The organism is Nocardioides albidus, assembly GCF_006335005.1.
Taxonomy (GTDB): domain Bacteria; phylum Actinomycetota; class Actinomycetes; order Propionibacteriales; family Nocardioidaceae; genus Nocardioides; species Nocardioides albidus.
Genome location: NZ_VDMP01000015.1, coordinates 90017 through 138076, shown reverse-complemented (window position 1 = coordinate 138076; position 48060 = coordinate 90017). Strand labels below are relative to the sequence as shown.

The 48060-nt window shown below is 73.0% G+C and carries 49 protein-coding genes; 26 read left to right on the top strand and 23 right to left on the bottom strand.

The features are described 5' to 3' along the window. Positions 1-52: 52 nt before the first annotated feature. The 3 genes from FHP29_RS03475 to cls form a co-directional block, all read right to left on the bottom strand. Positions 53-262, bottom strand: a complete 210-nt coding sequence (locus tag FHP29_RS03475) for a DUF6458 family protein (RefSeq protein ID WP_139621467.1) — start codon at positions 260-262, stop codon at positions 53-55. A 49-nt stretch (positions 263-311) separates the two neighbouring features. After that, positions 312-521 (bottom strand): hypothetical protein, encoded by a 210-nt coding sequence (locus FHP29_RS03470; protein ID WP_139621466.1) that lies wholly within the window; start codon positions 519-521, stop codon positions 312-314. A 184-nt stretch (positions 522-705) separates the two neighbouring features. Continuing rightward, a complete protein-coding gene (gene cls, locus FHP29_RS03465; protein WP_139621465.1) occupies positions 706-2178 on the bottom strand; it encodes a cardiolipin synthase in 1473 nt (490 codons plus the stop codon). Positions 2179-2217: 39 nt separating this feature from the next. Between cls and FHP29_RS03460 the strand changes: the two genes are divergently transcribed. The 3 genes from FHP29_RS03460 to FHP29_RS21490 all read left to right on the top strand — a co-directional run bounded on the left by FHP29_RS03460 (position 2218) and on the right by FHP29_RS21490 (position 3636). Beyond that, the gene (locus FHP29_RS03460) at positions 2218-2652 is read left to right on the top strand and encodes a hypothetical protein (protein ID WP_139621464.1); all 435 of its coding nucleotides are present in this window, start codon (positions 2218-2220) and stop codon (positions 2650-2652) included. Beyond that, a complete protein-coding gene (locus FHP29_RS03455; protein WP_139621463.1) occupies positions 2649-3152 on the top strand; it encodes an RDD family protein in 504 nt (167 codons plus the stop codon). The genes FHP29_RS03460 and FHP29_RS03455 overlap by 4 nt, the downstream gene beginning before the upstream one ends. Before the next feature lie 85 nt (positions 3153-3237). Next, positions 3238-3636, top strand: coding sequence for a homing endonuclease associated repeat-containing protein (locus tag FHP29_RS21490; RefSeq protein WP_158296454.1), 399 nt, complete (start codon positions 3238-3240; stop codon positions 3634-3636). Positions 3637-3674: 38 nt separating this feature from the next. On the opposite strand, the gene FHP29_RS03445 is transcribed toward FHP29_RS21490, so the two are convergent. From FHP29_RS03445 to FHP29_RS03425, 5 genes are read right to left on the bottom strand one after another with little or no spacing between them, the layout of a single operon-like run. After that, a complete protein-coding gene (locus FHP29_RS03445; protein ID WP_139621462.1) occupies positions 3675-4535 on the bottom strand; it encodes an SDR family oxidoreductase in 861 nt (286 codons plus the stop codon). Continuing rightward, positions 4532-5455 carry an ABC transporter substrate-binding protein gene (locus tag FHP29_RS03440; protein WP_205013845.1) on the bottom strand — a complete coding sequence of 308 codons (924 nt, stop codon included), beginning with the start codon at positions 5453-5455 and terminating at the stop codon, positions 4532-4534. The genes FHP29_RS03445 and FHP29_RS03440 overlap by 4 nt, the downstream gene beginning before the upstream one ends. Positions 5456-5460: 5 nt before the next feature. Next, positions 5461-6129, bottom strand: a complete 669-nt coding sequence (locus tag FHP29_RS03435) for an ABC transporter permease (RefSeq protein WP_139621460.1) — start codon at positions 6127-6129, stop codon at positions 5461-5463. After that, on the bottom strand, positions 6126-6779 hold the full coding sequence (locus FHP29_RS03430; RefSeq protein WP_139621459.1) for an ABC transporter permease: 654 nt from the start codon (positions 6777-6779) through the stop codon (positions 6126-6128). The genes FHP29_RS03435 and FHP29_RS03430 overlap by 4 nt, the downstream gene beginning before the upstream one ends. Positions 6780-6786: 7 nt before the next feature. Then, positions 6787-7602: an ATP-binding cassette domain-containing protein gene (locus FHP29_RS03425; RefSeq protein WP_139621458.1), complete on the bottom strand. Its 816-nt coding sequence runs from the start codon at positions 7600-7602 to the stop codon at positions 6787-6789. A gap of 132 nt (positions 7603-7734) precedes the next feature. On the opposite strand from FHP29_RS03425, the gene FHP29_RS03420 reads away from it, so the two are divergent. After that, complete coding sequence (locus FHP29_RS03420) at positions 7735-8214, top strand: SRPBCC family protein (RefSeq protein ID WP_139621457.1); 480 nt, start codon at positions 7735-7737, stop codon at positions 8212-8214. Here FHP29_RS03420 and FHP29_RS03415 read toward each other — a convergent pair whose 3' ends face one another. The 5 genes from FHP29_RS03415 to FHP29_RS03395 form a co-directional block, all read right to left on the bottom strand. Further along, positions 8215-8625: a nuclear transport factor 2 family protein gene (locus tag FHP29_RS03415; protein ID WP_139621481.1), complete on the bottom strand. Its 411-nt coding sequence runs from the start codon at positions 8623-8625 to the stop codon at positions 8215-8217. It abuts the gene before it with no gap. 8 nt (positions 8626-8633) lie between these two features. Next, positions 8634-10646 (bottom strand): FAD-dependent oxidoreductase, encoded by a 2013-nt coding sequence (locus tag FHP29_RS03410; protein ID WP_338036830.1) that lies wholly within the window; start codon positions 10644-10646, stop codon positions 8634-8636. After that, the gene (locus FHP29_RS03405) at positions 10643-11188 is read right to left on the bottom strand and encodes a PadR family transcriptional regulator (RefSeq protein ID WP_139621456.1); all 546 of its coding nucleotides are present in this window, start codon (positions 11186-11188) and stop codon (positions 10643-10645) included. Before FHP29_RS03405 ends, FHP29_RS03410 begins: the two co-directional genes overlap by 4 nt. A 69-nt stretch (positions 11189-11257) precedes the next feature. After that, on the bottom strand, positions 11258-12130 hold the full coding sequence (locus FHP29_RS03400; RefSeq protein ID WP_139621455.1) for an SDR family oxidoreductase: 873 nt from the start codon (positions 12128-12130) through the stop codon (positions 11258-11260). Positions 12131-12151: 21 nt separating this feature from the next. Continuing rightward, positions 12152-12853 carry a winged helix-turn-helix transcriptional regulator gene (locus tag FHP29_RS03395; RefSeq protein WP_139621454.1) on the bottom strand — a complete coding sequence of 234 codons (702 nt, stop codon included), beginning with the start codon at positions 12851-12853 and terminating at the stop codon, positions 12152-12154. Between the two features lie 107 nt (positions 12854-12960). Here FHP29_RS03395 and FHP29_RS03390 point away from each other — a divergent pair, with 107 nt between their 5' ends. The 10 genes from FHP29_RS03390 to FHP29_RS03345 all read left to right on the top strand — a co-directional run bounded on the left by FHP29_RS03390 (position 12961) and on the right by FHP29_RS03345 (position 22769). Further along, positions 12961-14121: an acyl-CoA dehydrogenase family protein gene (locus tag FHP29_RS03390; protein ID WP_139621453.1), complete on the top strand. Its 1161-nt coding sequence runs from the start codon at positions 12961-12963 to the stop codon at positions 14119-14121. A gap of 46 nt (positions 14122-14167) precedes the next feature. Beyond that, entirely contained in the window at positions 14168-14503 is a 336-nt protein-coding gene (locus tag FHP29_RS03385) for an ArsR/SmtB family transcription factor (protein ID WP_139621452.1), read from the top strand. Further along, positions 14500-15477 carry a TIGR03086 family metal-binding protein gene (locus FHP29_RS03380; RefSeq protein ID WP_139621451.1) on the top strand — a complete coding sequence of 326 codons (978 nt, stop codon included), beginning with the start codon at positions 14500-14502 and terminating at the stop codon, positions 15475-15477. The genes FHP29_RS03385 and FHP29_RS03380 overlap by 4 nt, the downstream gene beginning before the upstream one ends. 164 nt (positions 15478-15641) lie before the next feature. Next, positions 15642-17801, top strand: coding sequence for a DEAD/DEAH box helicase (locus tag FHP29_RS03375; RefSeq protein ID WP_139621450.1), 2160 nt, complete (start codon positions 15642-15644; stop codon positions 17799-17801). A 38-nt stretch (positions 17802-17839) separates the two neighbouring features. Next, positions 17840-18580 (top strand): SDR family oxidoreductase, encoded by a 741-nt coding sequence (locus FHP29_RS03370; protein WP_139621449.1) that lies wholly within the window; start codon positions 17840-17842, stop codon positions 18578-18580. After that, positions 18573-19511, top strand: coding sequence for an RNA polymerase sigma factor SigJ (sigJ, locus tag FHP29_RS03365; RefSeq protein ID WP_240044278.1), 939 nt, complete (start codon positions 18573-18575; stop codon positions 19509-19511). Before FHP29_RS03370 ends, sigJ begins: the two co-directional genes overlap by 8 nt. A gap of 152 nt (positions 19512-19663) precedes the next feature. Next, positions 19664-20923, top strand: coding sequence for a DUF445 domain-containing protein (locus FHP29_RS03360; protein ID WP_240044277.1), 1260 nt, complete (start codon positions 19664-19666; stop codon positions 20921-20923). Between the two features lie 105 nt (positions 20924-21028). Next, entirely contained in the window at positions 21029-21364 is a 336-nt protein-coding gene (locus tag FHP29_RS03355) for a hypothetical protein (RefSeq protein WP_139621448.1), read from the top strand. After that, on the top strand, positions 21364-22323 hold the full coding sequence (locus tag FHP29_RS03350; protein WP_139621447.1) for an HNH endonuclease signature motif containing protein: 960 nt from the start codon (positions 21364-21366) through the stop codon (positions 22321-22323). The genes FHP29_RS03355 and FHP29_RS03350 overlap by 1 nt, the downstream gene beginning before the upstream one ends. A 212-nt stretch (positions 22324-22535) precedes the next feature. Then, the gene (locus FHP29_RS03345; protein WP_139621477.1) at positions 22536-22769 is read left to right on the top strand and encodes an RNA-binding S4 domain-containing protein; all 234 of its coding nucleotides are present in this window, start codon (positions 22536-22538) and stop codon (positions 22767-22769) included. Between the two features lie 50 nt (positions 22770-22819). Here FHP29_RS03345 and FHP29_RS03340 read toward each other — a convergent pair whose 3' ends face one another. After that, complete coding sequence (locus tag FHP29_RS03340; RefSeq protein WP_139621446.1) at positions 22820-23191, bottom strand: FKBP-type peptidyl-prolyl cis-trans isomerase; 372 nt, start codon at positions 23189-23191, stop codon at positions 22820-22822. Between the two features lie 304 nt (positions 23192-23495). On the opposite strand from FHP29_RS03340, the gene FHP29_RS03335 reads away from it, so the two are divergent. From FHP29_RS03335 to FHP29_RS03305, 7 genes are read left to right on the top strand one after another with little or no spacing between them, the layout of a single operon-like run. Then, positions 23496-24191 carry a protein phosphatase 2C domain-containing protein gene (locus FHP29_RS03335; protein WP_240044276.1) on the top strand — a complete coding sequence of 232 codons (696 nt, stop codon included), beginning with the start codon at positions 23496-23498 and terminating at the stop codon, positions 24189-24191. Continuing rightward, the gene (locus FHP29_RS23070) at positions 24188-25357 is read left to right on the top strand and encodes an FHA domain-containing protein (protein ID WP_139621444.1); all 1170 of its coding nucleotides are present in this window, start codon (positions 24188-24190) and stop codon (positions 25355-25357) included. The genes FHP29_RS03335 and FHP29_RS23070 overlap by 4 nt, the downstream gene beginning before the upstream one ends. Positions 25358-25359: 2 nt before the next feature. Then, entirely contained in the window at positions 25360-26841 is a 1482-nt protein-coding gene (locus FHP29_RS03325) for a serine/threonine-protein kinase (RefSeq protein ID WP_139621443.1), read from the top strand. Positions 26842-26843: 2 nt separating this feature from the next. Continuing rightward, positions 26844-32993 (top strand): Ig-like domain-containing protein, encoded by a 6150-nt coding sequence (locus FHP29_RS03320; RefSeq protein WP_139621442.1) that lies wholly within the window; start codon positions 26844-26846, stop codon positions 32991-32993. Between the two features lie 24 nt (positions 32994-33017). Then, positions 33018-33989 (top strand): AAA family ATPase, encoded by a 972-nt coding sequence (locus tag FHP29_RS03315; protein ID WP_139621441.1) that lies wholly within the window; start codon positions 33018-33020, stop codon positions 33987-33989. Next, positions 33986-35272: a DUF58 domain-containing protein gene (locus tag FHP29_RS03310; RefSeq protein ID WP_139621440.1), complete on the top strand. Its 1287-nt coding sequence runs from the start codon at positions 33986-33988 to the stop codon at positions 35270-35272. Before FHP29_RS03315 ends, FHP29_RS03310 begins: the two co-directional genes overlap by 4 nt. Next, a complete protein-coding gene (locus FHP29_RS03305; protein WP_139621439.1) occupies positions 35269-37761 on the top strand; it encodes a transglutaminase-like domain-containing protein in 2493 nt (830 codons plus the stop codon). The genes FHP29_RS03310 and FHP29_RS03305 overlap by 4 nt, the downstream gene beginning before the upstream one ends. A gap of 82 nt (positions 37762-37843) precedes the next feature. On the opposite strand, the gene FHP29_RS03300 is transcribed toward FHP29_RS03305, so the two are convergent. Continuing rightward, entirely contained in the window at positions 37844-38275 is a 432-nt protein-coding gene (locus FHP29_RS03300) for a CBS domain-containing protein (RefSeq protein WP_139621438.1), read from the bottom strand. 10 nt (positions 38276-38285) lie between these two features. After that, positions 38286-39194, bottom strand: coding sequence for a histidinol-phosphatase (hisN, locus tag FHP29_RS03295; protein ID WP_139621437.1), 909 nt, complete (start codon positions 39192-39194; stop codon positions 38286-38288). 69 nt (positions 39195-39263) lie between these two features. Between hisN and FHP29_RS03290 the strand changes: the two genes are divergently transcribed. Further along, positions 39264-39713 (top strand): DUF2231 domain-containing protein, encoded by a 450-nt coding sequence (locus tag FHP29_RS03290; protein ID WP_139621436.1) that lies wholly within the window; start codon positions 39264-39266, stop codon positions 39711-39713. A 196-nt stretch (positions 39714-39909) separates the two neighbouring features. Here the strand turns inward: FHP29_RS03290 and rsgA are convergent, their stop codons facing one another. The 3 genes from rsgA to FHP29_RS03275 are packed head-to-tail and all read right to left on the bottom strand — an operon-like array spanning position 39910 to position 42751. Then, entirely contained in the window at positions 39910-40911 is a 1002-nt protein-coding gene (gene rsgA, locus FHP29_RS03285; protein WP_139621435.1) for a ribosome small subunit-dependent GTPase A, read from the bottom strand. Between the two features lie 12 nt (positions 40912-40923). Continuing rightward, the gene (gene aroA / locus FHP29_RS03280; RefSeq protein ID WP_139621434.1) at positions 40924-42222 is read right to left on the bottom strand and encodes a 3-phosphoshikimate 1-carboxyvinyltransferase; all 1299 of its coding nucleotides are present in this window, start codon (positions 42220-42222) and stop codon (positions 40924-40926) included. A gap of 13 nt (positions 42223-42235) precedes the next feature. Continuing rightward, positions 42236-42751 (bottom strand): DoxX family protein, encoded by a 516-nt coding sequence (locus FHP29_RS03275; RefSeq protein WP_139621433.1) that lies wholly within the window; start codon positions 42749-42751, stop codon positions 42236-42238. 76 nt (positions 42752-42827) lie between these two features. Here FHP29_RS03275 and FHP29_RS03270 point away from each other — a divergent pair, with 76 nt between their 5' ends. The 4 genes from FHP29_RS03270 to rsrA are packed head-to-tail and all read left to right on the top strand — an operon-like array spanning position 42828 to position 45350. Continuing rightward, positions 42828-43634 (top strand): SOS response-associated peptidase, encoded by an 807-nt coding sequence (locus tag FHP29_RS03270; protein ID WP_139621432.1) that lies wholly within the window; start codon positions 42828-42830, stop codon positions 43632-43634. Continuing rightward, positions 43631-44308: an alpha/beta hydrolase family protein gene (locus FHP29_RS03265; RefSeq protein ID WP_205013844.1), complete on the top strand. Its 678-nt coding sequence runs from the start codon at positions 43631-43633 to the stop codon at positions 44306-44308. The genes FHP29_RS03270 and FHP29_RS03265 overlap by 4 nt, the downstream gene beginning before the upstream one ends. 14 nt (positions 44309-44322) lie before the next feature. Then, positions 44323-45036, top strand: coding sequence for a sigma-70 family RNA polymerase sigma factor (locus FHP29_RS03260; protein ID WP_139621431.1), 714 nt, complete (start codon positions 44323-44325; stop codon positions 45034-45036). Further along, on the top strand, positions 45036-45350 hold the full coding sequence (gene rsrA, locus FHP29_RS03255; RefSeq protein WP_139621430.1) for a mycothiol system anti-sigma-R factor: 315 nt from the start codon (positions 45036-45038) through the stop codon (positions 45348-45350). Before FHP29_RS03260 ends, rsrA begins: the two co-directional genes overlap by 1 nt. A gap of 90 nt (positions 45351-45440) precedes the next feature. Here rsrA and FHP29_RS23220 read toward each other — a convergent pair whose 3' ends face one another. The 4 genes from FHP29_RS23220 to FHP29_RS22450 all read right to left on the bottom strand — a co-directional run. Then, positions 45441-45515: a 50S ribosomal protein bL37 gene (locus FHP29_RS23220; RefSeq protein WP_370249596.1), complete on the bottom strand. Its 75-nt coding sequence runs from the start codon at positions 45513-45515 to the stop codon at positions 45441-45443. A 47-nt stretch (positions 45516-45562) separates the two neighbouring features. Beyond that, positions 45563-45946 carry a thioesterase family protein gene (locus tag FHP29_RS03250; protein ID WP_139621429.1) on the bottom strand — a complete coding sequence of 128 codons (384 nt, stop codon included), beginning with the start codon at positions 45944-45946 and terminating at the stop codon, positions 45563-45565. Between the two features lies 1 nt (position 45947). Continuing rightward, positions 45948-47639: an acetolactate synthase gene (locus tag FHP29_RS03245; RefSeq protein WP_139621428.1), complete on the bottom strand. Its 1692-nt coding sequence runs from the start codon at positions 47637-47639 to the stop codon at positions 45948-45950. A gap of 31 nt (positions 47640-47670) precedes the next feature. Then, positions 47671-48060, bottom strand: a 390-nt coding sequence (locus tag FHP29_RS22450; RefSeq protein ID WP_240044274.1) for a DUF2785 domain-containing protein, incomplete at its 5' end; no start/stop codon positions are given.

Sequence of the window (48060 nt, the reverse complement as noted above, 5' to 3'; positions counted from 1 at the left end):
CAACGGAGACATCAGGTTCTACCGACGCACGTAGGCCGAGCGGGGATCGGGGTCAGACGCGGTCGTCGTACGTGTGGTGCACCGTGCGGTCGCGCCGCCACGGCGGTGCGAGGAGCAGGGACAGGACGATCGCCAGGACGCCGGCGGCGATCAGGATCGTGCCCAGTGCGTTGTCGTTGATGAACTGCAGGTCCACGGTGATGACGTCCAGCGCCAGGATCAGACCGAGAACCAGCAGGACGATGCCAAGTCCGATGTACATGGTCCTGCGGTGCCCCGAAGTGGCGTTCTGATACGCCGAGCCCCCGGTCTCAGCGCTGTGTGAAGCAGACCAGGCAGCTGTGCGGGTCGTGCTGGATGTTGCTCTCGTGCAGGCGCGACGCGCGGTGCAGGACGTCGTCGAGGGCCCGCTCGGACCGGGCGATCTCGACGATCGCCTCCTCGAGCTCCGGTGACAGGCGCGGACCGGGCTCCGACGTACGCGTGCTCGGCTCGGCGACGTTGGCGGCGACTGCGCTCATGGGTCCTCCCAGGACATGACCGAGACGGTGTGCATCAGGACTGCGTTCCTCGAGGATGAGGGGTGGGAGAGCGGCGCGGCAATGGCTGCGGGCAAGGTCAGGACGGTCGGCGGGCGAATCCGTCCGATGGGACTACAGGACCGGGACCGAGGGTCCCTGGTGCGTCGGAAAACGCCCGCCCGCGTCACTGGAGCGCGGCGGTCAGCCGGGCCACGTTGTCGACGTACTTCGCGCCGGGGGAGCGCTCCTGCCACTCCGTCAGCGTGAGCTCCTTGGACAGCGCGCGGTAGGTGTCCTCGATCCGGCGCATCCGCGCCACCACCGCCGGATCCGGCATCATCAGCGAGACCTCGTAGTTGAGGGCGAACGAGCGCATGTCCATGTTGCTCGACCCGACGACCGCGACCTGATCGTCGATCGTGAAGTGCTTCGAGTGGAGGATGTACGGCGCCGGGTAGAGGTGGATCCGCACGCCGGCCTCGAGCAGCGCCTTGTAGTACGACGCCTGCGCGTGACCGACGAGGAACTGGTCGGAGACCTCGCTGACGAACAGCTCGACGTCGATCCCGCGCTCAGCGGCCGTCGTCACGGCGTAGAGCAGCGACTCGTCGGGGACGAAGTAGGGCGAGGTCAGCGAGATCCGCTCGGTGGCGGCGTAGAGCAGCGTGGTGAACATGCGCAGGTTGTTCTCCGCCACGATGCCGGGCCCGCTCGGGACCACCTGGCACGGGACGTCGAAGATCTCGTCGGGGCGGCGGTCCGGCTCGCCGTGGACGGCGACGAGGTCGACCACCTCGCCGGTCTCGACGTACCAGTCGGACGCGAACACCGCGTTGAGCGCGCCGACGACCGGGCCCTCGAGCCGAACCATCAGCTCGACCCATTCGCGGCCCAGCCTGTGGTTGGCGGGCTTGTTGTAGCCGGGCTCGGTGAGGTTGAGCGAGCCGGTGAAGCCGACGCTTCCGTCGACGACCAGGATCTTGCGGTGGTTGCGCAGGTCGGGGCGGCGGAAGCGGCCGCGCAGCGGGTCGATCGGCAGCATCGGGTGCCAGGCGATCTTCGTGCCGCGCAGCCGCTTCACCATGCGGCGGTAGCCCGGGATCCGGCGCGAGCCGATGTGGTCGAAGAGGAGGCGTACGTCGACGCCGCGGTCGGTCGCGCGGACGAGCGCCTGGAACACCGGGTCGGTCACGTCGTCCCAGGCGGTGATGTAGAACTGCACGTGCACGTGGCTGCGCGCCCGGTCGATCTCGCGGGCCATCTCGGTCATCAGGGCCCGGTAGTCGGACCACAGCTCGACCTCGTTGCCCCCGGTGAGCGGCAGGGAGCCGAGGCGCTCGTTGAGGCGCGCGACGCCGGCCATGGAGCGCGGCAGGCGGCCGCTGTCGAAGGAGAGGCGCAGCTCGTCGCTGCGCTCGCGGATGGCCGCGATCGCCGTGCGCTGGCGGGTGATCCGGCGGTTGCCGAGCCGCGTGCGCCCCAGGAGGAGGAACACGGAGAACCCGATGATCGGCTCGATCAGGATGAGCAGCAGCCACGCCATCCCGGTCGACGGCTTGCGGTTGCCGGGGATGATCCCGAGCGCGACGAGCCGCAGCAGCATGTCGAATCCGAACACGATCCAGCCGAGCGTCGACGACGGAACCAGCCAACTCATGGCCGCAGCCTACGGAGACTCGTGTGGAATCCTGACGCAATGACGCCCCCAGAGCACGGGATCCTCGGCCGTGTCGCCGGCGCCGTCACCGGCAAGGTGGTGGACGCGGTGCCCGTCGAGGAGATCCTCGAGCACGTCGACCTCGACGCTGTCCTCGACCAGGTGGACGTCAACCACCTGCTGGACCGCATCGACGTCAACCGCTTCCTCGACCGGGTCGACCTCGACCGGCTGCTCGCCCGCGCCGACGTCAACGCGCTGCTCGCCGGCGTCGACCTCGAGGACCTGGTCCAGCGCGCAGGCATCCCCGACGTCGTCGCCAGCACCACCGGCGACCTGCTCGGACGCACTCTCGACGTCGCCCGGCGCCAGGTCGTCGGACTCGACGCCGTCGTCACCGGCCTCGTCGACCGCCTCCTGCGCCGCCGCGGTCCCGCACCGCTCGGCCCGGTCCTGCTGGTGGGCGAGCGATGAGCCGGGTCAGCGTCACCGGCAGGTACGCCGGGCCGGTGAGCCGCGCCGCCGCGATCGCCATCGACGTCGCGGTGGTGCTGGCCACCTACTCCCTGGGGGTCGGCCTGGCCGGCTTCCTCATGGAGGCGCTCTTCGACGTCTCGATCGCCGAGGGCACGGGCACGGTCGCGTCGGTGGTGCTGATCGGCTGGGGCGCGTCGTACGTCGCCGCCGCGACCGCCGTCGCCGGGCGGACCGTCGGCAAGGCGATCGTCGGGCTCAAGGTCGTCTCCCGCGACGGGCAGCCGCTGCGGCCCTCCGCCGCCGTCCTGCGGGTGCTGGTGTTCCCGCTGAGCACGTCGCTCCTCGGGCTCGGCCTGCTCCTGGTCGTGCAGCGCCGCGACCACCGCGCCCTGCACGACCTCATCGCGCGCACCGCGGTCGTCTACGACTGGGGCGACCGCCCCGCCCAGCTCCCCGGCCCCCTGGCGGCGTACCTGCGGGCCCGCGACGCCGTCTGACCTGAGGCCGGCTCCTCGCTGCGCTCGTCGCGCCTTGCTGGCAGACAGCCCCACGACCTCCCCGCCGAGTGGCTACGGTGGCCATATGCGGGTCCCCGAGTTCTCCGACGAGCAGATCGCCGCCGACCTCGCCGCCGCGGCCGCCGAGCTCGGCGAGCCGCTGACGGCGTCGGCGTACGACGCCTGGCAGCGTCAGCGCGACGCGGCGTCCCCGGCGCTGCTGATCCGCCGGTTCGGGTCGTGGAACGCCGCCTGCGCCCACGCGGGCGTGGCGACCAACAAGACCCGCTCGACGAGCCGGCGGTGGAGCGACGAGGACGTGGTCGCCATCGTGGCCCGCTATCTCGCGTCGCCCGGCAGCACCGGCTCGTTCGCCGACTACACCGCCTGGGCCAAGAAGCAGGAGGGCGTGCCGAGCGGCGCGACCCTGCGCCAGCGCTTCCCGTGGGCCGAGGTCAAGAAGCGGGCTGCCGCGCTCTCGTGAGCGCCACCGCGGCCGCGGGAGTCAGGACGCCGCAGCGGTCAGGTGGGGGATCCGCCCGCGCGCTCGAGGCACGCCGCCAGGCCGGTCGGGGCGCGACCGGTGAGCTGCTCGACGTGGTCGGTGACGGCGGCCAGCTCGCCGCGGGCGATCGCCGTGTAGGTCGACACCCACGCGTCGTACTGCCACGCGGGCGCCTCCCAGCGCCGGCGCGACGCGTAGGCCTCCTCGACGGTCTCGTCGTGGAACCTCACCGTGCGCCCGGTGCGCTCGGTGAGGATCGCGGCGATCTCGGTGAACGTGAGCGCCTCGGGGCCGGTGAGGTCGTAGGTCGCGGCGGCGTGCCGCTCGGGTGCGAGGAGCACGGCGACCGCGCTGGCGGCGACGTCGTCGCGGCTCACGGCGGCCACCCGGCCCTCGCCCGCGGGGCCGCGGATCACGCCGTCCTCGCCCACGAGCGCGGGCATGAGGTCGAGGTAGAAGCTGTCGCGCAGGAAGGTGAAGGCCATCCCGGATGCGCGCAGGTGCTCCTCGGTCGCCCAGTGGTCGCGGGCCAGGGTGAAGGTGGCGTCCGGCGCGGCGCCGAGGAACGAGGTGTAGACGACGTGCTCGACACCGGCGGCCGCCGCCGCGTCGACGAACGCGCAGTGCTGGTCGAGCCGGTCGGCCGACTCGGCGGCCGAGACCATGAGGAGGGTGCGCACGCCGGCCAGGGCGGACGCGACGGCCTCCCGATCGGCGTACGACGCCGTGGCGACCTCGGCGCCCGGGAGGGCGGGGGCGCGGGAGGGGTCGCGCACCAGCAGGCGCTGGGCGACGCCCCGCGCGGCGAGGGCGCGGGCGACGCGTCCGCCCAGGGCCCCTGTCGCGCCGGTGACCGCGAAGGCCACGGCATCCGTCACAGCAGCCCTTCCTTCTCGAGCCAGTCCTTGGCGATGGTCGCGGCCGGCAGCTGCTCGTCGACGCTGCGGGCGTCGAGGTCGACGAGGTCCTCGGGCGACATGGCGGCGCTGACCTTGTTGACGATGCCGGCGGCCTTGTCGCTCACGTCGTCGCTGGCCACGGGCACCACGTGCGAGGCCAGGAAGAGGCCCTTGGTGTCCTCGAGGGTGACGAGGTCGTTCTTCTTGATGGACGGGTCGCCGGTGTAGATGATCGCCAGCTGGATGTCGCCGTCCTTGAGCGCCTTGACGGTGAGGGGCCCGCCGCCGTCCTCGATGGGGGTGAACGCGACGTCGACGCCGTAGGTGTCCTTGAGGCCCTTCGGTCCGTTGGGACGGCTCTCCGCCTCGGAGTTGGCACCGAAGGTCATCTTCTCGGTGACCTTCGTGAGGTCGTCGATCGTCTCCAGGCCGTACTTCTCGGCGAACTCCCGCGTCACGACGTAGGAGTCCTGGTCGGTGGCGGGGGACTGGTCGAGGACGGTGAGTCCCTTGGCGTCGGCGGCGTCGACGAGCTCGCCGTACACGTCGTCGGCCAGACGCGCCTGGGTGTCGGGCTTCCAGATCTGCAGCAGCGGGCCGGTGTACTCCGGGAACAGGTCGATCGAGCCGTTCTCGATCTCGGGGAGGTAGGCCTCGCGCTGACCGATCTTGAAGTCGCGCTCCACCTCGATGTCGGCGGCCTCGAGGGCCTGGGCGTAGGCCTCGGCGATGATCTCGTTGGAGTAGTAGTCCTGCGAGCCGATGACGATCGTCTCGCCGCTGTCGTCGCCGCCGGCGCTGAGCGGGTCGGACTCCCCGCCGCACGCGGTGAGGGTGAGGGACGCGACGGCGACCAGCGCGAGCCCGAGCTGCGTCGACCGGAGGGGGGTGCGGGTCATGCGAGTCATGCGGGGACCTTTCGGGTGGTGGGACGGCTGGCCCGCTGGAGGGCCGCCATGGTGAGGTCGAGCAGGAGCGCCAGCGCGGCCACGAGGAGCGCACCGGCGAGCATCTGGACGTAGTCGCGGGACTTGAGCCCGGCGAAGAGGTAGCGGCCCAGCCCGGTGTCGGAGATGTACGCCGCCAGGGTGGCCGTCGCGACGACCTGCAGGGTCGCGGCGCGGATGCCGCCGACGATCACGTCGGCGCCGAGCGGCACCTCGACGCGGGTGAGGAGCTGCCACTCGCTCATCCCGAGGGCCCGGGCCGCGTCGACGGCTCCGCGGTCGGCGGCCTCGATGCCGGCGTAGGCGCCGGCCAGGAGCGAGGGGAAGGCGAGCGCGACGAGGGCGAGCAGCGGCGCCTCGATGCCGATGCCGAGGGCCAGGCCGAGCAGCGTGAGGAGACCGAGCGTGGGGACCGCACGCACCGCCCCGGCGAGCGCGACGACGACCAGCCGGCCCCGGCCCGTGTGGCCGATGAGGAGGCCGAGGGGGAGGGCGAGGAGCGCCGCCAGGGCGACGGCGGCGAAGGTGACGAGCAGGTGCTGCAGGATCCGGTGGTCGATCCCGCCCGCGCCGCCCCAGTGGGCGCCGTCGGTGATCCAGGCCAGGGCGTCGCCGAACAGGGTCACGTCGTCACCCCGGTGGCGACGTTGCCGCGCCAGGGCGTCACCAGCCGGCCGGTGGCGACCAGCAGGCCGTCGAGGGCGACGGCGAGCAGCATCGTGGCCACGACCCCGGTGACGATCTCGGCGCGGATGTCGCGCTGGAAGCCGTCGGTGAGGAGGTTGCCCAGGCTCGGGATGCCGACGAGTGCGCCGATGGTCACCAGGCTGACGGTGCTGACGGTGATGACCCGGACCCCCGAGAGGAGCACGGGTACGGCGAGGGGGAGGTCCACGCGCCAGAAGAGACCGGCCCGCGAGTAGCCCATCGCCTCGGCCGCCTCGCGCACCCGCTCGTCGACGGAGCGGAACGCGTCGGCCGCCGTACCCGCGAGCAGGGCGGTGCCGTAGACGGCCAGCGCGACGACGAGCGTGAGCCCGGAGCGCAGCGGGATGCCCAGCAGGACGGGGATCACGATCAGCAGGGGCAGGGCGGGCACCGAGTAGAGCAGGCTCGCGGTCCCGAGGACGACCGTGCCGGCGCGCGGCCAGCGCCAGGCGATCCGCCCGAGCAGCACGGCGACGAGGACGCTGATGAGGATGGCGGGCACCGAGAGACGGACGTGCTGCAGGAGCATGTCGAGCACGTAGTCGCGATTGGCCTGGACCCAGGTCATCGGCGGCTCACCCCTCCAGGACCCCGACGGGGCGCCCGTCGCCGTCGACGACGAGGCTGCGGCCGTCGACGGCGACGGTCCGCAGCGAGCGCTCCGCACGGTCGGAGCCGATGAAGTCGCGCACGAAGTCGTCGGCGGGGTCGGCCATGATCTGCTGCGGAGTGCCGGTCTGGGCGACGATCCCGCCCGTCTTGAGCACGACGACCTCGTCGCCGAGGCGGAAGGCCTCGTCGATGTCGTGGGTCACCAGCACGATCGTCTTGCCGAGCTCGGCCTGCAGCTGGAGGAGCTGGTCCTGCAGGCCGCGGCGCACGATCGGGTCGACCGCGCCGAACGGCTCGTCCATGAGCAGGACGTTGGGGTCGGCGGCCAGCGCCCGGGCCACGGCGACGCGCTGCTGCTGGCCTCCGGAGAGCTGGGCGGGATAGCGGCTGCCGAGCGCGGGGTCGAGACCGACGAGCTCCAGCAGGCCGCGCGCCGCCTCACGGGCGGCGCGCTTCGGCGTACCGGTCAGGACGGGGACCGTCGCGACGTTGTCGACCACGCGACGGTGCGGCAGGAGGCCGCCGGCCTGCGGGACGTAGCCGATCGAGCGGCGCAGCTCGACCTTGTCGAGGCCCAGCACGTCGCGGTCGTCGATGAGGACCGAGCCGGTGGTGGGCTCGACCATCCGGTTGACCATCCGCATCAGCGTGGTCTTCCCGGAGCCGGAGGTGCCAACGAGGGCGAGCGTGCGGTGGGAGGGCACGGTGCACGAGAAGCCCGTCACGGCCACGGTGCCGTCCGGGTAGGTCTTCCCGACGTCCCGGAACTCGATGCCCATGCACGGAACCCTACGGGGCGACAGGGACAACGGCGTGGACCTGCGCGCGTGAGCGGGCCGACGCCGCGCTCCCCGGTTCCGGTGATGGGGGCTGGGTACTGCGGGTTCAACCGACGAGAGGAGCACGAACGCATGAGCACCACCGAGAAGTCCGTGACCGTCGACGTCCCGGTGCGGACGGCCTACGACCAGTGGACGCAGTTCGAGACCTTCCCGTCCTTCATGGAGGGCGTCGAGGAGGTGCGCCAACTCGACGACACCCACCTGCACTGGCGTGCCGACATCGCGGGCGTCCACCGTGAGTGGGACGCCGAGATCGTCGACCAGACGCCCGACGAGCGGATCACATGGCGTGCGCTCGACGGCACCAAGAACGACGGCACCGTCTCCTTCGCCCCCGCCGAGCAGGGTCAGTCGACCCGGATCACGCTGCGGATGGAGTTCGAGCCCGAGGGGATCGTCGAGAAGGCCGCCGACGCCCTCAACATCGTCGACCGCCGCACCCAGGGCGACCTCGAGCGGTTCAAGACGTTCATCGAGACCCGCGGCGACGAGACCGGCGCGTGGCGGGGTGACGTGAGGCCGACGGACGCGGACAACCCGACGATCTGATCAGGACCCGCTCGCCTGCTCGACGATGCGGTCGAACCGGCTCGCCATCCGGTCGGCCAGGGCGTGCGCCGCCTTGAGCGGGCGCACCATCACCATGAACTCGGCGATCTGACCGGCGTCGTCGAGAACGATGAAGTCGCAGCCGGTGAGCTGGAGGCCGTCGACGATCGCCTCGAAAACCAGGGCATGTCCGTTGGCGTCCTCCAGTTCGCGCACGTAGCGCAGATCCTCGAACACCTCGAAGACGTTGGCCAGGATCGCGGCCGTGATCGCCTTGCCCTCGTAGGGCTTGTGTGCGACCGGGCTGCGGAAGACCACGTCGTCGGCCAGGCAGGCCTGGGCCGCGGCGATGTCGCCGGCCTCCACGGCCGCGCGGAACGCGCTCCCCGCCCCCTTCGCCGACCCACCCACGGCCGCGCTCACAGCGCCGCCGCCAGCTCGGTGCCCTGCTTGATCGCGCGCTTGGCGTCGAGCTCGGCGGCGAGGTCCGCGCCGCCGATGAGGTGGACGCCGCCCGCGAAGCCCGAGGCGAGCAGGTCGTCGTACAGGCCGCGCACGGACTCCTGGCCGGCGCACACGACCACGTGGTCGACGTCGAGCACCTGCGGGGTGCCGTCGACGGTGATGTGCAGGCCGGCGTCGTCGACGCGGTCGTAGGAGACGCCGCTGAGCTGGTGCACGCCGAGGTCCTTGACGGCGGCGCGGTGCACCCAGCCGGACGTCTTGCCGAGGTCCTTGCCCTGCGACGACTCCTTGCGCTGCAGCAGCCACACCTCGCGGGCGGGCGAGCGCGGCGCCTTGTCGGTGATCCCACCGCGGACGACGGCCGGGTCGGCCACGCCCCAGTGCGCCTTCCACTCCTCGACGGTCTCGGGTGTGTGCGCCAGCAGCTCGGTGACGTCGAAGCCGATGCCGCCGGCACCCATCACCGCGACGCGGGCACCCACGGCCACGCGGCCGGTGATCGCGTCGGGATAGGAGACCACCTTCGGGTGCTCGATGCCGGGGATCGCCGGCATCCGCGGCTCGACGCCGGTGGCGACCACGACCTCGTCGTACCCGCTGAGCAGATCGGGCGTCGCCCGCGTCGCGAGCTTCACGTTGACGCCGAGCACCTCCATCCGGCGGCGGAAGTAGCGCAGGGTCTCGGCGAACTCCTCCTTGCCCGGGATCTGCATGGCGAGGCGGAACTGGCCGCCGAGCTCGTCGGAGGCCTCGAAGAGGGTGACGTCGTGGCCGCGCTCGGCAGCGCTGACCGCGGTCGCCAGGCCCGCCGGACCGCCGCCGACCACCGCGACCCGCCGCGCGGACCGGGTCGGCCCGAGCACGAGCGTGGTCTCGTGGCAGGCGCGCGGGTTGACCAGGCAGGAGGCGCGCTTGTTCTGGAAGGTGTGGTCGAGGCAGGCCTGGTTGCAGCCGATGCAGGTGTTGATCTCGTCGGCCCGGCCGTCGCGGGCCTTCGCGACGAGGTCGGGGTCGGCGAGGAACGGGCGGGCCATCGAGACCAGGTCGATGCCCTGCTCGAGGATCGACTCGGCCACGTCGGGGGTGTTGATCCGGTTGCTCGCGCAGACCGGGATGGCGACCTCGCCCTTGAGCCGCAGCGTGCTGTCGGCCCAGGCGCCGCGCGGCACGCTGGTCACGATCGTGGGCACCCGCGCCTCGTGCCAGCCGATGCCGGTGTTGATGACGCTGGCGCCGGCCTCCTCGATGCGGTGCGCGAGCTCGACGGTCTCGTCCCAGGTCTGGCCGTCGGGCACGAGGTCGAGCAGCGACATCCGGTACATCACGAAGAAGTCGGGCAGCTCCTGGCGGATCCGCCGCACGATCTCGACCGGGAAGCGCATCCGGTTCTCGGCGCTGCCGCCCCACTTGTCGGTACGGCGGTTGGTGCGCGCGGCGAGGAACTGGTTGATCAGGTAGCCCTCGGATCCCATGATCTCGACGCCGTCGTAGCCCGCCTTGCGCGCGAGCTTCGCGGACGCGACGAAGTCGTCGATCGTCCGCTCGACCGCGCGGCCGGACAGCGCCGAGGCCTTGAACGGGGTGATCGGCGACTGGGTCGCGCTGGCCGACACGCTGAAGGGCGTGTAGCCGTAGCGGCCCGCGTGCAGCAGCTGCAGGGCGATCCGGCCGCCGTTCTCGTGCACCGCCTCGGTCACGCGCTGGTGGCGGTGCGCGTTCATGCGCGTGCTCATCTGGGAGCCGAAGGGCAGCAGCCAGCCGCGGATGTTGGGGGAGTAGCCGCCGGTGACGATGAGGCCGACCCCGCCGCGGGCGCGCTCGGCGAAGTAGGCCGCCAGCTCGTCGACGTGCCAGGGCCGGTCCTCGAGCCCGGTGTGCATCGAGCCCATCACGGCGCGCGACTGGAGCTCCAGCCCGCCGATCGTCGCGGGGGAGGTGAGGAGGGGGTACGGCGTCATCAGGGTCATCGGGACTCCTTGCGGGTGTGGGCGTCGAGGTACTCGGTCAGCCAGCGGATCCAGAACTCCTCCACGAGGAGGCCTCCGCGCAGCACGAGGTAGATGTCGAGGTCGGGACCGGACAGCGCGTCCGGGTCGGGGAAGTCGCGGGCGGCGAGGAACTCGTAGAGCGAGTGTCGCTTGGTGTGCTCGTCGAGCTGGCGGCGCAGGTCGTCGAGCAGGGCCGCCCGGTCGCCGTACGACGCCCCGCGCATCTTGACGCCGACGCTGCTGCGCATCGCGTCCGGCGTCGTCGGCTCGCCGATCCACCGGGTCAGCTCGGCGCGGCCGGCGTCGGTGACCGCGTAGACCTTCTTGGCGGGGCGGTCGGCCTGGGGCACGGTCTCGGCGCGGATCCAGCCGTCGCCCTCCATCCGGCCGAGGACGCGGTAGATCTGCTGGTGGGTCGCGGACCAGAAGAAGCCGATCGACGCGTCGAAGCGGCGGACCAGGTCCGAGCCGGACGCGGCGCGCTCGGAGAGCGACACCAAGATCGCGTGCTCGAGGGCCATGGACAGCAGGATGCCCGACTTCCGCGGGGCTATGCAACTAGTTGCGCAACTCGTTTCATGTGGCCCCGGTCACGCCCGGGCACCGACCCGGCGCTGCGCTCGGAACTCCTTCATCCGCCGCAGGTAGCCGCGCAGCCGGAGCGCGGGCACCGCCCGCGGCCAGTCGCCGGCGCGGAACCACGCGTCCGAGCCGCCGTCGACGAAGACGACGCTGCCGCACAGGAAGTCCGCGGCGTCGGAGAGCATGAGGACCACCCACGCGGCCAGCTGGTCGGGGTCGCCGAAGCCGCCGATCGGGACGGGGAAGGCGCGGATCCGCTTCGCCTCGGCCGGTGTCGCGAGCTGCTGCTCCAGCAGCGGCGTGCGGATCGCGCCGGGCGCGATCGCGTTGAGCCGGATGCCGGCGCCCGCCCACTCGGGGGTGACCGCCGCGCGCCGCACCCACTCGGTGACCGCGATCTTGCTGGCGCCGTACGCGAAGGTCGGCGCCATCCTCCCGAACCGCCGCAGCGAGCCGAGCGCCTTCGGCACGTCGCGCTCCAGGAGGGCGCGGACCGCACGGCGCGGCACCATCGGCATGGTCGTCGTGGCGTTGCTGGAGAAGACGACCACCTTCGCGCGCTCCGCGGCGGCCAGGGCCGGGCGCCACGCGTCGAGCAGCTCGACGATGCCGAGGTGGTTGACCTCCGCGATCAGCCGGGCGCGGTCCGGGCCGGGCGCCGGGCCCAGGCCCGCGGCCAGGACCGCGCCGTCGAGGACGCCGCCGGCGCGCTCGAGGACGGCGGCGGCCGCCGTATGCCGGCCGTCCGGGGTGGACAGGTCCGCGACGACGTCGGCCTCCTCGATGTCGACGCCGATGACGGTGTGGCCGTCGGCGACGAGCCGACCGACGACGGCTGCGCCCATGCCCGAGGCGGATCCGGTGACTGCGTAGGTGCCCACGCGCCGACTCTAGAACAAGTTCTAGTTGGCCAGCGCCGCCCGATCCGCGCGCTCCCGGGTCACCTCGGCCCACGGGCTCCACAGGAACCACCGCGGCAGGCCCGCGACGAGGCGGGGGAGCCCGACGACGTCGATCCGTCCGGCGTCGACCGCCTCATGCCACGAGCAGTAGCCCTGGAAGACGTCGGCCAGCGCGGGAGTCGACGCGGCGACCTCGACGTCCACCGCGAAGCCGGGGTGCTGCAGGCACACCGAGACCTCGGTGGGCTCCATGACCAGCCAGATGGTCACCGGGGCGGGCGCGGTGTGCCGGAACTCCACGACCGTGCGGCCCGGTGGCAGTCGCGCCAGGTCCACGCGGCGGTGCATCCACCACATCAGCGTGGTCGGGGCGACGTCGTGCGGGCGCAGCTCCTCGAAGAGCCACTCGATCGCCCAGCGCCCGAGGCTGTCGATCACCCGCTCGAGGTCGCGTCCGGCCGGCGTGAGGTGGTATTCGCTGCCACGGCCCGTCGGCGCCGGCCAGGTCTCGAGCACGCCGCGGCGCTCGAGGTGGCGCAGGCGCTGCACGAGCAGCGAGCGCGAGATGCCGGGCAGGGCCCGGGCGATGTCGTTGAAGCGGGTGTTGCCGAGCACCAGCTCGCGGATGATGAGCGGCGTCCAGCGGTCCGCGACCACCTCGGCGGCCATCGAGACGGGGCAGTAGTTGCCGTAGTCGGGCATCTGTCCATGGTCCTCCCGGGCGGCCGGGAGGGGTAGTACTGAACTTGGACCAGTGGGGTCATCTTTGTGGACTGGAGGCGCCGCCGCGGCAGCCGGACATTGGTTCCATGACCAGCACACTCCCGCCGACCACCGAGTCCGCCACCCACCACCTCACCCCTGCCGAACGGGCCGCCGAGATCGGCCCCCGCATCGCCGCCCATGCCGCCCGCCACGACGCCGAGGGCAGCTTCGTGTCCGAGGCGTACGACGAGCTGCGCGCCGCGGGACTGCTCCGCGCCGCCGTCCCCGTCGAGCTCGGCGGCGACGGCGCCACCGTGCGCGAGCTCGCCGCGCTCCAGCGCGAGCTCGGGCACCACTGCGGCGCGACCGCCCTCGCCAGCGCCATGCACCAGCACGTCGTGGCGTTCACCGCCTGGCGCCACCGCCGCGGCCTGCCCGGCGCGGAGGCGACGCTGCGCCGCGTCGCGGAGGAGCAGATCCTGCTCGTCTCGACCGGCGGCGGTGACTACATCCAGCCGCAGGGCGAGGCGGTCAAGGTCGACGGCGGCTACCGGGTCACCGGCCGCAAGCGCTTCGCCAGCCAGTCCCGGCACGGCACCGTCATCTCCACGATGGCCTGCTTCGACGACCCCGAGCAGGGCCGGCGGGTGCTCAACCTCGCCGTCCCGGTCGCCGCCGAGGGCGTCACGGTCGGCGACAACTGGAACACGATGGGCATGCGCGGCACCGCCAGCGACGACATCGACCTCGCCGACGTCTTCGTCCCCGACGACAAGGTTCTCGCCAACCGCCCGTGGGGCGTGGTCGACCCGCCGTTGCAGGTCATCTCCAGCATCGCGTTCCCGATCATCAGCGGCGCCTACCTCGGCGTCGCGGAGGCGGCGTACGACGCCGCGGTGGCCGCCGCCGCCCGCCGGGCCGACGACGTGGCCGTCCAGCGGCAGGTCGGCGTGATGCGCTCGAGGCTCCAGGTCGCGGCCTGGGCGCTCGACGGCGCTCTCGGTCTGGTCGGCGACGACCCGACGCCGTCCCGGGCGACCGTCCTGGCGGTGATGAACGCCAAGGCGGAGATCGCCCGGGCCGGCGTCGAGGTGTGCGATCTCGCGATGGAGGTCGCCGGTGGACCGGCGTTCTTCCGGGGCTCCGTGATCGAGCGGGCCTACCGCGACATCCGGGCCGCGAAGTTCCACCCCTTCACGCCCGAGCAGACGCTCGTGCACCTCGGCGCCGACGCGCTCGGCGAGCCCGTCCCCATCGCGGAGTGAAGCGTGAGCCTTGACTAACGCGTTAGTGGCAACTAACGTGTCCGGGGTGACCGACCCGTTCAGCGCTGCAGCGGAGCCCACCCGGCGCCGTCTGCTCCAGCTGCTCGCGGCCGGCCCGATGAGCGTCAGCGAGCTGGCCGGGCGCTTCCCGGTCACCCGGTCCGCGATCAGCCAGCACCTCCTGGTGCTGGTCGACGCGGGCCTGGTCGAGGCGGAGAGGTCGGGACGCCGGCGGATCTACCGCGTGGTCCCCGACGGCCTGCGCCGCCTGCAGGCCGAGATCGACCGGTTCTGGACCACCGAGCTCGACCAGCTCGTCGCCGACGCGCACGACCTCGCCACGCATCACGCCACCCCGCAAGCCGCCCAGGAGCAGCCATGACCTACCGCAGGACCGTCACCCTCCCCGTCTCGCCCGACGAGGCGTTCGCCCTCGTCACCCGCCCCGACCGCCTGCGGCGGTGGATGGGGGTCACCGCCCGGGTCGACCTGCGGGCCGGCGGCGACTGGCGCTGGACCGTGACCCCGGGCAATGTCGCCGCGGGCACCGTGCGCGAGATCGAGCCCGGCCGCCGCGTCGTCCTCGACTGGGGCTGGGACCTGATGGCCGGCGCCGAGGGCGCGCTCGGCACCGTGACCGTCACCGTCGAGCCCGCCGGCGACGGCTCCAGCGTCACGCTCGTCCACGAGGGCCTGGGCGTCGAGCAGGAGGCCGCCCACGCGGAGGGCTGGGACCACTTCCTCGGCCGTCTCGAGGTCGCGGCCGCCGAGGGCGACGCCGGGCCCGACGACTGGGCCGCCGCGCCCGACCCGATCGACGAGCTCTCCGCCGCCGAGGCCTCGCTCGCCGTGCTCCAGCACGTGCTGCGCCAGGTCGGGCCCGACGACGGCACCCGGGCGACCCCGTGCAGCGAGTTCACCGTCGACGAGCTGACCGAGCACCTGCTCGGCTCGCTCGTCGGTCTCGGCTCCATGGCCGGGCCGGAGCCGAGCCGGCACGCCGGTCCCGACCTCGAGGACACCGTCGCCGTCCTCGCCGCCGACGTGATCGAGGCGTGGCGCCGCCGCGGCCTGGACGGCATGGCCCGCAGCCCGTTCGGCGAGGCCCCGGCGCCGGTGCTCGCCGGCATCGTCTCCGTCGAGCTCCTCCTCCATGCCTGGGACTACGCCCAGGCCACCGGCGCCGTCATCACCGTCAGCGACGAGTTGGTGGACTACGTCGCCGGGCTGGCCGCCCGGGTCGTCCCCGGCGCCCGCGGGCGGGCCTTCGCCGACGAGGTCGCCGCCCCGGCCGACGCCGACGCGCTGACCCGGCTCGCGGCGTACAGCGGGCGCACGCCCCTCGCGCTCGTCTGAGGCTGCGCCGGGCCGGGGGTGGGGTACGCTGGCCCCCACCACCGGACGCCGTCCTCCCGACGGGAACCCGGTGACGTACGCCCGATCGGCGATCTCCCGCAGCAGCGCGAGCCGCCGGCGCAACCTGCGGAACGCCTTCGGGGCAGCCGCTTGGAAGGACACCTGTGGCTCGAGGAGGCCAGCGGGGAGCGACGCAGCAGCGCCGCAACTCGCAGTCGGCGCGCACGCGTCGCAACGAAGAGGGCATCATCCCCCAGCTGGCTCGCGCGGTGCGCGAGGTCGAGGCCGCCGTCGCGCGGCGCTCGGCGATGCCGGAGGTGCGCGCGAAGTTCCAGGTCGTCGCGCTGCTGGCGCGCGAGGAGCGCGCCCGGGTCAAGAACGACCCCGACCTCTCCGACAGCCGCCGCGGCGAGGAGCTCAAGCGCCTCGACGGGATCGCCACGATCCTGGCGCAGACGGCGGCCCGTGACAGCACCCTGTTCACCCTGCTCGACGAGAACGCCGAGATGTCGGAGTCGGCCAAGGCGATGCGGCGCGAGCTGCTGCGCAAGGCCGGGGTCGACGAGCCGGAGCCCGAGCCGCAGCCGATCGCGGTCGACCCGGAGCTGGCGGCGCTCGCCGAGCGGCGCGTCGTACCCCCCTCCGTGCAGGCCTACCAGCTCTCGCACCCCTTCCTCGCACCCGACTTCACCCACGCGCGGGTCAAGGTGCCGCCCCGGCGGCTGGCCGGCTGGGAGCTGCTCGAGCCCCTGTTCCGCAGCTTCGAGCGGGCCGCCCCGGACGCGCCCGCCTGCATGCCCCTGCCCGACGCCGACCAGCTGACCTCGCTCACGGGCCGGCACGCCCCGGTCGGTCGCGAGCTGATGGCCCACCAGGCCCAGCTCATCGCGTCCGCCGCCTCCGGGCACCGCACCTATCTGCTCGCCGACGAGCCCGGTCTCGGCAAGACCGCGCAGGCGCTGCTGGCCGCCGAGGCCGCCGGCGCCTTCCCGCTGCTGGCCGTGGTGCCCAACGTCGTCAAGACCAACTGGGCGCGCGAGGTCCAGCTCTGGACGCCCAACCGCCGCGCGACCGTGCTGCACGGCGACGGCGACGACGCCGACGGCTTCGCCGACGTGTTCGTCGTCAACTACGAGATCCTCGACCGCCACGTCGGCTGGCTCGGCACCCACGGCTTCCGCGGGATGATCGTCGACGAGGCGCACTACATCAAGAACAAGACCTCCCAGCGCTCGCAGAACGTCCTCGAGATCGCCAACCGGATCCGCTCCCGGATCGCGCGCCCGCTGATGATGGCGCTGACCGGCACCCCGCTGATCAATGACATCGAGGACTTCCGCGCCATCTGGCAGTTCCTCGGCTGGATCGACGAGATCGTCCCGCAGGGCACCCTGATGGAGGCGCTGGAGGAGACCGGGCTGACCCCGGCCGACCCGGGCTTCTATCCCGCCGCGCGTCGCGCGGTCGTCGAGCAGGGCATCGTGCGGCGTCGCAAGATCGACGTCGCCTCCGACATCCCCGCCCGCCGGATCGCCGACATCCCCGTCGAGCTCGAGGGCGAGGCCGGACGCTCGATCCGCAAGGCCGAGCAGGAGCTGGCCCGCCGGATGGTCGAGCGGTACGACGCCGCGATCGCCACCCGCCGCAGCGGCGCCGAGGTCGAGGGCATCGACCACCGCCTGGTCCGCCAGGTCGCCGGCTGGGAGCGCGAGGACAACTCGACCAAGACCGGCGAGAACGTCTTCACGATGATGCGCCGCATCGGCCAGGCCAAGGCCGGGCTCGCCGCCGACTACACCTCCCAGCTGGCCCGCAACGTCGGCAAGGTGGTGTTCTTCGCCAAGCACATCGACGTGATGGACACCGCCGAGCGCACCTTCGCCGAGCGCGGCATCAAGTACAGCTCGGTGCGCGGCGACCAGAGCTCGACGACCCGGCAGAAGGAGATCGACGCCTTCGTCAACGACCCGGACGTCCAGGTCGCGGTCTGTTCGCTCACCGCCGCCGGTGTCGGCCTCAACCTGCAGGTCGCCTCCAACCTGGTCCTCGCCGAGCTCTCCTGGACCGACGCCGAGCAGACCCAGGCCATCGACCGGGTGCACCGCATCGGCCAGGCCGAGCCGGTCACCGCGTGGCGGGTCATCGCGACCCAGACCCTCGACACCCGGATCGCCGAGCTCATCGACAAGAAGGCCGGGCTCGCGGCCCGGGCGCTCGACGGCGCCGGCGAGGAGGTCGAGGGCGGTGCGATCGACCTGCAGACCGAGGCCCTGGTCGCCCTGCTGACCGCCGCGCTCGAGGCCCGCGGGGACGCCGACCGGTAGCCATGTCACACTCCGCCGACCCGTCTCGTCCTCCTGGCATGGACATCATCGCCGTTGCAGGCGGAACGGGACTGGTCGGCGCGATGGCGGTCGAGGAGGTACGCCGCGTCGGCGCGACGCCGGTCGTCATCGCCCGCTCCCGCGGGGTCGACCTGACCACCGGCGCCGGGCTCGCGGCGGCCCTCGACGGCGTCGACGCGGTCATCGACGCCAGCAACGTCCAGACCCTCAGCGGCAGGCGGTCGGTCGAGTTCTTCGAGGCCGCCACCGGTCACCTCCTCACCGCGGGCGCCGCGGCCGGCGTGCGCCACCACGTCGCCCTCTCGATCGTCGGCTGCGACCGGGTCGACCTGCCCTACTACCTCGGCAAGCGCCGCCAGGAGGAGCTGGTCGCCGCCGGCCCGGTGCCCTGGTCGGTGCTGCGGGCCACGCAGTTCCACGAGTTCGCCGGGCAGCTCGCCCAGCGCAGCCCGCGCCCGTTCGCCATGGCGCCGCGGATGCGCACCCAGCCGATCGCGGCCCGCGAGGTCGCCGCCGCCCTCGTCGCGGCGGCGCTCGGCGAGCCCGCCGGGCTGCTGCCGGACCTCGGCGGCCCGCGACCCGAGGACATGGGCCGGATGGTGCGCGACGTGGTGCGGGCGCGCGGGCCCCGGCGGCTCGTCGTACCCGTGCCGATGGCGGGACGGACCGGGCGCCAGGTGAAGGCGGGGGGCCTGCTGCCGGGTGCCGGCGCGCGGCTCGGCACGGAGACCTTCGACGAGTGGCTCGCCCGTGTGTGACCCGGTGGCGCGGGTCCAGGCGCTGGCGGGGGAGTACGACGCGCTCCGCCCCCGGATGGTGCGCGTCGCCTACGCGATCCTCGGCAGTCGCGCCGAGGCCGAGGACGTCGTCGCCGACTGCTGGACCCGCCTGGTGGAGGCCGACGCCCGCGAGCCGATCCGCGACCTGGCCGGCTGGCTGACCGTCGCCGTCGCCCGCGCGGCCACCGACGTGCTGCGCTCGGCGCGGGTCCGTCGCGAGGAGTACGTCGGCCCCTGGTTGCCGGAGCCTTTCGTCGGGGAGCGCGCCGCCCGCGCCGATCCGGCCGCCGACCCGGCCGACCGGGTCACCCTGGACGAGACGGTCAGCTACGCCCTCGTGGTCGTCCTCGAGTCGCTGTCCCCCGCGGAGCGGACCGCCTGGGTCCTGCACGACGTGTTCGGCATGGCCTTCGCCGAGGTCGCGGCGGTCGTCGGCCGCAGTCCGGCCGCCGTCCGCCAGCTCGCCTCGCGGGCCCGGACCCATCTCGCCGCGCAGCCGGCCCGGTTCGAGGTCGACCGCCGGGCCCACGAGGCGGTGCTCGGTCGCTTCCTCGCCGCGGCGGCCGGGGGCGATCTCGCCGCCCTGCTCGAGACCCTGGACCCCGATGTGGTCCTGACCTCCGACGGGGGCGGCGTGGTGAGCGCGGCGCGCCGGCCGGTCCTGGGCGCCGACCGGGTGGGACGCTTCCTGCTCGGCCTGGTCGCGAAGTACGGCGATCGCGTCGACGTCGAGATCGTCGACGCCAACGGCGCCCCGGCGATCGCGCTGCGCGAGGACGGGGTGGTGACCTCCCTGCTCGTGCTGACCGTCGAGGGGGAGCGCGCCACGCGGGTCGACATCCTGCGGGCGCCGGCCAAGCTGGCCGTCGTCGACCTCCTCCGGGTAGACGTGACAACAGATCACGGATAGATCCGGAACCTCTCCTCCCGCCGGTCGTTGAATCGTGGACGACGCGCTGCGGTGGCTGGGGGGTTCCGCACCGTCAACGCGGCCCCGAGGCATTCGCCCCGGGGCCGCGACGGGTGGTGAGGGCTTCGCGAGGGGTAGGCAAGGATGGGCACGTGTCCGGCCCGCTGATCCCCTCCGACCCCTCGGCCGATGCCGTCCGCCGTCGCGCGCTGCGCCGGATGCGCACGGTCGCCGTGTCGCTGCTCCTGCTCGCCGCGGCGGTCTATGCCGCCACCCTGGGCGAGGACGGCGCCTGGGGCTATGTCAACGCCGGCGCCGAGGCGTCCATGGTCGGCGCCATCGCGGACTGGTTCGCCGTGACGGCGCTCTTCAAGCACCCGCTCGGGCTGCCGATCCCGCACACGGCGCTGATCCCCAAGCGCAAGGACGACCTCGGCAAGGGGCTCGAGCAGTTCGTGGGGGAGAACTTCCTGCAGGAGGAGATCATCCGCGAGCGGGTCCTCGGGGTGCAGATCGCACAGCGCGTCGGTGACTGGCTGGCCGTGCCCGCGAACGCCGAGCGGGTCGTCACCGAGGGCTCCGAGATCGCCGCGCTCGTGCTCGGCAAGGTCCGTGACGACCACATCGAGGCGCTCGTCACGGAGGCGCTCGTGCCCCGGTTCCGGGAGGAGCCCGTCGCGCCCCTGCTCGGCGGGCTGCTCGCCGAGGCGATCCGCGACGACCTGCACCACGGGCTCGTCGATCTCATGATCGAGGAGATGCACGGCTGGCTCCTCGCCAACCCCGACACGGTGCACGAGGTGCTGGAGGAGCGGGCGCCGTCCTGGGTCCCCGGCCGGGTCAACGAGATGGTCATCGACCGGCTCCACCTGGAGATGGTCCGCTGGGTCGCCGACATCCGGGACAACCCCGGCCACCGTGCCCGTCGCGCTCTCGACTCGATGCTCGGCCAGCTCGCGGACGACCTGCTGTCCAGGCCGGAGACCCAGGAGCGGGCGGAGCGGCTCAAGGACCGCGTCCTCGACCACCCCGCCGTCATCGCCAGCGCCGTCTCGCTGTGGCAGGCCCTGCGCAAGGCGCTGCTCGCCTCGCTGAGCGACCCGCAGGGCGCCGTACGCCGCCGCCTGCTCGTCGAGATCGAGGGCGCATCCTCCCGCCTGCGGGCCGACGCGGCCCTGCGCGATCGCCTCGACCGCCTCGCCGCCGACGCCGCCGTCTTCGTCGTCGACCGCTACGGCGCCGAGCTCACCACCGTCATCACCCACACCATCGAGCAGTGGGACGGCAAGGAGGCCGCCCGCCGCATCGAGCTGCACGTCGGCCGCGACCTGCAGTTCATCCGGATCAACGGCACCATCGTCGGCGGCCTGGTCGGCCTCCTCATCCACACGGTGTCCGTGGCCGTCCACTGAGCGCCGCGCGCAGCAGACCGGTGATCAACGCGGGTGGGTTTCCCCTGTGCACAGGCGGGGTTCCGGCGTCGGGTTTGTGACGGATCCTCTTGGGACGATGCAGTCATGGATCTCGGAACCCGACCCGACGCGACAGCCGATCTGCTGTCGCGCGTGCGGGACCGGATCCACTCCCGCAACACCCTGATCATCGAGGAGTGGGAGGACATCACGACCTGGGCCTCCGACCATGTCGTCACCGGACCGGCGGGCGTTGCCACGATCACCGAGGGCTACCTCGACACCGGCATCCCGATCGTGGGCGCGGGCGCACCGTTGGTGTCGGAGTTCGCGTTGAGGAGTTGGTCGCGGTCCTCGGCCGGACCCCGGATGGTGGGAAGGCGTATGTCGGGCGGGTCATCGAGTGCGCCTGGCGGTTGCCCCACGTGTACGACGCGGTGATGGCCGGGGGGTTGGCGCCGTGGCGGGCCGAGCGGATCGCCGACCTCACTCGCCCGCTCAGCGCGGAGGCGGCGGCGTTCGTGGACCGGCAGCTGTTCGACGCCACCGGCGTCGGCTGGGCGCAGCTCGAACGCCGCGTCGGCGAAGCTGTGTTGCGGTTCGACCCCGAGAAGGCCGAGGCCGAACGTAAGGCCGCAGCCGATCGACGTCGCTTCGACATCGGGGAGGTCGACGAGCACGGACTCGTCCAGGTCGACGCGCTTATGGATGCGGCGGACGGGCACGACCTCGACCAGGCCGTCGCGCGGCGGGCCGAGGTCCTCGGCCGGCTGGGTGACGACTCGTCGCTCGATGTGCGGCGGTCGAAGGCGGCTGCCGAGATCGCCCGCGCCGATCTCGCGTTGGATCTGTTGATTCCTGATCCCGACACCGGGGAGGTCGTCGCCACCTTGCCGGGTCGCAAGGTGGTGTTGAACGTCCACATCACCGACACCACCCTCACCGGGCAGAACCCGGTCGGCAGGTGGGAGGAAGGACGCTGCCCGGTCAGCTCAGCGCAGATCAGGGAATGGCTCCGCACCCGCGAGACCACGATCGTCGTGCGGCCGGTGATCGATCTGGCCGACCACGTGCCGGTCGGCTCCTACGAGATCCCCGACCGCCACAAGACCCGTGTCGCGTTTCGGGACCAGACCTGCCGGTTCCCGCACTGCACCCGCCCCGCCCAACGCTGCGACATCGACCACCACCGTTCCTACGGGGAGGGCGGGCCGACCTGCCCCTGCAACGAAGTCGCCCTGTGCAGGCGGCACCATCGCGCGAAGACACATTCCCGGTGGCGCTACGAGATCCTCATGCCCGGCACCTACGTCTGGACCAGCCCCACCGGATTCCGGTTCCGGGTCGACCACCGCGGCACCCACCCCGTGCACGACACCAGCGCCCCGCCCGACGAGTAGGGACCCCGCCCCACACCCCGCCAGCCACCTGCTCGCGGGGACATCGGCACGTCAGAGGGGCCCGGAGGGTTCGAGGCTCCTCGCTGCGCTTGTCGACCGGACCGGGCCCGAGCTGGTGACGTCGCGCCGCCTGCGATGCACGCACTGTCAGCACGAATGTCCCCCGACGAGTCAACCGCTATGGCCACTAGGCTGGGCGCGTGCCCGAGCCGATGGACGTCCCGATCCGTGACCAGTCGATCCGGCTCGGCCAGTTCCTCAAGCTCGCCAACCTGGTGGAGTCCGGGGCCGAGGCGAAGCCGGTGATCGCCGACGGGCTCGTCCGGGTCAACGGCGAGGTCGAGACCCGGCGCGGACGCCAGCTCGTGCTCGGCGACGTGGTCGAGCTCCAGGGCCAGGCCGCCCGGGTCTCCGACGACGACGTCCCCGACAACCTGCCCTGGTAGATCGGCGCGAGCGCGTCGCTCCTTCGTCGCGCCGCGCTGCCGCGCGCGCGTCAGCTGACGGCGAGCAGGTCCACCACGAAGACGAGGGTCTCGCCCGGCTTGATGACGCCGCCGGCGCCGCGGTCGCCGTACCCGAGGTGCGGCGGGATGACGAGCTGGCGGCGGCCGCCGACCTTCATGCCCTGCACGCCGGTGTCCCAGCCCTGGATGACCTGGCCGATGCCGAGGCGGAACTGCAGCGGCGTGCCGCGGTTGTACGACGCGTCGAACTCCTCGCCGCTGGACAGCGCGACGCCGACGTAGTGCACGGACACGGTGCTGCCGGACGTGGCCTCCTCGCCGTCGCCGACGGTGAGGTCGGTGATCACGAGGTCGGTGGGCGGCGTGGGGTCGACGAAGTCGATCTCGGGCTTCTGGCTCATCCCCTCAGCCTAAGGGCGCGCGCCGCCGGCCCGTGACCGCACCCGTGGCCGTGAGCCGGTCGGCGATGTGCCTGTGACGGGGTGTCCTGCCGATGCCTCACCACCCGCGTGCGCGGGTTAGGCTGCGCGCAGCGTCCCAGCCGACGGATGGATGGGGCATGGGGAGGCCTCGGGGGTTCGAGCGGTGCGGGTCAATGCGACGGGTACCGAGTCCTGGCCGTCGCCGGGACATCACACACGCCTCCTGCACGCTGCCGGCACCCACCCGGGTCGGGTCCGCTCCGTCAACGAGGACTCCTCCCTCGTGGCTCCACCGGTCTTCCTGGTCGCCGACGGCATGGGCGGCTATTCCCGCGGCGACGTGGCGAGCCGGCTGGTCGTCGAGTCCTTCGAGTCCCTGGCGACCCTCCACGAGGTGCAGCCGGCCGACGTGGAGGCCGCGATCGCGACGGCCCAGACGCGGGTCGCGTCGCTGGCCGCGGAGTTCAGCTCCGCGCCCGGCTCCACGCTCGTCACGGCCGCCTACGTCCTGGAGGACGGCCGCGGCTACTGGCTGCTGGCCAACATCGGCGACTCCCGCGCCTACACGTACGCCGGCGGCGTGCTCGAGCAGATCTCCAAGGACCACTCCGTGGTGCAGGAGCTCATCGACGCCGGCCACCTCACCCGCGACGAGGCGCTCGGCCACCCGGAGCGGCACGTCGTGACCCGCGCGATCGGCGCGCTGACCACCTCCGAGGCCGACTTCGCGCTGGTGCCGGCCGAGCCCGGGTCCCGGCTGCTGCTGTGCTCCGACGGGCTCACCTCGGAGCTGTCCGACACGGCGATCCTCCACATCCTCTCCGACCAGATGTCGCCCGACCGCACCGTGAGCACTCTTGTCGACGCCGCGGTCGCCGCCGGCGGCCACGACAACGTCACCGTCGTCGTCGTCGACGTCGAGGCGCTCGGGGCTGCGGCTCCGGCCGCCGAGGACACCGAGCCGCGGGACCGCGGATGACGACCTACGTCCCGGGCGACCTCGCCACCCTCGTCACCGAGACCGGCCTGGTCGTCTCCGCACCCGACCGGCTCGCCGAGGTCGCCACCCTGCTCGACCGCCGTCTCGAGGCGCCCACGGTCGTCGAGGTGCTGTCCCGCGGCGACCTGCGCGCGCTGCCCGAGTTCGCGGCGGTCCTCCTCGACGGAGCCGAGGCACGCATCCTCGTGCGCGGTGCGCTCGTCGTCCGGGTCGACGGGTTCGCGGTCGACGGCCGCGACGCCACCATGTGGACCGAGGCCTCGGCCGAGGTGCTGCCGGGCGCCGTCGTCGAGGTCGCGCCCGTCGGTACGCCGCCCGCCGGCCCCGCCCTGCCCCTCACCACCGGCGTGGTCCGCAGCGCCGGGGTGCGCTGGATCCCGGTGGCCGCGCCCGCGAGCCAGCCCGCCGCGAGCCAGCCCGTCGCGAGCCAGCCCGTCGCGAGCCAGCCCGTCCCGAGCCAGCCCGTCCCGGCGCCCGCCGCGCCGGAGCCCCCGGCCCCGGAGTACACCGTGGTCCGCGGCAGCCGGCCCGCAGCGCCGGCGGCCCCCGCCGCCGCGCCGCCGGCCGGCCCCGACGCGCCCACGACGCCACCCCCGTCCGTGCCCCCGTCCGTGCCCCCGTCCCTGCCGCCCGCGCCGTCCGCACCCCCCGCCGGATGGCAGCCCCTCCCGAGCGTCGACCCGTCCCCGGAGCACGACGGGCGCACGATCGCCCCCGCCCAGCTCCAGGCGCTGCGTGCGGCGTCCGCCCAGCCGTCGGCGCCCGCCCCGACCGCGCGACCGCCGGCCCCGGCGGCGCGTCCCACCGTCGCGCTGGCGTTCTCGACCGGCCGCGTCGTCGCCGTGCGACGCCGCGTGCTCATCGGCCGCAGCCCGCGCATCCAGCAGGTCGGCGGCAGCCAGAACCTGCCCGCACTGGTCACCGTGGACGATCCCTACGTCTCCAGCACCCACCTCGAGGTTTCCGCGGAGGGCGGGCGGGTGACGGTGACCGACATGTCCACCAACGGCACCCTCCTCGCCCGCCAGGGACGGATCCCGGTGCCGCTCGACCGCGGGGTGGCGACCGATGTCGCCCTGGGCGACGTCCTGACCCTCTCCAAGGGCCTCACCGCCACCCTCGTCCCCGCATCCGACGAGGTCTGAGCATGCAGCCACCGCAGATCCCCGGCTTCACCTTCGTCGACCTCGTCGGCGAGGGCGGCTTCGCCGACGTCTTCCGCTACCAGCAGGAGCTGCCGACGCGGCAGGTCGCGATCAAGGTCCTGCGCAGCGGCAGCGACGCGGCGTCCCTCGAGCTGTTCCGGGCCGAGGCCAACGTCATGGCCCAGCTCTCCAACCACCCCTCGATCGTGCCGATCTACCAGGCCGGCGTCAGCTCCGACGGCCGGGCGTTCCTGGTCATGGAGTACTGCCCGCCGCCGCACGTCGCGCAGCGCTACCGCACCCAGCCGCTCGCGGTCGCCGAGGTCCTCGACATCGGCGTGAAGATCGCCAGCGCGGTCGAGACGGCGCACCGCGCCGGGATCCTGCACCGCGACATCAAGCCGCACAACATCCTCACCAGCACCTTCGGCGTCCCGCTCCTCACCGACTTCGGCATCGCCTCGGTCGTCGGCGAGACGGGCGCGGGGGCACAGGGCCTGTCGATCCCGTGGTCGCCCCCGGAGTCGCTGAGCGCCGACAGCCACGACGTGCGCAGCGACGTGTACTCCCTGGCCGCGACCCTCTACTCGCTGCTCATCGGCCACCCGCCGTTCGAGCGGCGCGACGCCCCCAACGACAACGCGAGCCTGATGACCCGGATCGAGCGGGGCCAGCTGACGCCGCTGCGCCGCCCCGACGCCCCGCCGTCCCTGATCGACGTGCTGCGCCGGGCGATGTCGGTGGAGATCGAGCGCCGGCCGGTGTCCGCGATGGTGCTCGGACGTCAGCTGCAGGACGTGCAGATCGAGCTGCGTCAGTCGCCGACCCGGCTCGAGGTGATGGACGCCTCCCCGTCGGCCCTCGGCGAGGAGCAGCCCAACGATGCCCGGACCCTGGTCCGGCCGGTCTCGGTCATCATCCCGGCGGCCGTCCACGACCGCCCGGCCCCGCTCCAGCCGAGCTCCGAGGAGGACACCCGCAGCCCGCACCGCGCCGGGCACGTCGCCACCGGCGCCAGCTCGTCGAGGCGTCCCCCGCCGCAGCGCTCCGGCGGGCGGCCGCTCGGGCTGGCGGCGCGGCTCGGGATCGGCGTCGTCGCGGCCCTGCTGGTCGGCGCCGTCGGCTACGCCCTGCTCGCGGGCAGCCCCGGCGACGACAGTCGCGGCAAGGGCACGCTGCGGGGCGAGGACCCGCCCGACCCGGTGGAGCCGTTCGAGCGCGCGCCCACCCCGGTCGTCACGAAGTCCGGCAAGGGCGCCCGCTGGACCTTCACCTGGACCCAGGCGGAGCCGAAGCAGGGCGACGAGTTCAAGGTCCTGCTCTCCGGCGACGGCGTCACGAACCCCGAGGCCCAGTACACCGAGGCCACGACCCGGACCGTCAAGGTGGCGCCCGGTGCGACCGTGTGCATCCAGGTGGCCCTGTCGCGCGACGGCAGCGGCACCTCCGCTCTCTCCGAGAAGACCTGCGTGGTGGGCTCATGAACGTGACCAAGACGACGACCAGGCTCCGCCGCTGGCGCCGTACGGCGTCCGCGACCGTGCTCGCCCTCGTGCTCGGCACCCTCGTGGTGCTCGCGTTCCAGCACGACGGCAAGCCGTTCACCGAGGTGGACCTCAACGACGGTGGCGTGTGGGTCACCAACCGCGAGCTCGGGCTGGTCGCCCGCCTCAACCCGCAGATCAAGGAGCTCGATCTCGGCGTCGACGCCTCGAGCGCCGACTTCGACATCTTCCAGCGTGCCTCGAGCGTGTACGTCGACGACGTGACCTCGGAGCGGTCCGTGAAGCCCATCGACGTGGTCCGTGCCGACATCCTCGACCCGACCTCGCTGCCCACCGGCGCGATCGTCGCCAACGGCGGATCCACGTTCGCCGTCGTCGACAAGGTGACCGGCAACGCCTGGGTCCGCTCGGCCGAGCGCCTCAGCGGGTTCACCCCCAAGGGGACTCCGCCCGATCTCAAGGGCGCCCTGACCGCCGCCGTCGGCACCGACGGCACGGCATGGGTGCTGGGCCGCGACGGCGCGGTCACGCCGTTCCGGCCGAACGCCGCCGGCACCCCGGTCGCCGGCGACTCCTTCGAGCTCGGCAAGGACCTCGGCAACGACCCGGCCATGGTCGCTCTGAGCGTCGTCGGCGACACCCCGGTGCTCTTCGACCGCAACTCGCTCGAGCTCGCCCGCCCCGGCGCCGAGCCCGTCGTCGTCGAGACGCCGGACCCGTCCGAGGTGGAGCTGCAGCAGCCCTCCGGAGACAGCGACGTCGTCTACCTCGCCACCCGGGAGGGTCTCGAGGTCACGCCGGTCGACGGCGGCGAGCTCGAGACGGTCAGCCGCGGCAACGTCTCCGGGCGCCCCGCCGCGCCCGTGCAGATGACCGACACCGGCTGCGTGTACGCCGCCTGGTCCGACCCGTCCTCGGTGCACAACTACCTGCGCGACTGCGCCGACGACAGCGACGACGACACGGCGCCGATCCCGGGCATGCAGCCCGGCGCCCTGCTGCAGTTCCGGGTCAACCGCGACGTCGTCGTCCTCAACGACTCGGTCACCGGCGACGCCTGGCTGGTCCAGGACCCCGGCAAGGCCAAGATCGACAACTGGCCGGCGGTCGACCCTCAGAACGAGAACAAGTCGAAGCTCAAGGAGATCACCGAGGAGGTTCCCGACCAGGAGAACCGCCCGCCCGAGCCGGAGGACGACACGCTCGGCGCCCGCCCGGGCCGTTCGACGGTCCTGCCGGTCGTCGCCCTCAACGACCACGACCCCGACGGCGACATCATCAGCATCGCCAAGACGCAGTACGTCGGCGGTCCCGAGCTCGAGGTCAAGGTCGTCGGCGGCGGCACCCAGCTCCAGGTCGCCGTCCCCGCGGACGCTCGGGGGACCGCGACCTTCCGCTACTACGTGACCGACGGCCGGGTCAACGACCAGGTGTACGCCACCGTCACCCTGGAGATCCGGCCCAAGGACCGCAACGCCAAGCCGGAGAAGATGCCGAAGCGCGAGCCCGTGCTCACGGTCGCGGCCGGCAAGAGCTCGAGCTACTACCTCCTGGCCGACTTCTACGACAAGGACGGGGACGACCTCACGCTGACCGAGGCGACCGCCCGCGGCGGCGAGGTCGAGTACCGGCCCGACGGCACGATCACCTTCTCCGATACCGGCACCGGCGCGAAGGTCTCCGAGATCGACTACAAGATCGAGGACGGCACCACCGTCCTCGACGGCAAGCTGAAGGTCGACATCCTCGGCGAGGCCGCGCCTCCCGAGCTCGTCCCCGACCTCGCCTCGGGGGTGGCCGACACGGCGGTCGTCGTCCAGCCGTTGACCAACGACCGCAATCCCGAGGGCAGCGAGCTGACCCTCAAGAGCGTGAAGGTCCTCGGCAGCGACGCCGGCACGGAGATCTCCAAGGACCTCGAGTCGGGCACCTTCACCTTCACCTCGGACAAGGCCCGCAGCTACTACCTCGAGTACACCGCCTACAACTCCTCGGCCACGAAGTCCTCGGTGATCCGGCTCGACATCGAGTCGCCGCCCAAGGACAACCGCCCGCCGATCGCCGTACGCGACAAGGCGGCGATCGCCGCCGGCGGCACGGCCCAGGTCGACCTCCTGCTCAACGACCTCGACCCCGACGGGGACGTCCTCGTCGTCAAGCGGATCGGGCGCCCGTCGGTCCCGGGCGTCAAGGTGTCCGTCGTCGACAAGCGGGTCGCCGTGGTCAGCGCCTCGGCCGACATCCTCGGCCAGCAGGCGACCGTCGAGTACTGGGTCTCCGACGGGCGCAGCACCGTCATCGGCCAGCTCGTCATCGCCCAGCGGCGCGCCACCCAGGAGAACCGTCACCCGATCGCCAACAAGGACCAGGTCACGGTCCGGGCGGGCGCGGTGACGACGATCCCGGTGCTCGCCAACGACTCCGATCCGGACGGGTCCAAGCCCCGGCTGTTCCAGTCCGATCTCGTCAACGACCAGGGACTCGACGTCTGGGTCTCCGGCGACACCCTGCGGCTGCGCGCGCCCGAGAAGGCCGGCAACTACTCGGTCATCTACGGCGTGCGCGACGGCGACGGGCTCAAGGCGACGGCCGAGGCGGCGATCTACGTCATCCCCGACTCCGCGAAGAACAACCACCCACCGCTGCCCCAGCCGATCACCGACCGGGTGATCGCCGGACGCCCGAAGGTGATCGGTGTCGACCTCGGCGGAGCGGACCCCGACGGCGACTCCGTGGCCTTCCGCAGCATCCTCACCGCGCCCTCGCTCGGCCGCATCGTCGACACCGGCGTCGACTGGATCCGCTACGAGGCGTTCGAGGGCAAGACCGGCACCGACTTCTTCCAGATCGAGGTCGAGGACAAGTACGGCGACGAGGGCGTCGCCGAGGTCCGGGTCGGCGTGGTCGACGAGGAGGCGGAGAACCAGTCTCCCGTCGCGCTCGACGACAACGTCCTGGTCCAGCCCAACCGGACGATCTCCTACAACGTGCTGACCAACGACGTCGATCCCGACGACGACCCGCTGCGCATCTCCTCGCTGAACCCCAGCGACGAGGCCGAGCACAGTGACGGGTTCGTCGAGCTCGAGGTCGGCGACGCGCCCGAGACCGGCACCGCGGCCACCAACATCGGCTACAGCATCGAGGACGCCGCCGGCGCGAAGGACGACGCCGTGCTCAAGGTCACGGCGAGCCGCGACGCGCCGTTCTACGCGCCGATCGCGCGCGACGACGTCGCCGAGCTCGGGGACGTCATCGGGCGCGACCCCGGCGAGACCGTCGAGATCCCGGTCCTCGACAACGACCTCGACTTCGACGGCGCGAAGTCGGACCTGCGGGTCAGCGCCTGCGACGCCGGGAGCAAGGGGCAGTGCCAGGTCAGCGGGGACAAGAGGACCGTCCGGGTCCGGCTCGCCGCCAAGGACCAGGTGGTGCTCTACCGCCTCGACGACGCCGACGACGAGTCGACCGGGACCTTCGGCGTCATCTACGTCACCGGCACCGACAACGTGCCGCCCCAGCTGACGACCGACAAGGACCACGTCCCGGTCCGGGCGGTCGCCGGGAAGCCGGTGACCTTCGACGTCGCGGACCTCGTGGTCACCCGCGCCGGGCGCCAGCCGGCGATCGTCGCCGACGAGGAGCCGACGGCCGTCAACGGCGTCGTCACCCACGTCGAGGGCAAGCCCGGCTCGCTCAGGTTCATGCCCGCGCGCAACCACATCGGCCCCGCCTCCGTCACGGTCCGGGTGACCGACGGGAGGACCTCGGCCGAGGACGCGGCGCTCACCTCGCTGCTGACCATCCCCATCGACGTCGAGCCGTCCGGCAACGTCGCGCCGGTCATGCGTGACGCCACCCTCGACATCACCGTCGAGGGCGATGCCGGCGAGGTGGATCTCGCCGGGCTGACCCGGGACGCCAACAAGGACGACCTCGAGTCGATGACTTGGACCGTCGAGTCCGCCGGAGGCGGCCTCGACGCCAAGGTGGCGGCCGACGGCAGCGTCCTGAGCGTCAAGGCCGGCGGCGCGAAGGACGGAGACGTCCTGGCCGTCAACGTCGCGGCCGACGACGGACACGGCGGCCGCGACGACGCGGTCGTGACGGTCCACGTGGTCGGCAGCGACCGTCCGCGCCTGCAGATCCCGGCGATCAGCGTCACGGGCACCCAGGACGAGAAGATGACCGTCGACATCGCCGACTACGCGGTCAACCCCTATCCGGGCGAGCCGCTGGAGGCCACCCGCGCCCGCGTGCAGGGCGGCAGCGGTCGCGTGGAGGGGCTCCGCACGGAGGGGTCCGAGGTCACCTTCACCCCCGTCGACACCGGGACCTCGATCATCAACGTCAACGTGTCCGACGCCTCGGGCGACAAGACCCGCGACGCCACCGCGCTGATCACGGTCACGGTCGTGGCGGTGCCGGACGCGCCCGAGCGTCCGACCCTCTCGTCGGTCGAGGCGTCCTCGGCCGTCCTCTCGTGGCAGGAGCCGGCGACCAACGGCGCCCCCATCGAGGACTACGAGGTCAGCGCCCGCAACTTCAAGCAGAGCTGCGGGACGAGCAGCACCTGCCGCCTGGTCAACCTCACGCCGGGGGAGGCCTACTCGTTCACGGTGCGCGCCCGCAACAGCGAGGGGTGGAGCGAGCCGAGCCCCGCGTCCGAGGAGATCATCCCCAACAAGGCGCCCGAGCTCATGTCGCCGCCCACGATCGTCAACGAGCCCAAGCCGACCGGGACCCGGATGGATCGCCAGCTCACCGTGCGCTGGTCGCCGCCGGCCAACGAGGGCTCGCCGATCACCTCCTACGAGATCAAGGAGGCCGGGAGCAGCCGGACCTGGACGGCCGGGGGCAACGAGACGTCGAAGGTGATCTCCGGCCTGACCAACGGCACGCCGTACGCCTTCGAGATCCGCGCCGTCAACGACGTGGAGCCGCGGCGGCAGTTCTCGGCCGGGTCGAAGGCCGTGGCCCCGTTCGGCCTCCCGATGAGGTCCGGCGCGGCCCCGCAGCTCACTGCCAGCGAGGACAGCCCTGTCAACTCGCAGCCCTGGGTGCGCATCGACTGGTCGCGCTGGTCGGAGTCGCAGAGCAACGGCAACCCCGTGTCGTCGTACGAGATCACCTGCAACGGCTGCAACCGCTCCACCTACACCGTCGACCCCTCGACGACGTCGAAGACCTTCGACCCCGGCGACGGGATCCAGAAGGGACAGACCTTCACGTTCACCGTCGCGGCGACCAACGACGCCGGGACCAGCGACCGCAGCCCGAGCGTCTCCGGGCGCCCGTGGACCAAGGCCGGGCCGGTGCGCAACCTGTCCGAGGTCGGGCAGTCGCCGTCCGACATGACGGCCGTCCTGGCCTGGGACCCGCCGGCCGACGACGGCGGGCTCCCGATCCGCCACTACGTCGTGCAGTCCGGGAGCACGAGCAGGATCGTCGACGCCGCGCCCGGCGGCGGAGGCCGGGCGATCCAGTTCGACGGCAACGGCAGCCACGAGGTGCGGGTGTGGGCGGTGACCTTCAACGGCAGCAGCCCCGTCGACGGGGTGCCCGAGCACCTGTCGGGGGTCCAGACCTGGGGCAAGCCGACCTTCGCCTCCGGCAAGCCCGTCAACATCGGCTACTACGGCGTCCGGGCGACCATCTCCCCGGGGGCCGGGAACGGTCGCACCGTGGAGGGCACCCAGTGGAGCCTGGACGGGAAGAACTGGAACGACGGCTCGACCTTCCAGGACACCGTCACCGAGGGCGGCACCACGGTGCCCCTCCAGATCCGCACCGTCTCGGACGCGCCCGACGAGGCCCGCCGCTACAGCGAGCCGCGGACGTTCGAGGTCACCTCGGAGGACCGCTGGATCAAGCTCACCTTCGTGTGCGTCGGCGACCGGTGCGCCGCCTCGGTGAGCGGAGAGGGCTTCATCCGCGAGCCCCGGACGGCCACGGCGAACATCTCGGGCAGCCTGAGCTATGTCAACGCCGACACCTGCGGCGAGGGCCTGACGGCCACCGTCAGCGGGACCATCCGCTACAACGTCGGCGGTGCCAACTGCCGGTTCACCGGCACCGGCTCGATGACGGTGACCACCAGCAGCAGAACCTCCAACTCGGCCTCGCCCTGACCAAGCACTCCACGGAAGGACATCATGTCGCTCACCACCGAAGAGACCGAGTGGTTCTCGCAGACCTTCGCCCAGCTCGTCGCCAACGTCGAGCAGGCGATCGTCGGCAAGACCGAGGTCGTCCGGCTGGCGTTCGTCGCGCTGCTCGCCGAGGGGCACCTGCTCCTCGAGGACTTCCCCGGCACGGGGAAGACCTCCCTGGCGCGCGCCATCGCGCAGACGATCCAGGGTGATCACCACCGCATCCAGTTCACGCCCGACCTGCTGCCCAGCGACGTGACCGGCGTGACGATCTTCGACCAGCGCTCCCAGCAGTTCGAGTTCCACCAGGGGCCGATCTTCTCCAACGTGGTCCTGGCCGACGAGATCAACCGGGCCTCGCCCAAGACCCAGTCGGCGCTGCTCGAGGTCATGGAGGAGAACCAGGTCACCGTCGACGGGGTGACCCACAAGGTCGGCCAGCCGTTCATGGTGATCGCGACCCAGAACCCGATCGAGCAGGCCGGCACCTACCGGCTGCCGGAGGCCCAGCTCGACCGGTTCCTCATCAAGACCTCGCTCGGCTACCCCAGCCACGAGGACACCGTCCAGATCCTCGCCAACGCGCCGAAGGGCAAGGCGGCGGCCGTGGTCCGGCCGATCATCGGCGGCGACAACGTGCTGCACCTGATCCGGCTGGCCCAGCAGGTCCACGTCGAGTCGGCCGTCTACGAGTACGTCTCCAGCCTCACCGAGGGCACCCGCGAGGCACCCGAGGTCGTGCTCGGCACCAGCGTGCGCGCCGGCCTGGCGCTCGTGCGGGCCGCCCGCGCCCAGGCACTGTCCTACGGTCGCAGCTATGTCGTCCCCGACGACGTGAAGTCCCTGGCCGTGCCGGTGCTGGCGCACCGCATGGTGCTCGACCCCGAGGAGGACTTCCGCGGTACGACGACCCAGGACGTCGTACGCCGGGTGCTCGAGCGCGTGTCCGTCCCCCTGGAGCCTGCCCGCGCATGAGGGGTCCTCGCTCCTGGGCAGCCCGCGCCGGCCGCACGCTCACCGACCTGTCCCGTCGCCGTCAGGCGCTGGGCGGTCGGCTGCGCGACGGCGTCGCCGAGCGCACGCGGCGGGTGCGCCACGCGGTCCGACCGGTCACGCAGACCGTCACGGCCGCCGGCTGGGTCGTCGCTCTGATGGCCCTCGCCCTCCTCGTCGCCGGGCCGATGCTGCACTGGCGCGAGCTGTTCGTGGGCGGCGCCTTCCTCGCCGTGGTGCTGCTCCTCGCGGTGCTCTTCGTGGTCGGCCGGCTCCCGCTGCTGGCCCGCCTCGACCTCGCCCGCGACCGCGTGATCGTCGGCGAGCGGGCCAACGGCTACCTCACCGTCGCCAATCCGAGCGGGCGCCGGTCGCGCTCGCTGGTGGTGGAGTTCCCGGTCGGAGCCGGCCGCGCCGCCTTCGAGCTCCCGGGCCTGGCGCCCGGTGCCGAGCACGAGGAGCTGTTCGCCGTGCCGACCGCCCACCGGGCGGTGCTCGACGTCGGCCCCGTCACCGCGGTCCGCTCGGACCCGCTGGGCCTGCTGCGCCGCGAGCGCCACCTCAGCGAGATGGACACGCTCTACGTCCACCCCAAGACCCTGCGCGTCGACGGCTCCGCCGCCGGATTGGTGCGCGACCTGGAGGGACGCACGGTGCCGAAGGTCTCCGACAACGACGTGTCCTTCCACGCCCTGCGCACCTACGTCTCCGGCGACGACCGGCGCCACATCCACTGGAAGTCGACGGCCAAGACCGGCACGCTGATGGTGCGCCAGTTCGAGGAGACCCGCCGCTCCCACCTGCTCACCATGGTCAGCTCCCGCCTCGAGGACTACGCCAGCGACGACGAGTTCGAGCTGGCCATCTCCGTGGCCGGCTCCCTCGGCACCCAGGCCCTCGCCGACGGCCAGCAGCTGAGCGCGGTCTCCTCGCACGGCTCGCTGCCCGCCATGAGCGCGCAGCGCTTCCTCGACGGCCTCTCCGGCCTGACCTACGACTGGAAGGCCGGGCGTCTGGTCGAGGTCGCGCGCCACCTGAGCGTCGACGAGCTCGCCGCCAGCGTCATGGTCCTGTGCATCGGCTCGGGCGTCTCGATCACCGACCTGCGCCGCGCCCGCCAGTACCTCCCCGTCGACACCCGGGTGATCGCGGTGCGCTGCCTGGTCGGCCAGGAGCCGTCGGTGCGCTGGCTCGGCGACCTCGGCGTCGCCACGGTCGGCCGGCTCGAGGAGCTCGGCGTCGCCGTACGACGGGTGTCGGCATGACGTCACCGCCCACCGGGCAGCCCACCCGGCTCCCGCCCACGGGCCCGCCCGCCGCGCCGCCCTCGCGGGCCGCGAGCCGCAGCGGGCCGGTGATGATCGTCCCGTCCCGGCGCCGCGGACACGGCGTCCTGCCGCAGTGGTGGCTCGTCCTGCTCGACGCGGTCCTGGTCGTGGGTCTGGGCGTGCTGTGCTCCTGGCCGCTGGGCCAGGTCTACACCGGCCGCCGCTGGCTGCTCGCCGTCGTGGTCGGCCTGGTGCTCGGCGTCGCCGTCGCCTGGATCGGCGCCCGCTGGCGGTGGGGTCCCTGGCTGACCGCCCTCGGCGTCGTGGTCGCCTATCTCGCCATCGGCTCCGCCGTCGCGGTGCCCGGCCGGGCCCGCAACGGGCTGGTGCCGACGGCCGACTCGCTGCGCGACCTGGTCATCGGCCTCGTGCACTCGTGGCGGGAGTCGCTGACCCTGCCGGTGCCGCTCGGGGAGACCGGGGTGGTGCTGATCGTGCCCTTCGTCACCGGGCTGGTCGGCGGCCTGGTCGCCGCTGTCCTGCTGTGGCGCTCGCGATACCCCGGCCTCGCCGGGGTGGTGCTCGCGCTCGTGCTCGTCCTGTCCGCGGCCTTCGGCGACGTGTCCGCTCCGGCGGCGCTGACCCGCGGCCTGGTCGTCACGCTGGTCGCGATCGTCTGGCTGCGCTGGCGCTCGCTGCGGCACGTGCGCGCGCGGTGGGGACGCCGCGTGCTCGCGACCCTCGTGGTGGTCGGCGTGGCCGGCGGTGCGGCCATCGGCCTCGGCGCGATGGCCGACCCGAACGCCAACCGCGTCGTCCTGCGCGACCACGTCGACCCGCCGTTCGACCCCCACGACTATCCCAGCCCGCTGGCGAAGTTCCGGGCCTACAAGAAGGAGCCGCTGCGCACGGAGACCTCGCTGTTCTCCGTCGACGGCATCGAGAGCGGCACGCTGGTGCGCCTGGCCGTGATGGACACCTACGACGGGATCGTGTGGAACGTCTCCGGCGGCCCGGACGCCGTCCACGACTCGGGCACCTTCCGCCGACTGCGCAACGACCCCGACGCCAACGCGAAGGCGACGGTGCGGGGCGAGATCACGGTCACCGGCTACACGGGGGTCTGGGTGCCCAGCGTCGGAGAGACCCTCGCGATGACACCGATCAAGGACGGCCGCGCCGACGGCGAGGCCGCCGGGGAGCTGGTCATCAACCGCGAGACCGGGACGATCGCGCAGATCGGCGGTGTCGAGCCGGGCACCACCTTCGAGGTCGAGGCGGTCACCCCGGTGCCCCTGGTCGAGGAGGAGATCTCCCTCCTCCAGGGCGACGCCTCCGTCACCCTGCCGGCGCCCGCGGTCGTGCCGGAGGAGCTGGTCGACCGCGTGCAGCGCTGGCAGGTCGAGGACGGGTTCAACGGCGGTTCGGGCGGGCTGCTGGCACAGTTCCTGCGCGACGCCTTCCGCGAGCACGGCTTCTACACCGACGGTATCGACGACGACGTCCCGGCCGGGCACGGCGCCAGCCGCCTGGCCGAGCTCTCCAAGACCCCGACGCCGGTCGGCAACGCGGAGCAGTACGCCGCCGCGATGGCGCTGATCGGCCAGCGGATGGGCCTGCCCATCCGGGTGGTCATGGGCTTCAAGGTCCCGCCGGGCGGGGGAGACGTCCGGGGCGAGAACGTCACCGCCTGGACCGAGGTGAAGCTCGCCGGAGCCGGCTGGGTGCCGTTCGACCCGACGCCGCCGGAGGACCAGAAGCTCCGCAAGCCCAACGACACGCCGGACGAGGACCCGCAGCCGCAGGTGCTGCAGCCCCCGCGCGTGCCGGGAGAGCCCAAGGAGGCCAGCGACAACCTCCAGCAGGGTGACGGGAAGCGCAAGGAGCTCGACGTCCTGGCCGTCCTCGGCACCATCCTCGGCGTCGTGCTCGACGTCGCCAAGGTCGCCCTGCTCCTCTCACCGCTCTGGGGCGTGCTGCTGTTCAAGTTCCTGCGCCGCCGGCGTCGGCGCCGCGTCAGCGACGCGACGCTGCGGCTGACCGGGGCCTGGCACGAGCTCGCCGACCGGGTGCGCGACCTCGGTGTCCGACCGGCGCCGGGCGCCACCCGCAGGGAGAGCGCCTACGCCGTCGCGGAGAGGTATCCCCAGGACTCCGCCGTCACGGTCGTGGCGCTGGCCCACACCGCCGACCGCCACGTCTACGGCGACGGGGAGCCGAGCATCGACGAGGCCAGCGCCTACTGGGCCGACGTGGAGACCGCGCTGCGCCGCATCCGCCGGTCCACGCCGTGGTGGCGCCGGCTGCGGGCGCGGTTCTCGCTCGCCTCTGTCCCGTGGCGGGCCGGTGTCGAGCGGGTCCGCTCGGCCACCGGACGCCGTGTGCGGCGCGCCGGGCGGTGGCTCGCCGGCCTCGGCCCGGTGGTGCGGGCGCGCTCGGCGGTGCGCAGCGCGGGCGACCGGATCGGCGGCCTCTTCCGCCGCTGACAACCGCTGGTCGAGGTGCGAGGCCGCCCGCGGCCGAGCCTCGAAACCCCGGCGAGCCGCTGCCGGAACCCAGCCGGCCGCGTCAGCTCTGGTGCACGTACGAGTCGAGCTGGTCCCGCTCGAACTGCAGTTGGTCGATCTTGTGCTTGACCAGGTCGCCGATGCTGACGATCCCGACGACGCGCTCGCCCTCGACGGCGGGGATGTGGCGGAAGCGGCGCTCGGTCATCAGCTGGAGCACCGCGTCGAGCTCGTCGTCGGGGGAGCAGGTGCTGACGTCGGTGGTCATGATCGCCGAGACCACGTTGTTGATGACCGTGCCGTCGCTGTGGAGGCGGCGTACGACGTCGCGCTCGGAGACGATCCCGTCGAGCGAGGTGCCGTCCGTGCTCACCACCACGGCCCCGATGTTGTGCTCGGAGAGCACCGCGAGCAGCTCGCGGACCCCGGCCTCGGGAGCGATGGTGACCACGGCGTGGAGCGACTTCGAACGGAGCACGTCAGCGATGCGCATGTGACGCAGGTTACTGGTCGCGGTCCCCGCCGTCACTGCCCTCGTCCGACAGGCGGTGCCGGTGGGACCGCAGGTCCGACACGCTGCCCGGCCCGGTGCGGGGCCAGTCCGGGTCGTCGTCGGTGCCGGTGACGCTGCCGAGGAACGACAGCGCGGCCTCGTGCAGATGCCCGTTGCTGGCCAGCGCGTTGCCGCCCCACGGGCCGTCGCGGCCGTCCAGGGAGGTGAACCGTCCGCCCGCCTCGCGCACGATGATGTCGAGCGCCGCCATGTCGTAGACCTCGAGCTCGGGCTCGGCCGCCACGTCGACGGCCCCCTCGGCGAGGAGCATGTAGGACCAGAAGTCGCCGTACGCCCGGGTCCGCCACACCCGGCGCATCAGCGCGAGGACGTCCTCGCCCAGGCCGCGGTCCTCCCACCCGCTGATCGAGGAGTAGGAGAAGGACGCGTCCTCCAGGCGTCGTACGTCGGAGACCCGGCACTCGGCCGCCTTCATCAGCGACCGGCCGGTCCACGCGCCCTGGCCGGCCGAGGCCCACCAGCGCCGCTGGAGGGCGGGCGCGGACACCACGCCGAGGACCACCTCGTCGTCGACGGCGAGCGAGATCAGGGTCGCCCACACGGGCACGCCGCGGACGAAGTTCTTGGTGCCGTCGATCGGGTCGATGATCCAGCGGCGCTGGGAGTGCCCGGACGTGCCCTGCTCCTCGCCGGTGACCGCGTCGCGGCTGCGCGCGCGGGACAGGGTGCGTCGGATCGACTCCTCGACGGCCTGGTCGGCGTCGGTCACCGGGGTCAGGTCCGGCTTGCTCATCACGTGCAGGTCGAGCGCGCGGAACCGGGCCTGGGTGAGCGAGTCCGCGTCGTCGGCGAGCAGGTGCGCCAGGCGCAGGTCGTCGGTGTAGTCGGGGTCTGCCACAGGGGCACCCTAGTGCGCCGCGCCGGGCGGGTGTGGTCCGGTCGACCGGACGTGGTGCAGGATTCAACCATGGAGCTCAACGGCGTCCCCCTCCATCCCCTCGTCGTGCACGCCGCGGTGGTCTTCACGCCGCTCGCCGCGCTCGCCGCCCTCGGGTACGCCGTGCCGTCGTGGCGCGACCGCCTCCGCTGGCCGCTCGTGGTGCTCGCCGCGGTGTCGGTCGTCAGCGTCTGGGTGGCCTACCTGTCCGGCGAGGACCTGATGGCCGACCGCTTCGGCGCGGCCACCGGTCCCTTCGCCGAGCGGCTCCGGACCCACGCGGACTGGGCCGAGCGGCTGCGCATCGGCGTCACGGCCTTCGCGGTCCTCGCCTTCGCCGCCGCCTGGCTCCACTCCCGCACCGGCGCCGTCCGCACTGCGCTGACCGCCCTCACCGTCCTGGCCGCCCTCGCCACCCTCGTCCTGGTCTTCCTCACCGGCGACGCCGGTGCCCAGGCCACCTGGAGGATCGACGGCTGACCGTTGACTTGCCGGAACCTCACCGTTGAGTTGCCACTTCCTCGCCCTCGAGTTGCCGCAGACCCAGCGTTGAGTTGCCGGAAGCTCATCGTCGCGTCGACCCCCTCGGAGCCGCGCGGCCGACGTACGTCGACTGCCCGGCAACTCGACCGGGAGAAAGCGGCAACTCGACCGGGAGAAGGCGGCAACGCAACCGTCAGTAGTCGGTCACCGAGCGCGCGGCGAGCAGCCGCCGGAAGGAGGCCACCCGCTCCGGGTCGGCATGGCCGGAGGCGACCGCCTCGTCGAGCCCGCACTCCGGCTCGTCGACCCCGTGGGTGCAGCCGCGCGGGCACTCCTCGGTCATCTCGTCGAGGTCGGGGAAGGCCTCGATCAGGTGCTCGGGCTGCACGTGCGCCAGGCCGAAGGACCGGATGCCCGGGGTGTCGATGATCCAGCCGTCACCGCCCGCCAGGGGCAGCATCAGCGCCGACGTGGAGGTGTGGCGTCCCTGACCGGTCACGGCGTTGACGTGGCCGGTCTCGCGGCGGGCGTCGGGCACCAGCGCGTTCACGAGCGTCGACTTGCCGACGCCGCTGTGCCCGATGAGCACGCTGACCTCCCCTCGGAGCCGGTCGTGGAGGGCGTCCAGGCCGATGATGGTGCGGTCGGGCGCCCGGCGGGTCACCTCCCACGGCACGCCGAGCGAGCGGTAGGTCGAGAGCAGGGTCTCGGGGTCCTCGAGGTCGGCCTTGGTGAGGCACAGCAGCGGGGCCATGCCGCCGTCGTACGCCGCCACCAGGGCCCGGTCGATCCACCGCGGCCGCGGCTCCGGGTCGGCGAGGGCGGTGACGACGACGAGCTGGGTCACGTTGGCGACGATGACCCGCTCGACCGGGTCGTCGTCGTCGGCGGTACGCCGCAGCGTGCTGGTGCGCTCGAGGACCTCCACGATCCGGGCGAGCGAGCCCTTGGCGCCGGACACGTCGCCGACCACCCGCACGCGGTCGCCCACCACGACGCCCTTGCGACCCAGCGGCCGGGCCTTCATGGCCAGCACCGTGCGGCCCTCGACGAGCAGCGTGAACCGGCCGCGGTCGACGGTGACGACGAGACCCTCGACGGCGTCCTCGTGGGCGGGGCGCTCCTTGGTGCGGGGGCGGGTGCGACGGCGCGGTCGGTCGTAGTGCTCGACGTCGTGCTCGTCGTACCGGGGCATCGGATCAGGGCCTCAGAACAGCCCGGACCAGAAGCCGGCGAAGTCGGGGAAGGTCTTGCTGGTGGTCGCGACGTTCTCGACGAGGACGCCGGGCACGGCGGCTCCGACGATCACGCCCGCGTGCGCCATCCGGTGGTCGGCGTAGGTGTGGAACACGCCGCCCGTCAGCGTGGCCGGGCGCAGGGTGAGCCCGTCGGGGTGCTCGTCGACATCGGCGCCGAGCGCGCCGAGCTCGGTGGCGAGGGCGGCGAGCCGGTCGGTCTCGTGACCGCGGATGTGGGCGATGCCGGTGAGGTGCGACGGGGTCTGCGCGAGCGCGCACAGCGCGGCGACGGCGGGGGCCAGCTCGCCGACGTCGTGCAGGTCGGCGTCGAGACCCTGCAGTCCGCGCCAGCCGCCCGAGGGCCCGGTCACCCGCAGCCCCTCGGTCGTCCGGGCGACCACGCATCCCATCCGGGCGAGCAGGTCGCGCAGCGCGTCGCCGGCCTGCGTGGTCGATGCCGGCCAGTCGCGCACCGTGACGGTGCCGCCGGAGACGGCGGCGAGCGCCAGGAAGGGCGCGGCGTTGGAGAGATCGGGCTCGATCGCCTCGTGGTACGCCGCGATCGGCCCCGGCGTCACGGCCCAGCGGTTCGCGTCGGAGTCGTCGACCGCCACGCCCCGGTCGCGGAGCATCGCGATCGTCATCTCGATGTGGGGGAGCGAGGGGATCGGCTTCCCGTCGTGGCGCACGTCGACGCCGGCCTCGAAGCGAGCGCCGGCGAGCAGGAGCGCGGAGACGAACTGCGAGGACGCCGACGCGTCGATCACGACGGTGCCGCCGGGCACCGATCCGGTCCCGTGCACGGTGAACGGCAACGCGCCGTCGCTGTCGTCGACCGCCATGCCGAGGGCCCGCAGCGCCGCGAGGATCTCCCCGACCGGCCGCTTGCGCATGTGCTCGTCGCCGTCGAAGTCGACGCGTCCCCGCACCAACCCCGCGGCCGGCGGGACGAACCGCATCACCGTGCCGGCCAGGCCGCAGTCGACCGTCGCCCGCTCGCCCGGCACGCCGCCGTCGAGCGGCACCACCCGCCAGTCGTCGCCGGACGTGTCGACCGACGCGCCCAGCGCGCCGAGGGCGCGCGCCATCAGCAGCGTGTCGCGCGAGCGCAGCGCCCGGCGTACGACGGAGGGCCCGTCGGCGAGGGCCGCGAGCACGAGTGCCCGGTTGGTGAGCGACTTGCTGCCGGGAAGGGTGACGGTCGCGTCGAGGGGTCCGGTCGTGGTGGGCGCGGGCCAGGGGTCGGCGTGCGGGGCGGGTGTCGTCATCTCCCGCCCGAGTCTAGTGAGCGACCGCGGCCTTCACCTTCGCGCCCATCAGTGCCGCCTCGCGGCGCGCGTCGTGGGTGGCGTGCTTCGTGCGCCAGGCCAGGCCCGGCTTCCCCGCGGTGTCGAGGGAGGCGATCAGCAGGCCGCCGGCCAGGGCGGTGTTCTTCAGGAAGTGGGTCAGCTGCTCGCGCCGCTGCTCCTTGTCGGTGGCCTCCCAGAACCGGTACCGCGCCGCCGTGGACGGCACGAGCGTCGCGCCGAGGAGAGCCGAGGAGAGCCGAGGGAAGTGGCCGGTCGCCAGCGCCAGCCCGGCGGCGACCTGCACGGCGCCGCTGGCACGCACCCACAGCACCGGGTCCCGCGGCACGGACACGCTCGGCGGCGTCGCGTTGTCGAGGATCGGGGCGACGGCCTCGGTCACGGGCGATGCCTGGCTCGCGAGCGCGGGGGCGTCCTTGAGGTCCTGGGCGCCGTTGGCGAGGAAGTACGACGCCAGCAGCGGTCGGGCGATCAGTCTGCTCAGTGCCATGGCCGAGTGGTACCCGGACCCGGTTCGGCCAGACCGTCGACGGCGGCTCGTCTGGATCGGCCGCTAGATTGGCGGCATGTGCGGGCGCTATGCCTCCAGCCGGAGCCCGGAGGACCTGGCCGAGGAGTTCGAGGTGCTCGACCCGCGCCTGGAGCGCGCGATCGCGCCGTCGTGGAACGTCGCGCCGACCGACGAGGTCTACGCCGTCATGGAGCGGGTCGCGAAGGACGCCGACGGCGAGCGCCGCGGCGATCCGGTCCGCCAGCTGCGCTCGGTGCGGTGGGGCCTGGTGCCGTCGTGGGCCAAGGACGCGAGCATCGGCAGCCGGATGATCAACGCGCGGATGGAGACCGTCGCCGAGAAGCCCGCCTTCCGCAAGGCGTTCGCCGCGCGACGCTGCATCGTCCCGGCCGACGGCTACTTCGAGTGGTACGAGACCCAGCAGCGCACCGCGAAGGGCAAGCCCCGCAAGCAGCCGTTCTTCATCACCTCCGGCGACGGGTCGAGCCTGGCGATGGCGGGCCTCTACGAGATCTGGCGCGACCCCTCGAGGCCGGAGGACGCCGAGGACCGGTTCCGCTGGACCTGCACCGTCCTCACCACCGAGGCCACCGACGACCTCGGCCGCATCCACGACCGCATGCCGCTGCTCGTCGAGCCGGAGCGGCGCCACGAGTGGCTCGACCCGCGCACGCCCGCCGACCACCTGCCCGGTCTGCTCCAGCTCCTCCGGCCCGCGCAGCAGACCGGCCTCACGGCGTACCCCGTCTCCACCGCCGTCGGCAACGTCGCCAACAACGGCCCCGAGCTGGTGGAGCCGATCCCGCTCCAGGACGACGGCCCGGACGCGGATCCGGACGACGGCCAGGGGACGCTGCTGTGAGCGCGTCGAGCGAGCGCATCGTCGCGACGGAGTACGGCGAGGGTCGGCTCGTGATCCGCCGGGCGCGCCGTCCGCTGGCGACCCTGCTCGTCAGCCACGGCGCGGGCGGCGGGATCGAGGCCCGCGACCTCGTGGCGCTCGCCGCCCAGCTCCCGGGGCAGGGCATCAGCGTCGCCCGCTTCGAGCAGCCGTGGCGGCGGGCGGGACGCAAGGTCGCCGGCGCGCCGGCCACTCTCGACGTCGCCCTGCGTGCCGCCGCCGCGGCGCTGCGCGTGCGCACGCCGCTGGTCGTCGGCGGCCGCTCCGCCGGAGCCCGCTCGGCCTGCCGGACCGCCCAGGAGCTGGGCGCGGCCGGCTGCCTGGCGCTGTCCTTCCCGCTGCACCCGCCGGGCCGGCCGGAGCGCTCCCGGCTCGACGAGCTGGCCGGCGCCGGCGTGCCGACCCTGGTGATCCAGGGGGAGCGGGACCCGTTCGGGCGGCCCGAGGAGTTCCCCGACCCGCTGCCCGGTCGCACGGATCTCGCCGTCGTGCCCGGCGCGGACCACGGCCTCGCCGTGCCCAAGCGCGGAGCGCTCAGCGAGGACGAGGCGATGGGCATCGTCGTGGAGTCGACGCTGGAGTGGATCGTGCGCGAGGTCACCGGGAACGTCATCGGGAATGTCACCGGCGCCTGAGGCGTTCGGCCTCCATGATCGCGACGCTGGAACGCCCGACGGTGTCGGGCACCGTAGGCTGGGACGCGATGACCGAGACTTCCGATCTTCCGTCCCTCGACGCCGACGCCTCCACCGAGGAGAGTGTCGACGTCGCCACGGAGACCCCCGAAGAGCGGGCTGCGCGCTTCGAGCGTGACGCCCTGCCGTTCCTGGACCAGCTGTACGGCGCCGCGATGCGGATGACCCGCAATCCCACCGACGCCGAGGACCTGGTCCAGGAGACCTTCGCCAAGGCGTACTCCGCGTTCCACCAGTTCAAGCCCGGCACCAACCTCAAGGCCTGGCTCTACCGGATCCTGACCAACACCTTCATCAACTCCTACCGCAAGAAGCAGCGCCAGCCGCAGCAGGCGCTCGCCGGCGACACGGGGGACGTCGAGGACTGGCAGCTCGCGCGTGCGGAGTCGCACACGTCGAGCGGCCTGAAGTCGGCCGAGATGGAGGCGCTGGAGCATCTCCCCGACAGCCAGGTGAAGGACGCGCTGCAGCGGCTCCCCGAGGAGTTCCGGCTCGCGGTCTACCTCGCCGACGTCGAGGGCTTCGCCTACAAGGAGATCGCCGAGATCATGGACACCCCCATCGGCACCGTCATGTCCCGCCTGCACCGCGGCCGGCGTCAGCTGCGCGACATGCTCTCCGACTACGTCCGCACCGGCGGCGACGCACCGCTCGAGGGAGGCAAGTGATGTCCGAGCGCTCCGACGGCCCCGAGGGCCTCGCTCACGAGCACGTGCACGTGTCGGGCGATCCGAGCAACGCCGAGTGCGCCGACTTCCTCGAGCGCATCGTGCGGCTCATCGACAACGAGCTCGAGGCCGGCGACTGCGCCGTCGTCCGGGCCCACATCGACTCCTGCAGCCCCTGTCTGGAGCGCTACGACCTCCAGCGCACGGTCAAGGCCGTCGTCGCACGCTCGTGCGGCGAGACCGCGCCGGCCGACCTGCGCGAGCGGGTGCGGATCCGGATCCAGCAGATCCAGGTCCAGATCACCGAGCACTGAGCCGGGCTGGATCGAGGCCGAGGGCCGCACCGGCCTTCGGAAAAACCACGAACCCCCGGCTCGCGCTCGGGGGTTCGTCGGTGCGTGCGCTCAGCTGTTGGGGCGCTTGCCGTGGTTCGCGCCCTTCTTGCGGCGCGCGCGGCGCTTGCGGCCGGTCTTGCCCATGGTTCCTCCTGAAGTCGTGGATCGGTCCATCCTCTCAGCCCGACCCGTCAGCGCGGTAATCGCCCCAGGAACCGCTCCGCGTCGACCACCACCCGGGTCACCTCCCCGGACCCCACCAGACGGCCCGGCCGATCCTCGGCGCCCACCTCGCGGGCGGAGACCGCGAACCGGCGGAGGCGGCCGTCGGCGTACACCGTGCGTGCGGTGACCTCGACGGTCCCGCCGACCGCGGAGGCCGCGAGGTGCTCGAGGTCGACCCGGGTGCCCACGCTGGTCTCGCCGGGCTGCAGCGACGGCTCCAGGGCCGCGCAGGTGGCGGCCTCGCACCACGCGAGCAGCCGCGGCGTGCCGAGCACCGGCAGGCTTCCGGAGCCGACGGCCAGCGCCGTGTCGGCGTCGGTGACGGTGAACCGCAGGCTCGCCTCGTCCATGTCAGATCCCGAACGTGCTGCGCGGGTAGGCGGCGTCGACGTCGGTGATCACGTTGACGAGGTACGGCGCGTTCGCGGCGAAGGCGCGGTCCAGCGCGGGACCGATCTCGCGCGGGTCGGTGACGGTCTCGCCGGCACCGCCGAGGGCGGCGACCACCTGGTCGTACGCCGTGCGGGGGGCCAGGTCGGCGGCGACGTCGTACCCGTAGAGCATCTGCATGGGCCCCTTCTCCAGTCCCCAGGCGGAGTTGTTGCCCATCACCATCACGACCGGCAGGTCGTGGCGCACGAGGGTGTCGACGTCCATCAGGGAGAATCCGGCGGCTCCGTCGCCGAGGAGCAGCGCGACCTGCGCGGACGGCCGGGCGATGCGCGCCGCGATCGCGGCGCCCAGTCCGGCGCCGAGACATCCGTACGGGCCGGGGTCCAGCCAGCAGCCGGGGCGCCGGGGCTCCACGAACTTGCCGGCGAAGGACACGAAGTCGCCGCCGTCGCCGATGACCACGGCGTCGTCGGCGAGCCGGGGGACCAGCTCGCCGTAGATCCGCGCGGGGTGGATCGGGTCGGCCTCGGCACCCAGCAGCTCGGCGTCCTTCGCGCTCGCAGCGGCCACGGTGTCCTGCAGGAGGGTGAGCCACGCCGTCCGGTCGGGCTGCCGCGCGCCCGCCAGGGCCTCCAGGAGGCCGTCGAGGACGCTGGTCAGGTCACCGGCGACCGAGCCGGCGAGGCTCGCGTGCCCCGAGATCTGACCGGGGGAGTCGGCGATGTGGACCACCGCCGCGGGCTCGCTGCCGTCCGTCCCCCCGAAGACGCCGTAGCCGAGCCGGAAGTCCAGGGGCGTGCCGACCACGACCACGAGGTCGGCGCCGTTGATCGCCGCGCCGCGCGCCTTGGTCACCAGCAGCGGGTGACCGCCGGGCACGATGCCGCGGCCCATGCCGTTGGTGATCGCGGGCAGGCGCATCTCCTCGACCAGCCGCAGCGCGGCCTCCTCCGCCCGGTCGGCCCACACGTCGGTGCCGAGGATCAGCACCGGCCGCTGGGCCGCGGCGACCAGGCCCGCGATCCGCGCCACCGCGTCGGAGTCGGGCTCGGCACCCCGGTAGTCGCCGATCGCCGGCATCGGGCCCGACCCGGTGTTGAAGAACTCGTCCATCGGTACGTCGACATAGGTCGGTCCGCGGTGGGACGAGCGCGCCTGCGTGAACGCCAGGTCGAACCCGGCCGCAACGTCGTCGGCGCTCATCAGGGTCGCGGCGTGCTTGGTGACGGGGCCGACGATCGGCAGGTGGTCGATCTCCTGGAGCGCGCCGGTGCCCCACCGGTTGTTGGGCGCGCGGCCGCCGACGACGACCATCGGCGACCCGGCGAACCGGGCCTGGGCAAGGGCGCTGACACCGTTGGTCACGCCGGGCCCGGCGGTGAGCACCGCGAGGCCGGGCACCCGGGTCAGCTTGCCGGTCGCCTCGGCGGCGAAGGCGGCGGTCTGCTCGTGGCGGACGTCGACCAGCCGGACCGGCCTGCCGCCGTCCTGCTCCGCCGCCTGCTGGCTGCGCACGGCGCCGTCGTACATCGGGAACACGTGGGCACCCGACAGCGTGAACATCGTCTCCACGCCGTGGGCGCGCGCGACGGCGGTGGCGATCTCGCCGGCGTGGCCGGTGAGCTGGCTGGTGTCCTGGCTGGTGGTCACCCGGGCACCCTAGCCACTGCGCAGGCCCGGATCAGCCGACGTCGTCGAGGAAGTACGGGTGCACCCGGCGCAGCGAGGCGACCAGGGCCAGCAGCAGGTCGGGGCGCACGGCCGGGTGGCGCGGCGAGATGGTGAGCTGGAGGTAGAGCGCCCGCAGCACCGCCTGCGCGTTGCCCGTCGCGCGGTAGGGGTCGCGGCCGCCACGGGCCTTGGCCCGGGCGCCCTGCTCGAGCCGGACGACCCACGGCTCCAGGACGCTCAGCGGCACCCGGTCGCGGCGCAGCACCTCCATGACGGCGTGCGCGATGCGGTCGGGCTCGCCGTGGACGAGCGGGGGAGTGTCGGGGTTGAGCACCCGGTCGGCGATGACGTCGAGCAGGACGGTGAGCTCGGTCATCCCGAAGTGGCGGGAGGCCGCGAG

Coding starts and splice junctions, on each gene's coding strand:
- FHP29_RS03275 (WP_139621433.1), bottom strand. CDS start 42,751: ATGGCACTGAGCAGACTGATCGCCCGACCGCTGCTGGCGTCGTACTTC.
- FHP29_RS03290 (WP_139621436.1), top strand. CDS start 39,264: ATGGAGCTCAACGGCGTCCCCCTCCATCCCCTCGTCGTGCACGCCGCG.
- FHP29_RS03410 (WP_338036830.1), bottom strand. CDS start 10,646: ATGACCCTGATGACGCCGTACCCCCTCCTCACCTCCCCCGCGACGATC.
- rsrA (WP_139621430.1), top strand. CDS start 45,036: ATGTCCGAGCGCTCCGACGGCCCCGAGGGCCTCGCTCACGAGCACGTG.
- FHP29_RS03430 (WP_139621459.1), bottom strand. CDS start 6,779: ATGACCTGGGTCCAGGCCAATCGCGACTACGTGCTCGACATGCTCCTG.
- FHP29_RS03370 (WP_139621449.1), top strand. CDS start 17,840: ATGGACATCATCGCCGTTGCAGGCGGAACGGGACTGGTCGGCGCGATG.
- FHP29_RS03470 (WP_139621466.1), bottom strand. CDS start 521: ATGAGCGCAGTCGCCGCCAACGTCGCCGAGCCGAGCACGCGTACGTCG.
- FHP29_RS03350 (WP_139621447.1), top strand. CDS start 21,364: ATGGCCGGGGGGTTGGCGCCGTGGCGGGCCGAGCGGATCGCCGACCTC.
- aroA (WP_139621434.1), bottom strand. CDS start 42,222: ATGACGACACCCGCCCCGCACGCCGACCCCTGGCCCGCGCCCACCACG.
- rsgA (WP_139621435.1), bottom strand. CDS start 40,911: ATGCCCCGGTACGACGAGCACGACGTCGAGCACTACGACCGACCGCGC.
- FHP29_RS03390 (WP_139621453.1), top strand. CDS start 12,961: ATGACCAGCACACTCCCGCCGACCACCGAGTCCGCCACCCACCACCTC.
- FHP29_RS03460 (WP_139621464.1), top strand. CDS start 2,218: ATGACGCCCCCAGAGCACGGGATCCTCGGCCGTGTCGCCGGCGCCGTC.
- FHP29_RS03345 (WP_139621477.1), top strand. CDS start 22,536: ATGGACGTCCCGATCCGTGACCAGTCGATCCGGCTCGGCCAGTTCCTC.
- cls (WP_139621465.1), bottom strand. CDS start 2,178: ATGAGTTGGCTGGTTCCGTCGTCGACGCTCGGCTGGATCGTGTTCGGA.
- FHP29_RS03405 (WP_139621456.1), bottom strand. CDS start 11,188: ATGGCCCTCGAGCACGCGATCTTGGTGTCGCTCTCCGAGCGCGCCGCG.
- FHP29_RS03455 (WP_139621463.1), top strand. CDS start 2,649: ATGAGCCGGGTCAGCGTCACCGGCAGGTACGCCGGGCCGGTGAGCCGC.
- FHP29_RS03250 (WP_139621429.1), bottom strand. CDS start 45,946: ATGGACGAGGCGAGCCTGCGGTTCACCGTCACCGACGCCGACACGGCG.
- FHP29_RS03440 (WP_205013845.1), bottom strand. CDS start 5,455: ATGACCCGCACCCCCCTCCGGTCGACGCAGCTCGGGCTCGCGCTGGTC.
- FHP29_RS03315 (WP_139621441.1), top strand. CDS start 33,018: ATGTCGCTCACCACCGAAGAGACCGAGTGGTTCTCGCAGACCTTCGCC.
- FHP29_RS03305 (WP_139621439.1), top strand. CDS start 35,269: ATGACGTCACCGCCCACCGGGCAGCCCACCCGGCTCCCGCCCACGGGC.
- FHP29_RS03380 (WP_139621451.1), top strand. CDS start 14,500: ATGACCTACCGCAGGACCGTCACCCTCCCCGTCTCGCCCGACGAGGCG.
- FHP29_RS03420 (WP_139621457.1), top strand. CDS start 7,735: ATGAGCACCACCGAGAAGTCCGTGACCGTCGACGTCCCGGTGCGGACG.
- FHP29_RS03325 (WP_139621443.1), top strand. CDS start 25,360: ATGCAGCCACCGCAGATCCCCGGCTTCACCTTCGTCGACCTCGTCGGC.
- FHP29_RS03310 (WP_139621440.1), top strand. CDS start 33,986: ATGAGGGGTCCTCGCTCCTGGGCAGCCCGCGCCGGCCGCACGCTCACC.
- FHP29_RS21490 (WP_158296454.1), top strand. CDS start 3,238: ATGCGGGTCCCCGAGTTCTCCGACGAGCAGATCGCCGCCGACCTCGCC.
- FHP29_RS03260 (WP_139621431.1), top strand. CDS start 44,323: ATGATCGCGACGCTGGAACGCCCGACGGTGTCGGGCACCGTAGGCTGG.
- FHP29_RS03355 (WP_139621448.1), top strand. CDS start 21,029: ATGGATCTCGGAACCCGACCCGACGCGACAGCCGATCTGCTGTCGCGC.
- FHP29_RS03340 (WP_139621446.1), bottom strand. CDS start 23,191: ATGAGCCAGAAGCCCGAGATCGACTTCGTCGACCCCACGCCGCCCACC.
- FHP29_RS03300 (WP_139621438.1), bottom strand. CDS start 38,275: ATGCGCATCGCTGACGTGCTCCGTTCGAAGTCGCTCCACGCCGTGGTC.
- FHP29_RS03270 (WP_139621432.1), top strand. CDS start 42,828: ATGTGCGGGCGCTATGCCTCCAGCCGGAGCCCGGAGGACCTGGCCGAG.
- FHP29_RS03395 (WP_139621454.1), bottom strand. CDS start 12,853: ATGCCCGACTACGGCAACTACTGCCCCGTCTCGATGGCCGCCGAGGTG.
- FHP29_RS03475 (WP_139621467.1), bottom strand. CDS start 262: ATGTACATCGGACTTGGCATCGTCCTGCTGGTTCTCGGTCTGATCCTG.
- FHP29_RS23070 (WP_139621444.1), top strand. CDS start 24,188: ATGACGACCTACGTCCCGGGCGACCTCGCCACCCTCGTCACCGAGACC.
- FHP29_RS03425 (WP_139621458.1), bottom strand. CDS start 7,602: ATGGGCATCGAGTTCCGGGACGTCGGGAAGACCTACCCGGACGGCACC.